The 56,952-nt window shown below is 39.1% G+C and carries 70 protein-coding genes, 2 pseudogenes and 2 other annotated features; of the genes and pseudogenes, 4 read left to right on the forward strand and 68 right to left on the reverse strand.

Annotated elements, in window-relative coordinates:
* The first annotated feature begins 132 nt into the window (after positions 1 to 132).
* Positions 133 to 789: a hypothetical protein gene (locus CD31_RS11275; protein ID WP_036077731.1), complete on the forward strand. Its 657-nt coding sequence runs from the start codon at positions 133 to 135 to the stop codon at positions 787 to 789.
* Between the two features lie 36 nt (positions 790 to 825).
* Here the strand turns inward: CD31_RS11275 and CD31_RS11280 are convergent, their stop codons facing one another.
* Positions 826 to 1,500 (reverse strand): KinB-signaling pathway activation protein, encoded by a 675-nt coding sequence (locus tag CD31_RS11280; protein ID WP_009374014.1) that lies wholly within the window; start codon positions 1,498 to 1,500, stop codon positions 826 to 828.
* A 151-nt stretch (positions 1,501 to 1,651) separates the two neighbouring features.
* Between CD31_RS11280 and gerD the strand changes: the two genes are divergently transcribed.
* A complete protein-coding gene (gene gerD / locus CD31_RS11285) occupies positions 1,652 to 2,260 on the forward strand; it encodes a spore germination lipoprotein GerD (protein WP_016994497.1) in 609 nt (202 codons plus the stop codon).
* A 55-nt stretch (positions 2,261 to 2,315) separates the two neighbouring features.
* Here the strand turns inward: gerD and CD31_RS11290 are convergent, their stop codons facing one another.
* The 3 genes and pseudogenes from CD31_RS11290 to CD31_RS11300 form a co-directional block, all read right to left on the reverse strand.
* Positions 2,316 to 3,371 carry a P-loop NTPase gene (locus CD31_RS11290; RefSeq protein WP_016994496.1) on the reverse strand — a complete coding sequence of 352 codons (1,056 nt, stop codon included), beginning with the start codon at positions 3,369 to 3,371 and terminating at the stop codon, positions 2,316 to 2,318.
* Positions 3,372 to 3,443: 72 nt separating this feature from the next.
* Positions 3,444 to 4,157, reverse strand: a complete 714-nt coding sequence (locus CD31_RS11295) for an N-acetylmuramoyl-L-alanine amidase (protein ID WP_036077736.1) — start codon at positions 4,155 to 4,157, stop codon at positions 3,444 to 3,446.
* Between the two features lie 124 nt (positions 4,158 to 4,281).
* Positions 4,282 to 5,124 (reverse strand): annotated as a pseudogene (locus tag CD31_RS11300) (DUF4822 domain-containing protein); the annotation flags it as partial.
* A gap of 574 nt (positions 5,125 to 5,698) precedes the next feature.
* On the opposite strand from CD31_RS11300, the gene CD31_RS11305 reads away from it, so the two are divergent.
* Positions 5,699 to 6,304, forward strand: a complete 606-nt coding sequence (locus CD31_RS11305; protein ID WP_036077741.1) for an ankyrin repeat domain-containing protein — start codon at positions 5,699 to 5,701, stop codon at positions 6,302 to 6,304.
* A 19-nt stretch (positions 6,305 to 6,323) separates the two neighbouring features.
* The gene (locus CD31_RS11310; protein WP_036077742.1) at positions 6,324 to 6,803 is read left to right on the forward strand and encodes a nucleoside deaminase; all 480 of its coding nucleotides are present in this window, start codon (positions 6,324 to 6,326) and stop codon (positions 6,801 to 6,803) included.
* A 104-nt stretch (positions 6,804 to 6,907) separates the two neighbouring features.
* Here CD31_RS11310 and rpsI read toward each other — a convergent pair whose 3' ends face one another.
* From rpsI to epsC, 64 genes and pseudogenes are all read right to left on the reverse strand, one after another.
* Entirely contained in the window at positions 6,908 to 7,300 is a 393-nt protein-coding gene (gene rpsI, locus CD31_RS11315) for a 30S ribosomal protein S9 (protein ID WP_004233744.1), read from the reverse strand.
* Positions 7,301 to 7,325: 25 nt separating this feature from the next.
* Positions 7,326 to 7,763, reverse strand: a complete 438-nt coding sequence (gene rplM / locus CD31_RS11320) for a 50S ribosomal protein L13 (protein WP_004233742.1) — start codon at positions 7,761 to 7,763, stop codon at positions 7,326 to 7,328.
* Positions 7,764 to 7,941: 178 nt separating this feature from the next.
* Positions 7,942 to 8,682: a tRNA pseudouridine(38-40) synthase TruA gene (gene truA, locus CD31_RS11325; protein WP_016994491.1), complete on the reverse strand. Its 741-nt coding sequence runs from the start codon at positions 8,680 to 8,682 to the stop codon at positions 7,942 to 7,944.
* A gap of 13 nt (positions 8,683 to 8,695) precedes the next feature.
* On the reverse strand, positions 8,696 to 9,493 hold the full coding sequence (locus CD31_RS11330) for an energy-coupling factor transporter transmembrane component T family protein (RefSeq protein WP_016994490.1): 798 nt from the start codon (positions 9,491 to 9,493) through the stop codon (positions 8,696 to 8,698).
* Positions 9,490 to 10,362 (reverse strand): energy-coupling factor ABC transporter ATP-binding protein, encoded by an 873-nt coding sequence (locus CD31_RS11335; protein WP_016994489.1) that lies wholly within the window; start codon positions 10,360 to 10,362, stop codon positions 9,490 to 9,492. The genes CD31_RS11330 and CD31_RS11335 overlap by 4 nt, the downstream gene beginning before the upstream one ends.
* Positions 10,338 to 11,183: an energy-coupling factor ABC transporter ATP-binding protein gene (locus CD31_RS11340; RefSeq protein WP_036077746.1), complete on the reverse strand. Its 846-nt coding sequence runs from the start codon at positions 11,181 to 11,183 to the stop codon at positions 10,338 to 10,340. The genes CD31_RS11335 and CD31_RS11340 overlap by 25 nt, the downstream gene beginning before the upstream one ends.
* Positions 11,184 to 11,610: 427 nt before the next feature.
* Positions 11,611 to 11,991 (reverse strand): 50S ribosomal protein L17, encoded by a 381-nt coding sequence (rplQ, locus tag CD31_RS11345; RefSeq protein WP_008181938.1) that lies wholly within the window; start codon positions 11,989 to 11,991, stop codon positions 11,611 to 11,613.
* A 57-nt stretch (positions 11,992 to 12,048) separates the two neighbouring features.
* Positions 12,049 to 12,993 (reverse strand): DNA-directed RNA polymerase subunit alpha, encoded by a 945-nt coding sequence (locus tag CD31_RS11350; RefSeq protein WP_004233733.1) that lies wholly within the window; start codon positions 12,991 to 12,993, stop codon positions 12,049 to 12,051.
* Between the two features lie 139 nt (positions 12,994 to 13,132).
* Positions 13,133 to 13,522: a 30S ribosomal protein S11 gene (gene rpsK / locus CD31_RS11355; RefSeq protein ID WP_004233731.1), complete on the reverse strand. Its 390-nt coding sequence runs from the start codon at positions 13,520 to 13,522 to the stop codon at positions 13,133 to 13,135.
* A 25-nt stretch (positions 13,523 to 13,547) separates the two neighbouring features.
* Complete coding sequence (gene rpsM / locus CD31_RS11360; protein WP_004233729.1) at positions 13,548 to 13,913, reverse strand: 30S ribosomal protein S13; 366 nt, start codon at positions 13,911 to 13,913, stop codon at positions 13,548 to 13,550.
* Between the two features lie 24 nt (positions 13,914 to 13,937).
* A complete protein-coding gene (gene rpmJ, locus CD31_RS11365; protein ID WP_000868344.1) occupies positions 13,938 to 14,051 on the reverse strand; it encodes a 50S ribosomal protein L36 in 114 nt (37 codons plus the stop codon).
* Positions 14,052 to 14,088: 37 nt separating this feature from the next.
* Positions 14,089 to 14,307, reverse strand: coding sequence for a translation initiation factor IF-1 (gene infA / locus CD31_RS11370; RefSeq protein ID WP_004233690.1), 219 nt, complete (start codon positions 14,305 to 14,307; stop codon positions 14,089 to 14,091).
* 86 nt (positions 14,308 to 14,393) lie between these two features.
* Positions 14,394 to 14,471: pseudogene (locus CD31_RS23320) on the reverse strand (type I methionyl aminopeptidase); the annotation flags it as partial.
* 249 nt (positions 14,472 to 14,720) lie between these two features.
* Complete coding sequence (locus CD31_RS11375) at positions 14,721 to 15,374, reverse strand: adenylate kinase (protein ID WP_016992655.1); 654 nt, start codon at positions 15,372 to 15,374, stop codon at positions 14,721 to 14,723.
* A 70-nt stretch (positions 15,375 to 15,444) separates the two neighbouring features.
* A complete protein-coding gene (secY, locus tag CD31_RS11380) occupies positions 15,445 to 16,740 on the reverse strand; it encodes a preprotein translocase subunit SecY (RefSeq protein ID WP_004233672.1) in 1,296 nt (431 codons plus the stop codon).
* Entirely contained in the window at positions 16,740 to 17,180 is a 441-nt protein-coding gene (gene rplO, locus CD31_RS11385; protein WP_004233670.1) for a 50S ribosomal protein L15, read from the reverse strand. Before rplO ends, secY begins: the two co-directional genes overlap by 1 nt.
* A 34-nt stretch (positions 17,181 to 17,214) precedes the next feature.
* Entirely contained in the window at positions 17,215 to 17,397 is a 183-nt protein-coding gene (rpmD, locus tag CD31_RS11390; protein WP_004233668.1) for a 50S ribosomal protein L30, read from the reverse strand.
* Between the two features lie 13 nt (positions 17,398 to 17,410).
* A complete protein-coding gene (rpsE, locus tag CD31_RS11395) occupies positions 17,411 to 17,914 on the reverse strand; it encodes a 30S ribosomal protein S5 (protein WP_016992656.1) in 504 nt (167 codons plus the stop codon).
* Between the two features lie 21 nt (positions 17,915 to 17,935).
* Positions 17,936 to 18,295, reverse strand: coding sequence for a 50S ribosomal protein L18 (rplR, locus tag CD31_RS11400; RefSeq protein WP_004233662.1), 360 nt, complete (start codon positions 18,293 to 18,295; stop codon positions 17,936 to 17,938).
* Positions 18,296 to 18,327: 32 nt separating this feature from the next.
* Entirely contained in the window at positions 18,328 to 18,867 is a 540-nt protein-coding gene (gene rplF, locus CD31_RS11405; protein WP_016992658.1) for a 50S ribosomal protein L6, read from the reverse strand.
* A gap of 30 nt (positions 18,868 to 18,897) precedes the next feature.
* On the reverse strand, positions 18,898 to 19,296 hold the full coding sequence (gene rpsH / locus CD31_RS11410) for a 30S ribosomal protein S8 (protein WP_008181717.1): 399 nt from the start codon (positions 19,294 to 19,296) through the stop codon (positions 18,898 to 18,900).
* A gap of 29 nt (positions 19,297 to 19,325) precedes the next feature.
* Positions 19,326 to 19,511, reverse strand: coding sequence for a type Z 30S ribosomal protein S14 (locus CD31_RS11415; RefSeq protein WP_004233656.1), 186 nt, complete (start codon positions 19,509 to 19,511; stop codon positions 19,326 to 19,328).
* A 21-nt stretch (positions 19,512 to 19,532) separates the two neighbouring features.
* Positions 19,533 to 20,072 carry a 50S ribosomal protein L5 gene (gene rplE / locus CD31_RS11420; protein ID WP_004233654.1) on the reverse strand — a complete coding sequence of 180 codons (540 nt, stop codon included), beginning with the start codon at positions 20,070 to 20,072 and terminating at the stop codon, positions 19,533 to 19,535.
* 28 nt (positions 20,073 to 20,100) lie between these two features.
* Positions 20,101 to 20,409: a 50S ribosomal protein L24 gene (gene rplX, locus CD31_RS11425; protein ID WP_004233652.1), complete on the reverse strand. Its 309-nt coding sequence runs from the start codon at positions 20,407 to 20,409 to the stop codon at positions 20,101 to 20,103.
* A gap of 35 nt (positions 20,410 to 20,444) precedes the next feature.
* Positions 20,445 to 20,813: a 50S ribosomal protein L14 gene (gene rplN, locus CD31_RS11430; protein ID WP_004233650.1), complete on the reverse strand. Its 369-nt coding sequence runs from the start codon at positions 20,811 to 20,813 to the stop codon at positions 20,445 to 20,447.
* Between the two features lie 43 nt (positions 20,814 to 20,856).
* Positions 20,857 to 21,120, reverse strand: coding sequence for a 30S ribosomal protein S17 (gene rpsQ, locus CD31_RS11435; RefSeq protein WP_004233648.1), 264 nt, complete (start codon positions 21,118 to 21,120; stop codon positions 20,857 to 20,859).
* A gap of 18 nt (positions 21,121 to 21,138) precedes the next feature.
* Positions 21,139 to 21,339, reverse strand: a complete 201-nt coding sequence (rpmC, locus tag CD31_RS11440; RefSeq protein ID WP_004233646.1) for a 50S ribosomal protein L29 — start codon at positions 21,337 to 21,339, stop codon at positions 21,139 to 21,141.
* Positions 21,329 to 21,763: a 50S ribosomal protein L16 gene (gene rplP, locus CD31_RS11445; protein ID WP_004233644.1), complete on the reverse strand. Its 435-nt coding sequence runs from the start codon at positions 21,761 to 21,763 to the stop codon at positions 21,329 to 21,331. The genes rpmC and rplP overlap by 11 nt, the downstream gene beginning before the upstream one ends.
* 1 nt (position 21,764) lies before the next feature.
* Positions 21,765 to 22,418: a 30S ribosomal protein S3 gene (rpsC, locus tag CD31_RS11450; protein WP_004233642.1), complete on the reverse strand. Its 654-nt coding sequence runs from the start codon at positions 22,416 to 22,418 to the stop codon at positions 21,765 to 21,767.
* A 3-nt stretch (positions 22,419 to 22,421) separates the two neighbouring features.
* Positions 22,422 to 22,766 (reverse strand): 50S ribosomal protein L22, encoded by a 345-nt coding sequence (rplV, locus tag CD31_RS11455; protein ID WP_004233639.1) that lies wholly within the window; start codon positions 22,764 to 22,766, stop codon positions 22,422 to 22,424.
* Positions 22,767 to 22,788: 22 nt separating this feature from the next.
* A complete protein-coding gene (gene rpsS, locus CD31_RS11460; protein WP_004233637.1) occupies positions 22,789 to 23,067 on the reverse strand; it encodes a 30S ribosomal protein S19 in 279 nt (92 codons plus the stop codon).
* Between the two features lie 60 nt (positions 23,068 to 23,127).
* Positions 23,128 to 23,958: a 50S ribosomal protein L2 gene (gene rplB / locus CD31_RS11465; RefSeq protein WP_009373990.1), complete on the reverse strand. Its 831-nt coding sequence runs from the start codon at positions 23,956 to 23,958 to the stop codon at positions 23,128 to 23,130.
* A gap of 47 nt (positions 23,959 to 24,005) precedes the next feature.
* Complete coding sequence (gene rplW, locus CD31_RS11470; RefSeq protein ID WP_004233628.1) at positions 24,006 to 24,290, reverse strand: 50S ribosomal protein L23; 285 nt, start codon at positions 24,288 to 24,290, stop codon at positions 24,006 to 24,008.
* On the reverse strand, positions 24,290 to 24,913 hold the full coding sequence (gene rplD, locus CD31_RS11475; RefSeq protein WP_004233626.1) for a 50S ribosomal protein L4: 624 nt from the start codon (positions 24,911 to 24,913) through the stop codon (positions 24,290 to 24,292). Before rplD ends, rplW begins: the two co-directional genes overlap by 1 nt.
* Before the next feature lie 26 nt (positions 24,914 to 24,939).
* Positions 24,940 to 25,569, reverse strand: a complete 630-nt coding sequence (rplC, locus tag CD31_RS11480; RefSeq protein ID WP_004233625.1) for a 50S ribosomal protein L3 — start codon at positions 25,567 to 25,569, stop codon at positions 24,940 to 24,942.
* 45 nt (positions 25,570 to 25,614) lie between these two features.
* Entirely contained in the window at positions 25,615 to 25,923 is a 309-nt protein-coding gene (rpsJ, locus tag CD31_RS11485) for a 30S ribosomal protein S10 (protein WP_004233624.1), read from the reverse strand.
* A 354-nt stretch (positions 25,924 to 26,277) separates the two neighbouring features.
* Positions 26,278 to 27,588 carry a Na+/H+ antiporter family protein gene (locus CD31_RS11490; RefSeq protein ID WP_036077757.1) on the reverse strand — a complete coding sequence of 437 codons (1,311 nt, stop codon included), beginning with the start codon at positions 27,586 to 27,588 and terminating at the stop codon, positions 26,278 to 26,280.
* Positions 27,589 to 27,745: 157 nt separating this feature from the next.
* The gene (locus tag CD31_RS11495) at positions 27,746 to 29,725 is read right to left on the reverse strand and encodes an FtsX-like permease family protein (RefSeq protein ID WP_036077759.1); all 1,980 of its coding nucleotides are present in this window, start codon (positions 29,723 to 29,725) and stop codon (positions 27,746 to 27,748) included.
* Positions 29,715 to 30,476 (reverse strand): ABC transporter ATP-binding protein, encoded by a 762-nt coding sequence (locus tag CD31_RS11500; RefSeq protein ID WP_016995265.1) that lies wholly within the window; start codon positions 30,474 to 30,476, stop codon positions 29,715 to 29,717. The genes CD31_RS11495 and CD31_RS11500 overlap by 11 nt, the downstream gene beginning before the upstream one ends.
* A gap of 96 nt (positions 30,477 to 30,572) precedes the next feature.
* Positions 30,573 to 31,589 carry a sensor histidine kinase gene (locus CD31_RS11505; RefSeq protein WP_036077761.1) on the reverse strand — a complete coding sequence of 339 codons (1,017 nt, stop codon included), beginning with the start codon at positions 31,587 to 31,589 and terminating at the stop codon, positions 30,573 to 30,575.
* Positions 31,590 to 31,604: 15 nt separating this feature from the next.
* Entirely contained in the window at positions 31,605 to 32,285 is a 681-nt protein-coding gene (locus CD31_RS11510; RefSeq protein WP_081977495.1) for a response regulator transcription factor, read from the reverse strand.
* A gap of 158 nt (positions 32,286 to 32,443) precedes the next feature.
* A complete protein-coding gene (gene tuf, locus CD31_RS11515; protein WP_004233614.1) occupies positions 32,444 to 33,631 on the reverse strand; it encodes an elongation factor Tu in 1,188 nt (395 codons plus the stop codon).
* 136 nt (positions 33,632 to 33,767) lie between these two features.
* On the reverse strand, positions 33,768 to 35,846 hold the full coding sequence (gene fusA, locus CD31_RS11520) for an elongation factor G (RefSeq protein ID WP_016993310.1): 2,079 nt from the start codon (positions 35,844 to 35,846) through the stop codon (positions 33,768 to 33,770).
* A 42-nt stretch (positions 35,847 to 35,888) separates the two neighbouring features.
* A complete protein-coding gene (gene rpsG, locus CD31_RS11525; protein WP_004233610.1) occupies positions 35,889 to 36,359 on the reverse strand; it encodes a 30S ribosomal protein S7 in 471 nt (156 codons plus the stop codon).
* 44 nt (positions 36,360 to 36,403) lie between these two features.
* Positions 36,404 to 36,823, reverse strand: coding sequence for a 30S ribosomal protein S12 (gene rpsL, locus CD31_RS11530; protein WP_004233609.1), 420 nt, complete (start codon positions 36,821 to 36,823; stop codon positions 36,404 to 36,406).
* A gap of 98 nt (positions 36,824 to 36,921) precedes the next feature.
* A complete protein-coding gene (locus tag CD31_RS11535; RefSeq protein WP_004233607.1) occupies positions 36,922 to 37,170 on the reverse strand; it encodes a ribosomal L7Ae/L30e/S12e/Gadd45 family protein in 249 nt (82 codons plus the stop codon).
* A gap of 139 nt (positions 37,171 to 37,309) precedes the next feature.
* Positions 37,310 to 40,993, reverse strand: coding sequence for a DNA-directed RNA polymerase subunit beta' (gene rpoC / locus CD31_RS11540; RefSeq protein ID WP_036077765.1), 3,684 nt, complete (start codon positions 40,991 to 40,993; stop codon positions 37,310 to 37,312).
* Positions 40,994 to 41,195: 202 nt separating this feature from the next.
* Complete coding sequence (gene rpoB / locus CD31_RS11545; protein ID WP_176408505.1) at positions 41,196 to 44,771, reverse strand: DNA-directed RNA polymerase subunit beta; 3,576 nt, start codon at positions 44,769 to 44,771, stop codon at positions 41,196 to 41,198.
* Positions 44,772 to 45,013: 242 nt separating this feature from the next.
* A complete protein-coding gene (locus tag CD31_RS11550) occupies positions 45,014 to 45,616 on the reverse strand; it encodes a class I SAM-dependent methyltransferase (protein WP_036077767.1) in 603 nt (200 codons plus the stop codon).
* A gap of 76 nt (positions 45,617 to 45,692) precedes the next feature.
* Positions 45,693 to 46,052 carry a 50S ribosomal protein L7/L12 gene (gene rplL, locus CD31_RS11555; RefSeq protein WP_004233598.1) on the reverse strand — a complete coding sequence of 120 codons (360 nt, stop codon included), beginning with the start codon at positions 46,050 to 46,052 and terminating at the stop codon, positions 45,693 to 45,695.
* A gap of 73 nt (positions 46,053 to 46,125) precedes the next feature.
* Positions 46,126 to 46,626, reverse strand: a complete 501-nt coding sequence (rplJ, locus tag CD31_RS11560; RefSeq protein ID WP_004233596.1) for a 50S ribosomal protein L10 — start codon at positions 46,624 to 46,626, stop codon at positions 46,126 to 46,128.
* A gap of 32 nt (positions 46,627 to 46,658) precedes the next feature.
* Positions 46,659 to 46,804, reverse strand: a sequence feature (ribosomal protein L10 leader region).
* A 53-nt stretch (positions 46,805 to 46,857) separates the two neighbouring features.
* Positions 46,858 to 47,556: a 50S ribosomal protein L1 gene (gene rplA / locus CD31_RS11565; protein WP_004233594.1), complete on the reverse strand. Its 699-nt coding sequence runs from the start codon at positions 47,554 to 47,556 to the stop codon at positions 46,858 to 46,860.
* 116 nt (positions 47,557 to 47,672) lie between these two features.
* The gene (rplK, locus tag CD31_RS11570; RefSeq protein WP_004233593.1) at positions 47,673 to 48,098 is read right to left on the reverse strand and encodes a 50S ribosomal protein L11; all 426 of its coding nucleotides are present in this window, start codon (positions 48,096 to 48,098) and stop codon (positions 47,673 to 47,675) included.
* Positions 48,099 to 48,327: 229 nt separating this feature from the next.
* A complete protein-coding gene (gene nusG, locus CD31_RS11575) occupies positions 48,328 to 48,861 on the reverse strand; it encodes a transcription termination/antitermination protein NusG (RefSeq protein WP_004233590.1) in 534 nt (177 codons plus the stop codon).
* A 354-nt stretch (positions 48,862 to 49,215) separates the two neighbouring features.
* Positions 49,216 to 49,401, reverse strand: a complete 186-nt coding sequence (gene secE, locus CD31_RS11580) for a preprotein translocase subunit SecE (protein ID WP_004233589.1) — start codon at positions 49,399 to 49,401, stop codon at positions 49,216 to 49,218.
* Between the two features lie 48 nt (positions 49,402 to 49,449).
* Positions 49,450 to 49,596: a 50S ribosomal protein L33 gene (gene rpmG / locus CD31_RS22985; protein WP_004233588.1), complete on the reverse strand. Its 147-nt coding sequence runs from the start codon at positions 49,594 to 49,596 to the stop codon at positions 49,450 to 49,452.
* 77 nt (positions 49,597 to 49,673) lie between these two features.
* Complete coding sequence (gene sigH, locus CD31_RS11585) at positions 49,674 to 50,321, reverse strand: RNA polymerase sporulation sigma factor SigH (protein WP_004233587.1); 648 nt, start codon at positions 50,319 to 50,321, stop codon at positions 49,674 to 49,676.
* 68 nt (positions 50,322 to 50,389) lie between these two features.
* Positions 50,390 to 50,902 carry an NYN domain-containing protein gene (locus CD31_RS11590; RefSeq protein ID WP_016992137.1) on the reverse strand — a complete coding sequence of 171 codons (513 nt, stop codon included), beginning with the start codon at positions 50,900 to 50,902 and terminating at the stop codon, positions 50,390 to 50,392.
* A gap of 2 nt (positions 50,903 to 50,904) precedes the next feature.
* Complete coding sequence (gene rlmB, locus CD31_RS11595) at positions 50,905 to 51,657, reverse strand: 23S rRNA (guanosine(2251)-2'-O)-methyltransferase RlmB (RefSeq protein WP_016992138.1); 753 nt, start codon at positions 51,655 to 51,657, stop codon at positions 50,905 to 50,907.
* Positions 51,657 to 52,097: a Mini-ribonuclease 3 gene (locus CD31_RS11600; RefSeq protein WP_176408506.1), complete on the reverse strand. Its 441-nt coding sequence runs from the start codon at positions 52,095 to 52,097 to the stop codon at positions 51,657 to 51,659. The genes rlmB and CD31_RS11600 overlap by 1 nt, the downstream gene beginning before the upstream one ends.
* The gene (cysS, locus tag CD31_RS11605; protein WP_016992140.1) at positions 52,082 to 53,482 is read right to left on the reverse strand and encodes a cysteine--tRNA ligase; all 1,401 of its coding nucleotides are present in this window, start codon (positions 53,480 to 53,482) and stop codon (positions 52,082 to 52,084) included. Before cysS ends, CD31_RS11600 begins: the two co-directional genes overlap by 16 nt.
* A gap of 60 nt (positions 53,483 to 53,542) precedes the next feature.
* Positions 53,543 to 53,761: a binding site (T-box leader), on the reverse strand.
* A gap of 50 nt (positions 53,762 to 53,811) precedes the next feature.
* Entirely contained in the window at positions 53,812 to 55,272 is a 1,461-nt protein-coding gene (gene gltX / locus CD31_RS11610; RefSeq protein ID WP_036077770.1) for a glutamate--tRNA ligase, read from the reverse strand.
* Positions 55,273 to 55,362: 90 nt separating this feature from the next.
* Positions 55,363 to 55,839 carry a 2-C-methyl-D-erythritol 2,4-cyclodiphosphate synthase gene (gene ispF / locus CD31_RS11615; protein WP_004233581.1) on the reverse strand — a complete coding sequence of 159 codons (477 nt, stop codon included), beginning with the start codon at positions 55,837 to 55,839 and terminating at the stop codon, positions 55,363 to 55,365.
* 141 nt (positions 55,840 to 55,980) lie between these two features.
* The gene (gene epsC, locus CD31_RS11620) at positions 55,981 to 56,922 is read right to left on the reverse strand and encodes a serine O-acetyltransferase EpsC (RefSeq protein ID WP_004233580.1); all 942 of its coding nucleotides are present in this window, start codon (positions 56,920 to 56,922) and stop codon (positions 55,981 to 55,983) included.
* Positions 56,923 to 56,952 lie beyond the last annotated feature (30 nt).

Genomic DNA, 56,952 nt, shown 5'->3' on the forward strand with positions numbered 1-56,952 from the left:
CTTTATTTCGTTGTCACCTCTTGGCGACTTATACATAATAACATCGATTATTCATGAAAGTCAACACTAAATCATAAGTTTTTTTAAGGAGATTCATTTTTTATTTTATATTTTAGAAACGAGGTTATCATTATGGTCCGTAAAACGTTGATTTCACTGCTTTTAATCGTAACGCTCTTTGCCTTTCTAAAGCCTATAAATTCAACGGTGATTTCTGTATTCAATATTGCGAATGCACCAGTAGTGGTCACGAAAGGACATTATGGCATATCTCTGATTGTAGAGATTTCTTTCTCTGATGACTCTCTATTAGAATGGCTACAAACGGTGAAGGAGCCTTACCCACTTCTACTTTTAGATGCCGACTGGATTAAACGGTCACCCGATCATTTAAAAATTATCCAACAGCGAAAATTGCCTACAGGATTACTTGGGCCGGATGATTCAGTAGAAGAACCCGTTGATATTGCGCTCATCCAAAAGGATATTGATACTTACGAAAAATATTTAAAAGAAAAACCTTTATGGTTTGCTACCCGAAATCATCAATATTCACAGGATATACAGAAAGCTTTATTCCAACAACAAATGAATTTACTATCTCCTTCTCTTATTTGGCAAGGTGATAAAACTCCGAAATTACAAAAAGGGGATTTTGTCTTTTTCCCACTACACCAAAAAAATCAAATATCCTTTAAAGAGCTTAACACACTAATACAACAACATAAGTTTATGTCGATTGAAGAAAATATATTTGGTTATAAAGTTCAAACTAAAAAAGCCCCATAAAAAAATTGCCTCCACTAGAGTGGGGCAATTTTTTCCTTATGCGTTTTTAGCCTGTTCACGACGAGCTTTACGGCGTGCTTCTAATTTTTGACGATCCTCATCGGATTTTGCATTATATTTAGGTAATACTAATAATTGATACGCATTAACCGCCAATAATGGGAATAATAAAAGCGCAACATACTCATTAATATTTTCATCTCGACCCATCAATGCAATTGTCCATTCCAACGTTGTAATGACAATCATAAAGAATAGTGCAGAAATCATTACATGTTTTTTCCCTGTTAATTTCACTTTTTGAACAGCTGTAGCTATGGCCCCAAAGATGAGCACAATTAATAGTCCTACATAGAACAACCAGCTTTGCCCATCCTTAACTCCAGGAATAAAGCGGAAGAAAATAATATCGAAAATCGTAATGGCAATTAATAATAGTTGTACCCAATTCCATAATGTCAGTGTTCTAAAAATATTAACACCTACCTGATGAAGTGTTAAATAAGCGAAAAAGCCAGCTTGTGCAATAACACTCATTGTAAACCCTAAGAAAACCATCCATAAAAGTCCTGCGAAAAACTCACCCCATTGACCGTTTGCTATGTATGGTTGGAAGAATTCCCAGCGAATAAATAAACTAAAAACTCCGTTGACTGCACCACCAACGAGCATTGCAAAGAAGAAAAACTTTGCCCAATTTCGTATCGTCACAACTAAAAGTCCCCCAATTTCTCAATATATCTGTCCTTATTTTATCAATGCCTTGTTAAAAAAGCTATTTCTCATCCTAACCAATACATAAAGTCCTCAGAAATGTGAACAATAATTGAAAGAGTCTCTCTAGAGAAAGGACTGATTGCCGATGCGAAAATTCACCTTATTACTGATTCTAATGCTTTTTCTTTCTGCCTGTTCACAAGATAAAACCTCTACCATGTCCTATGATGAAATAAAAAAAATCATGATTGACTCTTTGCAAACAGAGGATGGTAAAAAGGCATTGCGACAGCTTTTGGAGGAGCCAAGTTTCCGTGAGCTCTTGATTTTAGAGCATGATGAAGTGAAAAAGGCTACCGAGGAAACTTTACTTTCCAAGGAAGCAGAAGACTTTTGGAAAAAAACCTTTGAAGATCCAAAGTTTAAAGAAACTGTTGCGAAAAGTATGCAAAAACAGCAACAGGATATTATGAAGAACTTAATAAAAGATCCGACTTTCCAAAAGGATATGGAGGCATTTTTCGGGCAGCCCGATATGCAAAAGCAGTTGGAGACTATCCTTAAATCTTCCAATATGCGCAAGCAAATGGAGGAAGTCGTAAAGGAAACGATCGAAAGCCCTTTAATGCAATCTAAATGGCAGGAACTTATTAAAAAGAGTGGCGAAACAAGTTCATCAGGAAGTGGCAATAAGAAAGAAGCAAGTGGCGATAGCGGTGGTGGATCGGGTAAGGAACAAAAAGGTACCGAGTAACCTTGGTAATGTAAAAACGGATTTCCCCATAAAAGTGGTGGAAATCCGTTTTTTATTATTTATTTAATTTACCGATGATTTTGGTAGCAATGTCTAAATAAATTTGTCCTGTTGTATGTTTTTCAGCATATACAGAAGGAGCAAAATCTTCATCTGTCCAATCTGGTTGACCAAGCGGGATTTGTCCAAGTAGCTCTGTACGTAATTCATCAGCTAGCTTTGGACCTCCTCCTTGCCCAAAGACAAATTCTCGGTCACCTGATTTAGATTCAAACCACGCCATGTTTTCGATAACACCTAAAATTTCATGGTCTGTTTGAAGCGCCATGGCTCCTGCACGTGCCGCTACAAATGCTGCTGTTGGGTGTGGTGTTGTTACAACAATTTCTTTTGATGATGGTAACATTTGATGGATATCTAATGCAACGTCACCTGTGCCAGGAGGTAAATCTAATAATAGATAATCTAATTCACCCCACTCCACATCACGGAAGAACTGATCTAATACTTTACCCAGCATTGGACCACGCCATACAATCGGTGCGTTATTTTCCACAAAGAACCCCATTGAAATCATTTTTACCCCAAAGCGATCTACTGGGAAAATACGATTATCGACTACTTTAGGCATATCCGTCACACCCATCATATCAGGCACACTAAATCCATAAATATCTGCGTCAATTAAGCCGACTTTCTTTCCTAGACGAGCTAAAGCAACAGCTAAGTTAACTGATACCGTCGATTTACCTACTCCACCTTTACCAGAAGCAATTGAAATTACTTGTACTGTGCTTAGCGGTGATAAAATATCCTGTGCTTCTGACTCTGTTGCTGTACCACGGAAGCTTTGTAATTTTTCTGTTGAAAGTTCTTCAAAGCGGATACCAACCGTGTTTGCACCCGCTTCTTTCAACACCTCAACAACTTTCATTTGTAGTTGTAATTGTTCAGGTGTATTCAATTTAGCAATGGCAATTTTTACACTGACATGATTTTTTTCTTCTTTTATTGCTACGTTCGTTATACCATCTGTTTCTGCAAGCGATTTATGTAAAAATGGATCTTGTAGTTGTCCTAGTATTTCTCGTACTTGTTGTTCAGTAATCACGACGAACACTCCCCTTATATTGTCTCAATATTAGTATATCATAATGATTTGATTTACGTTGTAGATGTTGCTCTACTCAATTTTAGCTAATAAATAGTCTTCTATACCTTCAACTATGGCATCTGCCATTTTTTCTTGATACTTTTTATCAACTAATAATGCTCGTTCCTCATCATTACTAATAAAACCAGTCTCTACTAAAGCTGCAGGTACTTCCGCTTTCTTCAATAAATAGATTTGCTTAATAGACAATGCTTCACGGTCTGTATTTTTTAAATTAGTGCGAATGGATTGTTGAATACTCTTGGCAAGAATCTCTCCATCAGCATGTCCTTCCTTATGGTAAAATACCTGTGCGCCACGCCATTTTGTTTCAGGTATGGCATTTGCATGAATAGTTATAAATACATCAGGCTTTTCCTTTTCCACGATATCCTTTCTTAAGAAAATATCTTGCTTTTTCCGTTCTCTCATTGTTCCATATTTTTCTGATGGCGCATGCTCATCTATTACATCCCCATTTTTTGTTCGTGTCATTATAACCGTTGCGCCTTTTTTCTTTAATTGCTTCTCTACATGCTGAGCAATTGCAAGTGTAATATCCTTTTCAATCACTTCGCCCTTTGAAGCTCCTCCATCCTCACCACCATGCCCTGCATCAATGACAATTTTTATGCCACCAAGTGGGTCCGGTAAGAAGAAGTTACGGTCCGAAGCATTTGTTTCATATGCCACGACCACTATACTCATAAGCATAATTACTCCTAGTGCAAGCCAGCGCTTCACCCATATCCACCACCCTTTTACATTTAGTGTACGAAATTAATGGATAAACTATGCCAGAAAGTAAAAAAAACTCCCAAGTCGCAAACTTGAGAGTTTTCTTCTATATTAAGGGAGGAAGAACAACTTATTGTATTGTAAAGGTAGGGTTAAATTCACCTGTATATGGTTCATGCTCTACAAATACAGTTATTTCATTACCCTCTTTGTCTTTACCTGTTCGTTTATACGTGAACTTCTTATCGTTGATTTCTGTAATTTCAAGAGCGACACCATACTTATTATCGCCGATAGAAACATGCGCTCTTATTTTATTATCATGAATGACATCAAAGTAACCATAGTCTCCACGACTTTCACCTGTTTCAGGATTGAAGAACTCATATCTATTTGTATTTGCATCATACTTTGCAATGCTGATGAAATTTGAATTGAATTCTGTTACATCATTACCCGCTTCATCTAACACAACAGTTCCATGCCATAATGTATCAGCTAAAATTTTGTCTCCGTCCACGTCTGTAACAATATCACCTGTTGAAGCATCCAACGCTTTATCGGAATCTGTAAATGCCAGTTCCTTTTCTTTATAAGGTATATGTTCCACGAATACTTCCACATCATTGCCTGCAGCATCATTGCCTGCAGCATCTTTACCCATTCTTTTATAGGTAAAGATACTATCGTTTAGCTCAGTGATCTCGACAACCGCTTGGTATTTTTTCGATTCTGAAATTAATATTCTTTGTTTCCCATCATTTGTGATAAAGAATGTCCCTTTATCGTCACGGCTTTCACCTGTAGCAGCGTCAAAGAATTCATAATGACCTGTCTGAGCATCATATTTTGCTAACCCAATGAAATTTGCGTTCTCAGCTGTTAAGTCATTATTATCTTTGTCGTAAACTTTTGTACCTTGCCAATTTGTACCACTTAGAATATTAGCCATTTCTTGTCCCTTTGTTAATTGCTCTTTGGCAGTATTTTCTGTTGAAGCGCTTTCTGTTTTGACTTCCTCACTATTCGTTGTATTGCCTTTTGTAGGCGCCTTATCTTGACATGCTGCCAGTAATGCTATTGCTGCAACAGATACTATTAATAATTTTTTCATAACTACTTACCTCCATCGGTTAGTTTATATTTGGAGTTACATCAAACCCATAACGATAATTTTTTAAAATGAAAGGTTTGTTGTACCTTCTGAAACTATATTAAAGTGGAATGTTAAACCCCCCCTAAATAATTTCTTAAAAAAACATAAACTTATACGAAAATATTTTTAATATATATTAAATCTGCACAGAAATAGTGTTGTCTATGTAAAAAGCTAATGATTATTTTCTAGATCTTCTTAATCTCCAGCAAATACCTTCCTATTATTTATTATATGAAAAAACTAAGCACAGCATATTTTTTTAATATTACTCGTACAATTCGTAACGTGTTACCATATTTTTATAAACGAAAAAGTAGGATACAGTTATATACACTAGTCATTTGGGTGTTATATTGCTGGACACCTCCAAAGAAAAGAAGGTGGAAAAATGAATGATCAATTAATACTTTCAGCAGCGAACGGTGATACTGACAAAGTATTAGCACTTCTGCAAAATGGCATCAATATTAATGTAACGGATCAGAATGGAAGAACGGCTGTTTTAGCTGCCACTTATAATAATCAGGTGGATACTGTGAAGGTGCTCATTGAACATGGTGCAGATATTAATATTCGAGATAATAACCTTGAGAACGTACTTTTACATGCAGGTGCATCAGGCTATTTAGAAATCGTTAAACTTGCCATAGTGGCAGGGGCAGATACAAAGCTGACTAATCGCTTTGGTGGAATTGCCATCATCCCTGCAGCAGAACGTGGGCATGTTGAGGTAGTTCGAGAGCTACTTAATCACTCAGACATTGATGTCAATCACATTAATAATTTGCATTGGACTGCTCTATTGGAGGCAGTCATATTAGGCAGTGGCGGGGAAAAGCATCAAGAAATTGTGCAACTATTAGTAGATTATGGTGCTGATATGTCTATCGGAGATCGAGATGGTGTCACGCCATTGCAGCATGCAAAAAAACTAGGCTTTTATGACATTGAGCAAATTTTAAAAGAAGCTGCATCCGAACGAAATAATGGTTAACACATAAGGAGGTTTTTTCATGATCCAGGACGTAGATCTAAAGCATCTAGAGAGATGCATCGAGCTTGCCAAAAATGCGCTGGAAGCAGGAGATGAGCCCTTTGGTTCGATACTTGTAAATTCAAATGGCGAGATACTGGCAGAAGAACAAAATCGTGTATCGGGCGGGGATCATACACAGCACCCAGAGTTTGCATTAGCACGCTGGGCAGCACAAAATATGAGTCTCGAGGAAAGAGGCTCAGCAACCGTTTACACTTCTGGAGAACATTGTCCAATGTGTGCTGCAGCCCATGGATGGGTTGGGCTTGGAAGAATTGTTTACGCTAGCTCATCTAAACAGTTAGCGCAATGGCTAAATGAGATGGGTATCACTTCTACATCACGCGTTCGTAATTTATCCATTCATGAAGTCATTCAAGATACTATTATAGATGGCCCCGTTCCTGCATTAGCCGAGCAGGTGCATCAACTTCATCTTCAGTTTCATAAGAAATAGTGTTAAGCAATCTTTGAAGTAACTTCAAAGATTGCTTTTTATGATGGAATGACAAAAGACTCCTTCCACGAAAGTAGAAAGAGTCTTTGTATAGAAAGCTGATATTAACGTTTTGAGAACTGAGGTGCACGACGAGCGCCGCGTAGACCTGGTTTTTTACGTTCTTTCATGCGTGAATCACGAGTAAGTAATCCAGCTGATTTTAATGCAGCACGGAAATCTGGGTCTACTTGAAGTAGAGCACGAGCGATACCGTGACGAACAGCACCAGCTTGACCAGTGTATCCACCACCGTTAACGTTTACGTGGATATCATAGCTTCCTGTAGTTTCAGTAGCTACTAATGGTTGTTTAATTACTTCGCGTAATGCAGCGAATGGTACGTATTCTTCGATTTCACGTTTGTTGATAACAATTTTACCTGTACCTGGTACTAAACGTACGCGAGCTACAGAGCTTTTACGGCGACCAGTGCCGATGTATTGAACTTGTGCCAAAGTAATATCCTCCTCTTAATTTATATTATCCGCGAAGCTCGTATGCTTCTGGTTTTTGTGCAGCATGTGGATGCTCTGTTCCAGTGTAAACATTAAGTTTAGTGAACATTTTACGACCTAAAGAGTTTTTAGGAAGCATTCCTTTAACTGCTAATTCGATCATTCTTGTTGGGTATTTATCTAACATTTCACCAGCAGTACGTGTTTTTAAACCACCCGCAAATTGAGTATGGTGACGGTATAGTTTACCCTCTAATTTGTTACCAGTTAAATGGATTTTGTCAGCGTTGATGATGATTACGTGATCACCTGTATCAACGTTTGGTGTGAATGTTGGTTTATGTTTACCACGTAAGATTGCAGCTACTTCAGAAGCTAAACGTCCAAGAGTTTGGCCTTCTGCATCAACTACTAACCATTTACGGTCTACTTCGTGACCTTTAGCCATGAATGTTGTACGCATGTATATATCCTCCTAATCGATTCGATTACCGTTATTTTTCATTAGACTACACTATAAGTTTCGGGGCTTATTTGTGGTGGTAATGAAAATACCATCTGTTATCATATAATGAATGACTTTTAAAGTCAAGCAATTTCATTAAACACCTGGTGAAGTTGTTCAGAATTGTAGAACGCCACTAATAGAACACTTTTTCTAAGTACAGCCCTTGTGGTGGTGCGGTTTTTCCCGCCTTATCACGATTACCTGAAGCAACTACCTCGGACACATTTTCAATCATACGTCGACCTATGCCAACCTCCCAAAGAGTACCTGCAATAATACGCACCATATTATATAAGAAGCCATTCCCTTCAATCACCATATGTAGCTCTTCACCATGCCATTCAAATTGCAATAATGTTACTGTGCGTACTTTATCTTTCACACTTGTATTCGCCGCGCAAAAACAAGAAAAGTCATGTGTACCAATAATAGCCTTAGCTGCCTCTTGCATCGCCTCTACGTTAGGTTTGACTCCATTTGTCTCTACAGTATAATATCTGCGGAATGGACTTTGGATAGGCTCACAAGACCAAATATAGCGATATCTTTTTCCAGCCACGTCATAACGCGCATGAAAGTCATGGGCTACTTCCTCTACCGATAATACACGAATATCTCGTGGCAGTTGCACATTCAAAGCCTTACTATACTTTTCTACAGGTATGCCAAGTGGTGTGTCGAAATGCAATGTTTGCCCTGTCGCATGTACTTTAGCATCTGTACGACCACTTGCAGTTACCTTAACCGATTCTCCCTTATGCATAATGGCTAGAACACGTTCAAGCTCAGCCTGCACTGTACGTTCCCCTGGCTGTATCTGATAGCCTGAAAATAGTGTTCCATCATAGCTTATAATTACTTTTAATCGTCGCATATAGCCTACTCCTTTAACTTCTATAGAAGAATAGCAATACGCCTATTGCTACTAATAAAACAAGCGCAAATGTGTCCCCCATATCCCATTTTAACCTGCGGTACCTAGTGCGCCCTTCACCACCGCGATAGCCTCTTACTTCCATCGCTGTTGCTAAATCCTCAGCCCGTTTAAATGCACTGACAAAGAGAGGCACGAGCAATGGTACTACTGCCTTTATACGGTCCTTAATTGGCCCAGATGATAAATCAGAGCCCCTTGCCATTTGTGCCTTCATAATTTTATCCGTCTCATCCATTAAGGTTGGAATGAAGCGTAATGAGATGGACATCATTAAAGCCAATTCATGGACGGGTACTTTTATTGCTTTTAAGGGATTCAGCAGAACCTCGATACCGTCTGTTATGGAAATTGGTGATGTTGTAAGGGTTAAGATTGACGTCATAAATACTAATACTAGAAAACGAATTGAGATAAATATTCCCCGCCTAATCCCTTCATCATAAATCGTAATGAATTTTGATTCAAACACAGGGACGCCTTCCTTCGTCATAAAAATATGGAGAAGGAATGTAAAGGCCATTAAAAAGAGCACTGGTTTGAGTCCATTAATTAAAAAATAAAGGCGAATGCGCGATATTAATACAATCAGTAGCGTGAATGCGAGTAACATCGCATACGTCACGGTATTATTGGCTAAAAACACAATAATAATAAAGGCGAACACAAAGATCAGCTTTGACCGTGGATCAAGCTTGTGTACGGGTGAGTCACCAGGTAAGAAGCGACCAAAGATCATTTTTTCCATCATGACTCTGCACGCTCCTCTCTAAGTGCTTGAGCAATTTCAGCAGCAAGCTCTTCCTCTGTTAAGCAAACCTTAGACAAGGAATGACCCATCATGTGTTCAATCTTTTGCTGAAAGCGGACAATACGTGGAGGCTCTAGACGGAATTTCTTTAATGTTTCAACATCTTTAAAAATAATTCGTGGTGTTCCACTTAAGACATTCTTTCCTTCATGCATGATCACAATATTATCTGCGTACCGAGCTGCATCCTCCATACTATGGGTTACTAGAATGGTTGTAAGATGACGTTCTTGATGGAGCTGATAAAACATATCCATAATTTCCTTTTGACCTCGTGGATCAAGACCTGCTGTTGGTTCATCTAAGACAATAACCTCAGGATCCATCGCCAAAACGCCTGCAATCGCTACACGACGCATTTGACCACCTGATAAATCGAAAGGTGATTTATCCAAAACACTATCAGGCAAACCGACTAAGCTGACAAGTTCTCTTGCACGAGCTTCCGCCTCCTCCTCTGATATACCAAAGTTCATTGGGCCAAACATAATATCCTTTAACACTGTTTCTTCAAAAAGTTGATGCTCTGGAAATTGAAAGACAATGCCCACCTTTTGTCTTACAGCTTTTAAATCCTTTGCTTTTTTCCCAGCTATAATAAGTCGATCTCCTATATGTACTTCTCCTGAAGTAGGTCTTAGAAGCGCGTTAAAATGCTGCAGAATCGTTGATTTTCCAGAACCCGTATGGCCAATTATCGCTTGATACGTATGAGATGGAATGTCAAAATCTACATCGAATAATGCCCGTTTTTCAAAGGGGGTTCCTTGTGCATAGGCATAACTTACTTGTTGAAGTTTGATGTCCATAAATCATTCACCAACTCTTCTTCTGTCATATGTTGTCCCATTAATGGAACACCTTCCTTTTGCAATAGCTTTGATAACTTCAAGGCAAATGGCAAATCTAGTCCAAATTCAACTAGCTTGTCTCCAAGTGCAAAGATTTCAGCAGGTGTACCTTCTGCAAATTTCTTACCATCATTCATAAAAAGAACACGATCTGCTAACATTGCCTCTTCTAAATCATGGGTAATAGATAAAACTGTTAATCCTGTTTCTGTACGTAATGTTTGCACCGTTTGTAACACCTCTGCACGACCCTGAGGATCTAACATGGATGTAGCCTCATCTAAAATTAAAAGCTTCGGCTTTAAAGCAAGTGCCCCAGCAATGGCTACACGCTGTTTTTGTCCACCAGATAAATGATGTGGCTCATGGTCTAAAAACTGACTCATTTTTACCTGTTCGAGTGCCGCATGTACACGTTTCACCATTTCTTCAAAAGGGATACCGTTGTTTTCCAAAGCAAATGCTACATCATCCTGTACCGTTGCCCCAACGAATTGATTGTCAGGGTTTTGAAAAACCATTCCCATCAAGGAGCGAGATTCCCAAAGATTTTCTTCATTTAAAGGTTCTCGCAATATTCGTACATCCCCCTGTTGAGGAAACAATAAACCGTTCATCAGCTTGGCAATGGTGGACTTACCAGAACCATTATGTCCTACAATAGCAATCCACTCACCTTCATCAACAGCAAAACTAACATTTTCTACAGCATTACGACTGTTTTGAATTTCTGGTGTATATGAAAAAGTCACATTATTTAAAGATAAAATTTCAGGCATATCTAGAACTCCTCTCTCTAAGCTCAGCTCTACTAACTAACTTACACTTTTTTATGTATGAATTCTACTACAATCCGTATGTCGATAAAAGAAAAATACTACAATAGCAACTCAAATTGATAATGGACTAATGGAATTACAAAATAACGCCCATATATTAAAAAAAGCACCACAAATTGGCGCCATCTAATCTAATAAAAAAGCGCGCACCTCATTCGATAGAAATGCGCTAGTCGTTACATTTACAAGAAATATGGGTGCTCAAGCCCTTATTTCTCCTGAATGAGGTGCGGAGAGCTAAACGAGACGCCACACTAATAAGTGTCCGCTCATCATAACGCTCAGCTTAATTATTTGTCGTATAAATCATTTATAAAGAAAGAGGGTGGTGATTCCCACCCTCTTCACCACAAGTTTTCTCTTATGATTAAACTAGTTCAATCACAACAACAGGTGCACCGTCGCCACGACGAGGACCTACTTTAAGAATACGAGTGTAACCACCTTGACGCTCAGCATAACGTGGTGCAACATCATCAAATAACTTTTGAAGTGCAAATGATGTTGATTCGTTACCTTCTGCATCAGTCGTTGTTACTAGTTCACGACGGATGAATGCAGCAGCTTGACGGCGTGCATGTAAATCTCCGCGTTTACCTAAAGTAATCATTTTTTCAACAGCTTTACGTACTTCTTTAGCGCGAGCCTCAGTAGTTTCGATACGCTCGTTGATGATTAAATCAGTAGCTAAGTCACGTAACATCGCTTTACGTTGAGAACTTGTACGACCAAGTTTTCTGTAACCCATGGATGTTTCCCTCCTTTATAGAAAAAAATCTGATCTTGTTAGTTGTGTTTAAATCGCTTAGTCTTCTTTGCGTAATCCTAAACCAAGCTCTTCTAACTTCGCTTTTACTTCTTCTAATGACTTACGTCCAAGGTTACGAACTTTCATCATGTCGTCTTCTGATTTATTCGCAAGTTCTAGTACTGTATTGATACCAGCGCGTTTTAAACAGTTATAAGAACGAACAGAAAGATCAAGTTCTTCAATAGTCATCTCTAAAACTTTTTCTTTTTGATCTTCTTCTTTTTCGACCATGATTTCAGCAGTTTGTGCCTCATCTGTCATGCCAACGAAGATGTTAAGATGCTCGGTTAAAATTTTTGCTCCGAGCGAAATCGCCTCTTTCGGACCGATGCTGCCATCTGTCCACACATCAAGAGAAAGTTTGTCGTAGTCAGAAGACTGACCAACACGAGTATTTTCCACTTGGAAATTGACGCGTGATACTGGAGTGTAAATAGAGTCGATCGGGATCACGCCGATAGGAAGATCCTCACGTTTGTTTTGATCAGCAGGAGTGTAACCACGGCCGCGTTGTGCATACATACGCATACGTAAATGACCGTTTTTAGCGATTGTTGCAATATATAGATCTGGGTTTAAAATTTCTACGTCACTGTCATGTGTAATGTCAGCAGCCGTAACTGTACCATCGCCTTTAACATCAATCTCAATAACTTTTTCTTCGTCAGAGTAGATTTTAAGAGCTAGTTTTTTCACGTTCAAAATGATTGAAGCTACATCTTCTACTACGCCTTCTACAGTTGAGAATTCGTGAAGAACACCATCAATTTGAATTGAAGTGACAGCAGCTCCTGGTAATGAAGACAGAAGGATACGACGTAAAGAATTACCCAAAGTGTTTCCATATCCGCGTTCAAGCGGTTCTACAACAAACTTTCCATATTTGGAATCTTCGCTGATCTCCACCGTTTCAATCTTTGGTTTTTCAATTTCGATCATTTTATTTACCCTCCTTCAAAACATCGAATGTATAGGTTCTTTCCATCATAGATTCGATCGTCAATGACGTATCGTTTATTATCTGCACAAGACAGTCTGTACAAAAAATGATGTTCTCATACAATATGAGACGCACCCATTACACGCGACGACGTTTTGGCGGACGGCAACCATTGTGAGGAACTGGAGTAACGTCTTTAATAGCAGTTACTTCTAAACCAGCAGCTTGAAGTGCACGAATAGCAGCTTCACGACCAGCACCAGGACCTTTAACAGTTACTTCCAACGTTTTCAGACCATGTTCAAGGGATGTTTTAGCAGCAGTTTCTGCAGCCATTTGAGCAGCGAATGGTGTAGATTTACGTGAACCACGGAAACCAAGAGCACCAGCACTTGACCAAGATACAGCGTTACCTTGCATATCTGTAATCGTTACGATTGTATTGTTAAATGTAGAACGAATGTGTGCAATACCAGATTCGATATTCTTTTTCACACGACGTTTACGAGTTTGTTGTTTACGAGCCATGTTAAGAAGGAACCTCCTTTACCAATTATTTTTTCTTGTTCGCAACTGTTTTACGAGGACCTTTACGCGTACGCGCATTGTTCTTCGTATTTTGACCACGAACAGGTAAGCCACGACGGTGACGGATACCACGGAATGAACCGATTTCCATCAGACGTTTAATATTTAATGAAGTTTCGCGACGTAAGTCACCTTCAAGTTTGTAAGAATCTAATTGTTCACGGATTTTGTTTAACTCATCTTCAGTTAAGTCGCGTACGCGTGTATCTTCTGAAATACCTGCATCAGCTAGTACTTTCTGAGCTGTAGTTTTACCAATACCGAAAATGTACGTTAATGAAATTACCACGCGTTTGTCGCGAGGAATATCAACACCAGCAATACGTGCCATGTACGTTGTGCACCTCCTTTAGAATTAACCTTGTTTTTGTTTATGTTTAGGATTTTCACAGATTACCATTACTTTACCGCGTCGGCGAATTACTTTACATTTTTCGCAGATCGGTTTCACAGATGGTCTCACTTTCATCTAACCTAACCTCCTTAGTAGTTCGGAGCGCAAAAGATTATTTAAAACGGTATGTGATACGACCGCGAGTTAAATCATAAGGAGATAACTCAATAGTAACCTTATCTCCAGGTAGAATACGGATAAAGTGCATACGAATCTTACCAGATACGTGTGCTAGAATCACATGTCCATTTTCTAATTCTACCTTAAACATCGCGTTTGGCAAAGTCTCAACAACTGTCCCTTCGACTTCAATTACATCATCTTTCGCCATCTACTCTGTCTCCTCTCTATATGCAAATTAAAGTTCTCATCGTTACATCAAACGGATATCTGCTGCAACTTTAGAAGCAACCTCGTTTCAACATATGTTTGGATTGTATGAGAGATGTTTGAAAGACGCTCGTCTGGTTTCGCTTCACACAATCCACGGAATATACAGAACCAGTAAGGGCACTGAATCTCCCATGTTTACACGAATACCGGAATGTCTTGGATGAGATATTCATACCCGTTACACAGATGCTTCCACGAAACCCATTATACTCCTCCAAAAGGTATGTTGCACTTTTTAGAAGAAATATATACCGGGCACAATATGCTTTTGCAACTCTCAAAAAAATTATGTTTCGTTGTTGCTCCCGCATGCCTCCCGCGGAAGCAGTACTCTGCGCCCGGAGCCGGGTATCAGCTGCGGCTGCCCTGTAATAGAGCATCAAGATCAGCAAACACTTTGTTAATATCTTGCTGTCCATCTATATTAGTTAACACGCCTTTAGCTTGATAGAAATCAAGTAGAGGTTGTGCTTGTTTCATATTTACTTCCAGACGGTTCGCAACCGTTTCAGGATTATCATCTGCACGTGTATAAAGCTCGCCACCATCTTTATCACATTTCCCTTCCTCGGCAGGAGGATTGAAAATTAAATGATAGGATGTACCACAAGTTTTACAAATACGTCTACCTGAAAGACGAGCAATTAGCTCATCCTTTTCAACTTGAATGTTTAATGTATGCTCAATAGCTTTACCTAGATCAGCAAGAATGCTATCTAAAGCTTCAGCTTGAGGAACAGTACGTGGGAAACCATCTAATAAGAACCCTTTTTCACAATCAGGTTTAGCCAGTCGCTCACGAACAATACCAATCGTTACTTCATCAGGTACAAGTGCACCTTGATCCATAAACGACTTAGCTTGTAAGCCTAGTTCAGTACCTTCTTTAATTGCAGCACGGAACATATCGCCTGTAGAAATATGAGGAATTGCGTACTTCTCAACAATTTTATCTGCCTGAGTACCTTTACCAGCACCTGGCAGACCCATTAAAACGATATTCATTAGGAAATATTCCTCCCACAAAAGGTTTGCTGATTAAAGGAAACGATGGAACGTTCCCTAAAAACCAACATTATTTCATAAAGCCTTTGTAGTGACGTTTAACAAGTTGAGATTCTAGCTGCTTCATCGTTTCGAGCGCTACGCCGACTACGATAATAATACTAGTACCACCGATCTGCACTGAGGCAGGTAGATTCATAAAGTTTATGAATATAACCGGCATTACTGAAATAACAGTTAAGAAAATCGCGCCGACAAATGTCAGACGATATAACACGCTTGTTAAATACGTTTGAGTGTTTTCACCAGGACGAATACCTGGAATATAAGCACCTTGCTTTTTCAAGTTATCTGCCACATTTTCTGGATTCACTTGTACGAATGCATAGAAATATGTGAATGCGATGATTAATGCCACATAAATAATCATTCCAACAGGTTTTGTATGATCAAACGTGTTATTAATGAAGGTTGTAACATTATTTTCACCGAAGAACGGAACTAACGTACGAGGTGTCATCAGAAACGCTGAAGCAAAGATTACTGGAATAACCCCTGCAGCATTTACTTTTAACGGTAAATGAGTTTGTTGACCTCCAGTTTGTTGATTTCGCCCAGTAACTCGTTTTGCATATTGAATTGGAATTTTACGTAGTGCTTGTTGCACGTAGATAACTCCAATAACAACCGCAAGCAAGATTAAAACAAGTAGACCAAGGATAATTAGGTTGATAAATAGCTTATCACCAGCACCCTCGATTTGTTGTGCATAGATTTGGTTGATACCTGTAGGTAATGCCGCAACGATACCTGCGAAAATTACAACAGAAATACCATTACCAACGCCATGCGCAGTAATTTGATCAGCAAGCCATACTAGGAATGCTGTACCCGCTGTTAATACAATAGAGATTATAACATATGTTAAAACTCCTTCTTCCTTAATCAAAGAACCGCCGTACATTCTATTAAAACCGAATGACATCGCGAATGATTGAATAAAAGCAAGAATAATAGTAAAGTAGCGTGTAAATTGTGCAAGTTTACGTCTTCCGACTTCACCTTGCTTTGCCCATTCAGCAAACTTCGGTACTACGTCCATTTGCAATAACTGAACAATAATTGAGGCTGTGATGTAAGGCATAATCCCCATCGCAAAGATCGAGAAGTTCTTTAAAGCACCACCGCCAAAAGTATTGAGGAAACCAACGAGGTTAAACTCATCAGTTGCCTTTAATACATTAGCGTCAACGTTAGGTACTGGAATGAAAGTTCCAATACGGAAAACGATTAACATTAAAAGTGTGAAAATGATTTTATTTCTTATATCTCGAACACGCATAAAGTTAGAGATTGTCTGAAACATTAAATCACCTCAGTAGTTCCGCCGGCATTCTCGATTGCTTCTTTCGCTGAAGCTGAGAATTTATGAGCTTTGACAGTAAGCTTTTTATTAAGTGTTCCATTGCCTAGAACTTTAATTCCAGCTTTTTCATTGCTCACTAGACCAGTTTCAAGTAATAATGCAGCAGTTACCTCTGCACCGTCTTCGAAACGGTTTAAAGCATCAAGGTTAACGATAGCGTATTCTTTACGGTTAATGTTCGTAAAGCCACGTTTTGGTAAACGACGGAATAATGGGTTCTGACCGCCTTCAAAGCCTGGGCGTACACCGCCACCAGAACGAGCGTTTTGACCTTTATGACCTTTACCTGCTGTTTTACCGTTACCAGAACCGATACCACGACCAACGCGGTTGCGTTGCTTACGAGAACCTTCTGCTGGTTTTAACTCATGCAGTTTCATAGTGGGTGGCACCTCCTTGTTCAATAATTAGAAATTAAATTTCTTTTACAGTAACTAAGTGAGCTACTTTATCAAGCATACCGCGAGTAGCTGCGTTATCAGCTTTCTCTACAGTTTGGTGTAATTTACGTAAACCTAAAGCTTCAACAGTTTTGCGTTGTGCAGGTTTAGTACCAATCACAGATTTAGTAAGGGTGATTTCTAATTTGTTAGCCATTATCTTTCCCCCCTTATCCTAATATTTCTTCCACTGATTTACCACGTAATTTAGCTACGTCCTCTACGCGTTTTAATTCAGTTAAACCTTGAATTGTTGCACGCACCATGTTAATTGGTGTGTTAGATCCAAGTGATTTTGAAAGAATATCAGTAATACCAGCAAGTTCTAGTACAGCACGTACTGGACCACCAGCGATAACCCCTGTACCAGGAGCAGCAGGTTTGATTAGGATTTCTCCTGCACCAAAGCGACCTTGCACTAAGTGTGGAGTTGTTCCACCTACGCGTGGCACTTCGATTAAGTTTTTCTTCGCGTCTTCAACAGCTTTGCGGATAGCATCTGGCACCTCTTGAGCTTTACCAGTACCGAAACCTACATGACCGTTTCTATCGCCAACTACAACTAATGCTGTGAAGCGGAAGCGACGTCCACCTTTAACAACTTTAGCAACGCGGTTAATAGTAACTACGCGTTCTTCAAGTTCTCCAAGTTTGTTTGCGTCAATACGACTCATGAAATGTGTCCCTCCTTCTTATTAAAATTCTAAACCGTTCTCACGTGCAGCTTCAGCTAAAGCTTTCACACGTCCATGATATAAGTAACCACCACGGTCAAATACTACAGCAGTAATATTTTTTTCCGCAGCGCGTTTTGCGATTGTTTCACCGACTTTAGTTGCTGCGTCAACATTGCTACCTGCACCTTCGAAACCATTTTCTTGAGAAGATGCGCTAACAATTGTTACGCCTGCTACGTCATCGATAAGTTGCGCGTAAATGTTCTTGTTAGAACGGAATACGTTTAAGCGTGGACGCTGAGCAGTACCCGAAATTTTAGAACGAACGCGAGCATGACGTTTTTTACGAACCTGATTTTTATCTTGTTTCGTAATCACAAGGGTCACTCCTTTCTAATGCTTAAGCTGCATTATTTACCTGTTTTACCTTCTTTACGACGAACATATTCGCCTTCATAACGAATACCTTTACCTTTATAAGGCTCTGGTGGACGAACGTCACGGATGTTAGATGCAAGAGCACCAACGCGTTCTTTACTAATACCTTTAACGATGATCTTAGTGTTTGAAGGAACTTCAATTTGTAGACCATCTTCAGGTGTGAACTCTACTGGATGAGAGTAACCTACGTTAAGTACAAGTTTATTACCTTGTAATTGCGCACGGTAACCTACACCGATAAGTTCTAAAGCTTTTTCGAAACCTGCAGAAACACCAGTAACCATGTTCGCAAGAAGCGCACGAGTAGTACCGTGGTTTGTGCGGTGTTCTTTTGATTCAGAAGGACGTACTACAGTGATTACGTTACCCTCTTGCTCAATTTTCATATCTTGGTGGAAAGAACGAACAAGTTCGCCTTTAGGACCTTTAACAGTAACAGTGTTGTCAGCTGCAACAGTAACAGTTACGTTAGCTGGTACCTCGATAATTTTTTTACCTACACGAGACATTTAGTTGCACCTCCATTCATTTATTGCTAATTACCAAACGTATGCTAGAACTTCGCCGCCAACTTGTTTAGCGCGAGCTTCTTTATCTGTTAATAAACCTTGTGAAGTTGACACTAAAGCGATACCAAGACCGTTCAATACTTTAGGTACTTCATTTGTTTTAGCATATACACGTAAACCAGGTTTAGAAATACGTTTTAAGCCAGTGATAACGCGCTCGTTATCTTTTCCATATTTTAAGAAAATACGGATGATACCTTGTTTGTTGTCTTCCACGTATTCTACGTCACGTACGAAACCTTCACGCTTTAAAATTTCAGCGATTTCTTTTTTCACGTTGGAAGCTGGTACTTCTAACTTCTCGTGACGAACCATGTTCGCATTACGAATGCGAGTAAGCATATCTGCAATCGGATCAGTCATTGTCATTACATTTACCTCCTTCCCAAATTAGGGGATTACCAGCTGGCTTTTTTCACGCCAGGAATTTGTCCCTTATATGCAAGTTCTCGGAAACAAATACGGCAAAGTTTGAATTTGCGATATACTGAATGTGGACGACCACAGCGTTCACAACGTGTATACTCTTGCACTTTAAACTTTTGCTTACGTTGTTGTTTAACGATCATAGATTTTTTAGCCACGTTTTCGCCCTCCTTGTTTGATTACTTTTGGAACGGCATACCGAATTGTGTCAATAACTCGCGAGCTTCTTCGTCAGAGTTCGCTGTCGTTACGATCACGATGTCCATACCGCGTACTTTTGAAACTTTATCGTAATCGATTTCTGGGAAAATTAATTGTTCTTTAACACCTAGAGTGTAGTTACCGCGACCATCGAATGCTTTTTTAGAAACACCACGGAAGTCACGTACACGAGGTAGTGAGATAGAAATTAATTTGTCCAAGAATTCATACATACGCTCACCGCGTAATGTAACTTTAGCACCGATAGGCATACCTTCACGAAGACGGAAACCTGCGATCGATTTTTTAGCTTTAGTTACTACTGGTTTTTGACCAGTGATAATTGTTAATTCTTCAACAGCTGCATCTAACGCTTTAGAGTTTTGAACTGCATCACCAACACCCATGTTGATAACGATTTTCTCAACTTTCGGTAGTTGCATAACTGATTTATATCCAAATTTGCTCATAAGAGCTGGAGAAACTTCATTTAAATATTTTTCTTTTAGGCGGCTCATGTGTGTACCTCCCTTCTATTTATACTAATTAGTCGATTACTGCACCTGATTTTTTTGCTACACGAACTTTTTTACCGTTTTCGATTTTATAACCTACACGAGTCGGCTCGCCAGATTTAGGATCGATTAGCATTACGTTCGAAACGTGAATTGCAGCCTCTTGGCTAACAATACCACCTTGTGGATTCAATTGGTTAGGTTTAACGTGTTTTTTCACGATGTTCACACCTTCAACAAGAACGCGATCTTGTTTTGGGAAAGCAGCAAGGATTACGCCTTCTTTGCCTTTATCCTTACCAGTGATTACCTTAACCTTGTCACCTTTTTTTACATGCATGCTGTCGCACCTCCTTGATTGGCACTGTCATGAAATTAAAGAACTTCTGGAGCTAGAGAAACGATTTTCATGAAGTTGCTGTCACGTAGTTCACGTGCAACAGGTCCGAAAATACGAGTTCCGCGTGGTGATTTATCATCACGAATAATTACACAAGCATTTTCATCAAATTTGATGTACGTGCCGTCTTTACGACGAACGCCTGATTTAGTACGAACGATAACAGCTTTAACAACGTCACCCTTCTTGACAACGCCACCTGGTGTTGCTTTCTTAACTGTACAAACAACGATATCACCGATGTTAGCAGTTTTACGGCCAGAGCCACCAAGCACTTTAATTGTAAGAACTTCACGTGCACCTGAGTTGTCAGCAACTTTCATACGACTTTCTTGTTGGATCACTTAGGTTACCTCCCTTCGGAAATTGGTTGTTCCGAAATAGTTATTAAATAATAACCGCTTTTTCTACAACTTCTACTAGACGGAAACGTTTAGTAGCTGATAGCGGGCGAGTTTCCATGATACGTACGATATCACCGATTTTCGCTGTGTTTAACTCATCATGAGCTTTAAACTTTTTAGAGTATTTTACACGCTTACCATAAAGCTTGTGCTTTTTGTAAGTTTCAACTAAAACAGTAACAGTTTTGTCCATTTTATCTGAAACAACGCGGCCCGTGTAAACTTTGCGTTGATTGCGCTCAGTCATACTTGAAAACCTCCTTTATCAGTTATTTGCACTGATTTCTCTTTCACGAATAACAGTTTTCATACGCGCGATTGCTTTACGCACTTCACGAATACGAGCTGTGTTTTCTAATTGACCAGTCGCCAATTGGAAGCGAAGGTTGAAAAGCTCTTCTTTCAGTGATTTCACTTTTAATTCTATTTCAGAAGTAGCAAGGTCACGGATTTCATTAGCTTTCATTAGATTCACCACCAGTTTCTTGACGTTTTACGATCTTACATTTAACAGGAAGTTTGTGTGATGCTAAACGAAGTGCTTCACGTGCAACTTCTTCAGATACGCCAGCAATTTCGAACATTACTTTTCCTGGTTTAACTACTGCTACCCAACCTTCAGGAGAACCTTTACCAGAACCCATGCGGACTTCTAGAGGTTTTTTAGTGTAAGGTTTATGTGGGAAGATTTTAATCCAAACTTTACCGCCACGTTTCATGTAACGAGTCATCGCGATACGAGCAGATTCGATTTGACGGTTAGTAATCCAGCTAGCAGTTTGAGCTTGTAAGCCCCATTCGCCGAAAGTTACTTCTTTACCGCCTTTCGCTTCGCCACGCATGTTGCCGCGGTGTTCACGACGGTATTTAACGCGTTTAGGCAATAACATATTATTTGCCTCCTTCCACAGATTTCTTCGTAGGAAGAACTTCACCACGGTAGATCCATACTTTAACGCCTAATTTACCGTAAGTAGTATCAGCTTCTGCGTGTGCATAATCGATGTCAGCACGTAGAGTATGAAGTGGAACAGTTCCTTCACTATAGTGTTCAGCACGCGCGATGTCAGCGCCACCTAAACGACCAGATACTTGTGTTTTAATTCCTTTTGCACCAGCGCGGATTGTGCGTTGGATCGCTTGCTTTTGCGCACGACGGAATGATACACGATTTTCTAATTGACGAGCGATGTTTTCAGCTACTAGACGAGCGTCAAGATCTGCACGTTTGATTTCGATGATGTTGATGTGTACACGTTTACCAGTTAAATCGCTAAGGTATTTACGAAGGTTTTCAACTTCAGTACCACCTTTACCGATTACCATACCTGGTTTCGCAGTGTGAATTGTAATGTTTACACGGTTTGCAGCACGTTCGATTTCTACTTTAGAAACTGAAGCGTCTTTAAGAGCCGTTTCAATATATTTACGCACTTTGATGTCTTCGTGAAGTAGAGTTGCATAGTCTTTTTCAGCGTACCATTTTGACTCCCAGTCACGAATAATACCAACGCGTAGTCCTATTGGATGTACTTTTTGACCCACGGATTAACCCTCCTTCTTCTCAGATACCACTAGAGTAATGTGGCTTGTGCGTTTGTTAATTGCGCTTGCACGTCCTTGTGCACGTGGACGGAAACGTTTTAAAGTTGGACCTTCGTCAACGAATACTTCAGAAACTACTAAAGAGTTGATGTCAAGATCGTAGTTGTGCTCAGCGTTAGCAACTGCAGATTTTAATACTTTCTCAACGACTGGAGACGCCGCTTTTGGAGTATGACGTAAAATTGCAACTGCTTCACCAACTTGCTTACCTCGGATTAAGTCTACAACTAGACGTACTTTGCGAGGAGCAATGCGTACTGTACGAGCGATAGCTTTAGCTTGTGTCATTAGGATTTACCTCCTCTCAAAATTAGCGTCTTGTTTTCTTGTCGTCTGCACCGTGACCTTTATAAGTACGTGTCGGTGCGAACTCACCAAGTTTATGGCCTACCATATCTTCTGTTACGTATACAGGAACATGTTTACGTCCATCATATACAGCAATCGTTAAACCGATGAAGTTCGGGAAGATTGTAGAACGGCGTGACCAAGTTTTGATAACTTGTTTTTTCTCAGAAGCCTCTTGCGCTTCCACTTTTTTCATTAAGTGGTCATCGACAAAAGGTCCTTTTTTCAAGCTGCGACCCATGTAGGAACCTCCCTCCGTGATTCCACCACGGCTCTCACATAGAACCGTAGTTTAACCACTTTATTTTTTACGACTACGGATGATAAATTTATCCGATTTGTTTTTCTTCTTGCGAGTTTTGTAACCAAGTGCTGGTTTACCCCAAGGAGTCATTGGTGATTTACGTCCGATTGGAGAACGTCCTTCACCACCACCGTGTGGGTGATCGTTAGGGTTCATTACAGAACCACGAACTTCTGGGCGTTTACCTAACCAACGGCTACGACCTGCTTTACCGATGTGTACAAGTTCGTGTTGTTCGTTACCAACTTGACCGATTGTAGCGCGGCAAGTAGCTAAAACTAAACGTACTTCACCAGATTGTAAACGAACGATAACGTACTTATCTTCACGACCAAGTACTTGCGCAGAAGTACCAGCTGAACGTACTAATTGTCCGCCCTTACCAGGTTTTAACTCGATGTTATGGATTGTAGTACCCATTGGAATGTTTGCTAATGGTAATGTGTTACCTACTTTAATATCAGCATCTGGACCAGAAACGATTGTTTGACCAACCTCTAGACCTTTTGGTGCTAAGATGTAAGCTTTTGCTCCATCAGCGTAGTTGATTAATGCGATATTCGCAGAACGGTTTGGATCATATTCAATAGTAGCAACTTTTGCCGGAATGCCATCTTTAACACGTTTGAAATCGATAACACGGTATTGCTTCTTATGACCACCACCATGATGACGAACAGTGATTTTACCTTGGTTGTTACGACCAGCTTTGCGTTTAGTTGGTTCAAGCAATGATTTTTCAGGCTTGTTTGTTGTAATTTCCGCAAAGTCTAATGACGTCATGTTACGACGACCATTAGAGGTAGGTTTATACTTTTTAATCGCCATTGTGTTTTCCCTCCTTCTTGAGTGTTCAAATCATAAATCCGTTAGGATTACATTTCGAATAATTCAATTTCTTTGCTATCAGCAGTTAATTTAACGATCGCTTTACGACGTTTGTTAGTGTAACCACCGTAACGGCCTACGCGTTTGAATTTACCTTTGTAGTTAAGAACGTTTACTTTCTCAACTTTTACGCCAAAGATTTCTTCTACAGCGTCTTTTACTTGAGTTTTGTTAGCGCGAGTGTCTACTTCGAAAGTATACTTTTTCTCTGCCATAAGTTCTGAAGAACGCTCAGTAATGACCGGACGTTTTAAAATATCACGTGCTTCCATTATCCAAGCACCTCCTCAACTTTTTCTACTGCAGACTTAGTGAATACAACTTTATCATGACCTAATAGATCAAGAACGTTGATTCCGTTTGCAGTTAAAACTGTTACACCTGGGATGTTACGAGCAGATAATGCTACGTTTTCATCTAGGTCAGCAGTTACGAATAAAGATTTTTTCTCTAAAGAAAGATCTTTAAGGATTTTTGTGAATTCTTTTGTTTTTGGTGCTGCTAGAGTTAGAGCATCAAGAACTAAGAAGTTTTGTTCTACTACTTTAGCTGATAAAGCAGATTTAAGAGCTAAACGACGAACTTTTTTAGGTAATTTATAAGAATAGCTACGTGGAGTAGGACCGAATACGATACCACCGCCGCGCCATTGTGGAGAACGGATAGAACCTTGACGAGCACGACCAGTTCCTTTTTGACGCCATGGTTTACGACCACCACCAGCAACCTCAGAACGGTTTTTAACCTTGTGATTACCTTGACGAAGAGAAGCACGTTGAGCAACTACTGCGTCGAATAATACTGCTTCATTTGGCTCGATTCCGAAGATCGCATCGTTTAATTCGATTTCACCAACTGAAGCACCTGTTTGACTAAGTACAGATACTTTTGTCATTCCTGTTTCCTCCTTTCCTTAAGTGATTACTTAGCTTTAATTGCAGTTTTTACTGTAACTAGAGCTTTTTTAGAACCAGGAACATTACCTTTAACAAGTAGTAAGTTACGATCTGTATCAACTTTCACGATTTCTAAGTTTTGGATTGTAACTACATTGCCACCCATTTGACCAGGTAATTTCTTTTGTTTAAATACGCGGTTCGGAGCAACTGGACCCATTGAACCAGGACGACGGTGGTAACGAGAACCGTGGGCCATAGGACCACGAGATTGTCCGTGGCGTTTAATAACACCTTGGAAACCTTTACCTTTAGTAACTCCTGTTACATCGATTACATCGCCTTCTGCGAAAATTTCTACTTTGACTTCTTGACCAACTTCGTATTCTTCCACGTTCACGTTGCGGAATTCACGAATGAAGCGCTTAGGAGCAGTGTTCGCTTTTGCTACGTGACCTTGTTCTGGTTTGTTAGAAAGCTTAACGCGCTTGTCTTCGAAACCAACTTGAATTGCTTCGTAGCCGTCTGTTTCAACAGTTTTCTTTTGAAGAACTACGTTTGGAGTAGCCTCGATAACTGTTACCGGGATTAAATCGCCGTTTTCAGCGAAAACTTGTGTCATACCAATTTTTCTACCTAAGATTCCTTTAGCCATTTGTCACACCTCCTGTAAGTTTTAAAAGTTATATTGTTTTTACCATTAAAGTTTGATTTCGATATCAACGCCAGATGGTAAATCAAGTTTCATTAACGCATCAACAGTTTGTGGTGTTGGGTTAACGATATCGATCAGACGTTTATGCGTACGCATTTCGAATTGTTCACGAGAATCTTTGTACTTGTGAACCGCACGAAGAATTGTGTACACAGACTTCTCAGTTGGAAGTGGAATCGGACCTGATACACTTGCACCTGAACGTTTTGCAGTTTCCACAATTTTCTCAGCAGATTGATCTAAAATACGGTGATCATACGCTTTTAAACGAATACGAATCTTTTGTTTTGCCATTATTTTCCCTCCTTCTCGCCTATTTTCTAGACATTCTCCACGAAAATTTTCCCACACACCGCCATGGCAAAGCGGCCGGGTGTGTCGGCAACCTCTCGCTTCATCGCAGTCAAAGACCAACATTCAACATTATATACAATAAAAAAAGAATAAGCAAGTCTTTTCGCTAAATTCTTTTAAATGTTGCAGATATTCTTAGTACTACTATTTCTACGCTTTATTAAGCCGTTTATTAGTATATAAAATTTCTATTCATATTGCAACACTTAAGGTTGTCATATCAACATTTTCGCACATTTCAAATAACTCTAAAATGAAAAGTAGTTTCTATTTTATATAGAAACTACTTTCTTGTTATAGAAAGAACACACAGGCAATCCAACCAAATAGGATTAGTGGTATGTTAATGAAAATAAATGTCGGAACACAGGTATCCCAAATATGATGATGCTGACCGTCTACATTTAGGCCAGCAGTTGGTCCTAATGTAGAATCAGATGCTGGAGAACCTGCATCTCCTAAAGCACCAGCTGTACCAACTAAACAAAGTATAGCTAATGGACTCATATCTAAGCCTTGTGCAAGCGGAACAAAGAGTGTAGCAATAATTGGCACCGTTGCGAAGGATGAGCCAATTCCCATCGTCACAACTAATCCTATGACTAACATGATGAAAACAGCAAGACTTCTATTTCCTTCTAATACGGTGAGCGAATTTGTAATTAAGCTGTCCACATCACCTGTAGCATTGATAACCGCCGCGAAACCATTTGCTGCGATCATAACAAAACCAATAAAGGCCATCATCTTCATTCCTTCAGAAAGAATATCATCGGCTTCTTTCCATTTAAGGGCACCTGTAAAATACATAATCATAATACCTGCAAACGAGCCTACAATCATTGAATCTGTTAATACTTGAGCGCATAGTGCTATCACTAATGCCAGCGCTGTAGAAAACATAATAAACTTGCTGACGTTTACATTTAAAGATTCAGTCTCCACTTCACTATGTTTATAATGCCTTGGCTTGCGGTATACAACAAAGGCGATTACCAATCCAATTAGCATTCCTAATACGGGAATCCCCATTGCTGCAGAGACATCACGTGAAGATACAGCCATTCCTGCCTCTGACACTTGTGTAGCAACGATATCTTGAAAGATTGCTCCAAAACCAGCAGGTACAAAACTATAAGTACCAATTAAGCCTACTGCAATCAACGTTGCAATTATACGTCGGTCGACTTCTAGCATATTTAAAATCTTTAAAATAGGAGGAATTAATAATGGAATGAAGGCAATATGAATAGGAATGACATTTTGAGATAAAATTGACATCACAAAGATAAGGAAGAAAATTAATACCTTGATAAGACCTTTTCTATTACTTTTACCCTTTAATATTTTTAACATCCCAGCTATCATTAATTCGGGTATTCCTGTCTTGGCAATGGCGATTGCAAAACCACCAAGTAAGCCATAACTCAATGCAATGGTTGCTCCTGCTCCTAATCCTTCCGTAAATGATCGGACTGTTGACTCGATGCCCATCCCACTAGTTAGACCACCTACAAATGCTCCTAGAACTAACGAGAGAACGACATTGATGCGAAGCAAGCTTAATATTAACATAACGGCAACAGCCGCAATTACTGCATTCATTGTTACACTCTACTTTCATACACTAAATTACTAACATGTTAAACTTTATTATTCTGATAATTGAAAGTCAAGGGTTTTTGTAATTTCTATATTTCAGCACTAAAAAACAGTGTAATGATAAACACCACACTGTTTCCGAGTTTCTTCTTATTTAATATTACAACGACTGACGTACAACCTTTTTATAATAGCCTACTGACAGAATGGCAAAAACCGTATATAAGGCTATATAACAGCACATTGCAATCCACAAGGGAGCTGTTAACTCTGTTCCGAATAAAAACCACCCTGACTTAACAGCAAAGTAGCTATGCAATAACCCAATAACTAATGGAACACCGAAATTAAAGGCCTGTTTCATATAAATACCCTTCATGATATCTTTTTCAGCAAAGCCAATCTTTCGTAGGATTGTATAGGAATCACGTTCTTCCTCTGCCTCAGACATTTGTTTAAAGTATAGAATACTACCTGTTGTCATTAAGAATGCTAAACCTAAAAATGCTGTTGTAAATATTGTCAGACCTAATGATTCAATATTGTCTTTACGTTTGCCTTCATAGGATGATTGTGTATATTGCTTTGTTTTCCCTTTATCATCAACAGCCGTAATAATGCCTGCATTTGATTGAATATATAATTTTTCTGCTGTCGCGATATCTTCGTTCGACTTTAAAGTAATTGTTGTTTGATGATGCCAAGGATAAAGAGCTGCCTGTGTAGTTAAACTTTTAAACATATCATCTGTCACCACAAAGACAGGTCCGCCACCCCCAGCCGTTACAATACCACTTATCACACTTTTATCGTGAACATCAACGACATGAAAAGTTTCTTCCAGTTTTCCTGCAGATACTACTAAATCATGATCTTTCTCTAACGGGAACATCTCAGCCATATAACCACCATAGTTTGTTAAGATAACCTCGTTCCCAGATAGCTTGGCTTCTGGAACACTCTGTTGATAATCTGAAAGCGGAATGGTATAAATTGTACCTTCCATCGTATATAAAGGGTTATCCTGCTGTTTTTTAGACATCAGCTGACCTACAGCAGCGGTTACCCCCTGCAAACGGTAGTCAATTTTATCATAAGCAATGTTATTTTCCTCTAACTTCTCTAAGAAGGCTTTCCCTTGCTCTTCAAGCAATATGAAATCACCTGGTACTTGGCTATATGCAGATGCTGCTGAGGAGTAATAGGCAATATAGGAAAGCGTCGTCACGCCTAGAGAAACGCCTGTTAACACGGTGATTAGCGTTAATGACTTTGCATTGCTCTTCATGCGATGCATTATGGGCGTTAATGCTAATACATCCTTTATGGATAAATGCCCTTTTTTCTTTAGGCGAATCGTATTCATAATAAATGCTACAGAGAAACGGAAAACAAGGAATGTTCCACCAATTGTAGTAGCTAAAATAATGATCATATTAATAAATAAATTACCTGCAGATTCGATATCGAACAGCTTTGTTGATGCATAGTAGCCATATACAATCAGTATAAGACCCAAAAAGCCAATAACCATCTGCAACGCACTAAAACGTCTTACGCGCTCATCTGCTTGTTTTGCTGCACTAAATAATGATAACAATGAAACATGATGAATCATCCAGGCCATCTGTATAAGAACAATGATCAATAAGATGGTAAATACAATCATCGACTGCTGTAAAGCTTGTGTACTAAAAGTCATGGTTACGAGAGCTTCTTTTTCAAGCACACGAAGCAAAATCATTGCAAACACACGAGAGCTAAAGAAGCCTGCCAACATACCTATAATAACGGCTCCAACGAACAAGAGGATGTTTTCAATCGCTAATAAACGCACGATTAGACTCTTAGTCATGCCAATCAGTTGATACAAGCCTATTTCCTTACTACGACGCTTCATAAATAAATGGTTTGCATATAAAACGAAAAACAAAACGATAAAATATAGAATATAAGTTGCTGCCTTAAATCCTGCCGCAGCCGTTCCACTCATTTGAACAGCAGCCCACACTTCCGTATTATTTTGCAAGGTGACAAAAGAAAAATACAATGTAACACTAAAAATAAGTGCAAAAAAATATAAATAGTAGTGTCTCATATTTTTCTTCATACTTCGAAGTACTAGCTTACTAAGACTCATACCCATCACCGCCTAGCACACTTTGTGTATGCATGATTTCTTGGAAAAAGGCCTGCCTTGTTTTATCGCCCTTATAAAGCTCACTATAGATAAGGCCATCCTTTAGGAATAACACACGTGTACAGAAGCTTGCAGCTACTGCGTCGTGTGTAACCATCATGATTGTCGCTTCTTTTGTCTCATTAATATTTTGTAGATTTTGAAGCAGGGCTGTGGCAGATTTAGAATCTAATGCACCAGTGGGCTCGTCTGCAAATACCAATGACGGATTGGTAATAAGTGCGCGTGCAGCAGAGGTACGCTGTTTTTGTCCACCCGATATTTCGTTGGGGTATTTATTTAAAATTTCTGTGATTCCCAGCAAAGAAGTGAGTTCCTTCACTCGACTTTCTGCAACGGCTTTTGGTAACTTACTGATGGCTAATGGTAGAAGAATATTTTCTTTTACTGTCAAGGTATCTAATAAATTATAGTCTTGAAATATAAATCCCAGCTGCTCTCGTCGGAAGTTTGCTAAAGCCTTTTCTTTCATACCACGTAAACTATGACCGTTTATCTCAATAACACCTTCCGTCGCAAAGTCAATTGAGCATAAGACATTTAAAAGCGTTGTTTTACCAGAGCCAGAAGGTCCCATAATACCTACAAATTCACCTTTATTCACTTCTAAATCAATACCCTTTAATACTTCTTGAGCTGTTGATTTTTTTCCATACACTTTCTTTATTTTACGACCGATTAAAACTGTCACTTCATAACGCCCCTTTCTATAGTCCAAGTGTACCCTGACAAACCTAATCATTCGTGCGTTTTACATGACAATATAAAAAGGTAGGTGACATTTTCGTCATCTACCTGTTAGTTTCGCATATTCATTTTGTAAGGGGAAACGTAGTGTAAATAGTGAGCCTTCACCAACTTTAGATTGAACATTAATACGAATACCAATTTTATGGGCTACATTAGATGCTAAATAAAGACCCATACCTGTAGACTGAGAGGATTCCCTTCCCGCTGTTCCTGTATAAGATTTTTGAAAAATCCTAGGTAAATCCTCTAAAGGTATACCCCTACCTATATCTTTAATATGTAGTAATGTAGCACCTGTAGAATCATGTTCTGCAAAAATTGTTATCTCAGAATTCGCTGGACTATACTTGATGGCATTCGAAAGAATTTGTCGAATAATAAATGCTAGCCACTTGCCATCTGTCAAAACTGTCTCAGTAAGTTCAGCAATTTCAAAGCCAATGCCTTTCTCAAGACACCAGGCTTGCATAGCTCTGATTTCTTTATAAACAATGGGCTTTAGTTCAATCTCATTTAAATAATTATCCTTTTCAATAGAAGATAATCTTGTTTGATGCAGTTGTTGATCAACCAAAAGATGCAGTCTTAGCCATTCATTCTCTAATTTTCGACGTAGCTGTAAATCCTCAATATGCTCAAACATTAAATTAATAGCAGTTAAAGGAGCTTTTACTTCATGAACCCAAGCTAATAGCTCATCTGAATATTCCTGTAGCTGCACTTTGGCTAGATTTAACTCCATATTCTTTTCAAAAAGGATATCTTCCATTTTTCGAAAGTATACTTCTTGAAAAGGAGATAAAGCTAAACTATTTCTATGTGCATCATCAAGATAGCTATCCATATTTCCCAGGAAATCTTTTAATTTCCCAACTTCGATGACATAGCGATACCCCAAAAAGAGTATAAAACTAATAAGCAAACTAATATTCACATACCAAATAGACACTCCATTTAAACCAACGTCAAGAGAAAATAGTACATTTAGTATTATCAAAGTAAAAATAAAAAAACCTATCCAAGCAAAGCGCTCTCTAATAAATAATAATAACAACTTCCCTCACGTCCCTCAGCTTACTGCCATATAACCAAGTCCCTTTTTTGTCAGTATTACTTCATATAAACCAATATCCTCTAGCTTTGTACGTAACCGATTAACATTGACCGACAAAGTATTATCGTTTACAAAACGTTCGTCATCCCATAGTTTTCTCATTAACTCATCTCTTGAAACTATTTGATTAGCCTGTTCCACTAATATTCTTAAAATGAAAAGTTCATTTTTTGTTAAGGAAGCAATGGCACCATTATACATAATTTCACTTCTTGCATAATCAATGATGGCATCGTTAAAACGTGTAACATTCATTTTCTCTTCAACGTAATCATAGGTTCTACGTAAAATAGCCTGTGCTTTTGCGAGTAAAACTTCCATATGAAAAGGCTTTTGAATAAAATCATCTGCTCCCATTTGCATAGCCATTACCATATCCATCGGGTGATCTCGGGAAGAAAGAAATAGGATTGGCACTTTGGATAAATGACGAATTTCACGACACCAATGAAAGCCGTCATAGGCAGGCAATTGAATATCAATTAACACGAGATGTGGCTTCTCCTCTATAAAGTCATCCATCACCTTTTGAAAATTTTTAGGTCCAACAACGTGTAATGACCACTGTTCAAATCGTTCTTGAATCATACTAAAAATAGAAGGATCATCTTCAATCAGCAAAATTTTCATGTCCATAGTCAATTCCCCTTTCCCTTTAATTATTTACCCTAGATGACATGCTTACCGTTATGTACACATACACTAATTAAAACTCTAATTTTTCTTTATTTTAACACAAAAAACCAATCTGTAGGCGTCCCTACAGATTGGTTTAAAATTAACGAGAGTTAAAATTATTTTTGGATAGAAGCAACTACGCCAGCGCCTACAGTACGGCCACCCTCACGGATAGAGAATTTAGTACCTTCTTCAAGAGCGATTGGAGCGATAAGTTCAACTGTCATTTCGATGTTATCACCAGGCATTACCATTTCAACGCCTTCTGGTAAGTTACAGATACCTGTTACGTCAGTTGTACGGAAGTAGAACTGAGGACGGTAGTTAGAGAAGAATGGAGTATGACGGCCACCCTCTTCTTTTGATAAAACGTAAACTTCAGCTTTGAAGTTAGTGTGTGGAGTAATTGAACCTGGTTTAGCTAATACTTGACCACGTTGGATTTCTTCACGAGCAACACCACGTAGTAAAGCACCGATGTTGTCACCAGCTTCAGCATAGTCTAATAATTTACGGAACATTTCTACACCAGTTACAGTAGTAGATTTAGCTTCTTCAGCGATACCGATGATTTCAACTACGTCACCAACTTTAACTTGACCACGTTCAACACGGCCAGTTGCAACTGTACCACGACCAGTAATAGAGAATACGTCCTCTACTGGCATCATGAATGGTTTGTCAGTTTGACGTTCTGGAGTTGGGATGTAAGAATCTACAGCGTCCATTAATTCAACGATTTTTTCTTCCCATTCTGGTTCACCTTCAAGAGCTTTAAGAGCAGAACCTTTAATTACAGGAATATCGTCACCTGGGAAGTCATATTCAGATAGTAGATCACGGATTTCCATTTCTACTAATTCTAATAATTCTTCGTCGTCAACCATATCACATTTGTTCATGAATACTACTAAGTAAGGAACACCTACTTGACGTGATAAAAGGATGTGCTCACGAGTTTGTGGCATTGGGCCGTCAGCAGCAGATACTACTAAGATACCGCCGTCCATTTGAGCAGCACCAGTGATCATGTTTTTAACATAGTCAGCGTGTCCTGGGCAGTCAACGTGTGCATAGTGACGAGTTTCTGTTTCGTATTCTACGTGAGAAGTATTGATTGTGATACCACGTTCTTTTTCTTCTGGAGCGTTATCGATATCAGCGTAAGATTTAGCTGTACCACCCATTTTTTTAGAAAGAACTGTAGCGATTGCAGCAGTTAAAGTAGTTTTACCATGGTCAACGTGTCCGATTGTACCAATGTTAGCATGCGTTTTAGAACGGTCAAATTTTTCTTTAGCCATTAGAGATTGCCTCCTCAAAATTGTATGTTTTAGATTTAAAATTTATAGAATGAATGCTGATAGAGAACGGGCCCATCCCCTATCCTGCAATCATAGCTTACAAATTAGTTATACTTTATGCAAGATGAAATTTCAATTATTCACCTTTATTTTTTTTGATGATATCTTCAGAGATTGATTTTGGTACTTCTTCATAATGATCGAATACCATTGAGAATACACCACGACCTTGCGTTGCAGAACGTAAAGTTGTTGCATATCCAAACATTTCTGAAAGTGGAACCATCGCACGAACAACTTGAGCGTTACCGCGAGCTTCCATACCTTCTACGCGACCACGGCGAGAAGTGATGTTACCCATGATATCACCAAGATATTCTTCAGGGATTACAACTTCAACTTTCATCATAGGCTCTAAAAGAACTGGACTACATTTTGATGCAGCAGCTTTAAGTGCCATAGATGCAGCGATTTTAAATGCCATTTCGTTTGAGTCAACATCATGGTATGAACCATCGAATAATTTCGCTTTGATGTCGATTAATGGGTAACCAGCGATTACACCGCGGTCAAGCGAGTCACGAAGACCTGCTTCTACAGCTGGAATATATTCACGTGGTACTACACCACCAACGATAGCATTTTCGAATTCAAAGCCTTTACCCTCTTCATTTGGAGAGAACTCGATCCATACGTCACCGTATTGACCACGACCACCAGATTGACGAGTGAATTTACCTTGAACTTGAGCAGAGCCACGGAATGTTTCACGGTAAGATACCATTGGAGCACCTACGTTAGCTTCTACTTTAAATTCACGGCGCATACGATCAACTAAGATATCAAGGTGAAGCTCACCCATACCTGAGATAATTGTTTGACCAGTTTCTTGGTCTGTATGTGCACGGAATGTTGGATCTTCTTCTTGTAGTTTTTGTAAAGCTTGACCCATTTTATCTTGGTCAGCTTTTGATTTTGGTTCTACAGAAAGAGAGATAACTGGTTCTGGGAACTCCATAGACTCAAGGATAACAAGGTTTTTCTCTTCACAAAGAGTGTCACCAGTTGTTGTATCTTTAAGACCTACAGCAGCTGCGATATCACCAGCAAATACTTTTGAAATCTCTTCACGGCTGTTTGCGTGCATTTGTAGGATACGACCTACGCGCTCACGTTTACCTTTTGAAGAGTTTTGTACGTATGAACCTGATTCAAGAACACCAGAGTACACACGGAAGAACGTTAATTTACCTACGAATGGGTCAGTCATAACTTTAAATGCTAAAGCTGAGAATGGCGCATCGTCTGATGATGGACGTTCAGTTTCTTCACCATCTGGAGTTGTACCTTTAATAGCAGGTACATCAACTGGAGATGGTAAGTAGTCGATAACCGCGTCAAGCATTTTACGAACACCTTTGTGTTTGAATGCTGTACCGCAGATTACTGGGTAGAATTCTACAGCGATTGTCGCTTTACGGATAGCCGCTTTAAGCTCTTCTTTTGTAATTTCTTCACCAGCAAAGTATTTTTCCATGATTTCTTCGTTAACTTCAGCGATTGCTTCGATTAACTTCTCACGGTATTCTTCAGCTTGCGCTTGGAATTCTTCAGGAATTGGTTGACCTTCACGTAATGCTGTACCTTCTTCGTTATCGTAGTAAGTTACATCCATTTCAACTAGGTCAATAATAGCTTTGAACTCATCTTCCGCACCAATTGGTAATTGGATTGGATGAGCATTTGCTTGTAAACGCTCGTGTAAAGTACCTACAGAATATAGGAAATCTGCACCCATTTTATCCATTTTGTTAATGAATACGATACGTGGTACACCGTAAGTTGTAGCTTGACGCCATACAGTTTCTGTTTGAGGTTCAACACCAGATTGAGCATCAAGTACAGTTACTGCGCCGTCAAGTACACGTAAAGAACGTTCTACTTCTACAGTGAAGTCTACGTGTCCAGGAGTATCGATGATGTTTACGCGGTTGCCTTTCCATTGAGCTGTTGTCGCAGCAGAAGTGATTGTGATACCACGTTCTTGCTCTTGCTCCATCCAGTCCATTTGAGAAGCGCCTTCATGAGTTTCACCGATTTTGTGAATCTTACCTGTGTAATAAAGGATACGCTCAGTTGTTGTTGTTTTACCAGCATCAATGTGAGCCATGATCCCAATATTACGAGTATTCTCTAGTGAGAATTCGCGTTTCATTAGGTATTTCTCCTTCCATATTGGGCTTATGCTATGTTTAGATTACCAACGGTAGTGAGCGAATGCTTTGTTCGCTTCTGCCATTTTGTGCATATCTTCACGTTTCTTAACTGATGCACCAGTGTTGTTAGAAGCATCAAGGATTTCGTTAGCTAAACGCTCTTCCATAGTTTTTTCACCACGAAGACGAGAATAGTTAACTAGGTAACGAAGACCTAAAGTTGTACGACGTTCTGGGCGTACTTCAACTGGTACTTGGTAGTTAGAACCACCAACACGGCGAGCACGTACTTCAAGAACTGGCATTACGTTATTTAGAGCAGCTTCGAATACTTCGATTGGATCTTGACCAGAACGTTCTTTAACTAGTTCGAACGCACCGTATAAAATCTTTTGAGAAGTACCTCTTTTACCATCAATCATCATTTTATTGATTAAACGAGTTACTAGTTTTGAATTATAAATTGGATCTGGTAACACGTCACGTTTGGAAACAGGACCTTTACGAGGCATGTGTTTTCCTCCTTTCATTGAGTAAATATATTGTAGTATTTAAATTATTTTTTTTCTTTAGGGCGTTTTGTACCGTATAAAGAACGTGATTGCATACGACCGTTTACACCAGCAGTATCAAGAGCACCACGAACGATATGGTAACGAACACCCGGTAAGTCTTTTACACGACCGCCACGGATAAGAACAACACTGTGCTCTTGTAAGTTGTGGCCTTCACCAGGAATGTACGCTGTAACCTCGATTTGGTTAGTTAAACGTACACGAGCGTATTTACGTAACGCTGAGTTTGGTTTTTTAGGCGTCATTGTACCTACACGAGTACAAACACCACGTTTTTGTGGAGATTTAACATCAGTTAAAGATTTTTTAAATGAGTTATATCCTTTGTTTAACGCTGGTGAATTTGATTTCGTGATTTTAGATTTACGAGGCTTACGTACCAATTGGTTAATTGTAGGCATCGATTTTTCCTCCCTTCATTCCTTCTTTTTTAATACCACACATCCAGGTGGTTCATTTTTTGGGTAAAAACAAAGTCTTTGTGCATTTTACACAAAAACTACTCTACAGTAATCGCAACTACCGCAGCTCCAACATGGATTCCACAGGCTTTGCCCAGTTCCTTTTTGGACTCGACAAGAATAACTGGTATACCGATTTCTCTCGCGAAAGATATGGCCGAATCGGTTACCCAATTGTCTGCATCAAGTGCCACAAAAAGTTCTTTCACTGAACCAGCTCGCATTGCTTTTACTGCTTGCTTTGTACCTATGATTGTTTGACTAGCCCTTACTTTATCATAAGACATTTGCATATCCTCCGAAGTACAGACAGTTAACTATCAACCTTCAATATATTATCATTACTCATTTACACTGTCAACTAATATCTTTAAAAAGTCCGAAGAGATGATAAAAATATGCATCTCTTCGGCCTAATTTTAATGTTTATTCAGCAGAAACGACTTCTGTGTCAAGCTCATCTTTTTCGATGCGGATTTGACGATAACGTTGCATACCAGTACCTGCAGGAACAAGTTTACCAATAATTACGTTTTCTTTTAATCCAAGAAGCTCGTCACGTTTACCCTTAATTGCTGCATCTGTTAACACACGTGTTGTTTCTTGGAACGATGCTGCAGATAAGAATGATTCTGTCTCAAGAGAAGCTTTTGTAATACCAAGGATAACAGGTCGACAAGTTGCAGGGTTTTTGCCATTCATAACAGCATCTACGTTTGCCTCTGTGAATTGGTGGATATCTAGTAATGAGCCAGGCAGTAATTCTGTATCTCCAGCTTCAATTACACGAACTTTACGAAGCATTTGGCGAACCATTACCTCGATATGTTTATCCCCAATTTCTACCCCTTGCATACGGTATACTTTTTGAACTTCTTTTAATAAATATTCTTGAACAGTTGAAACGTCTTTGACTTTTAGCAATTGTTTTGGATCGATAGAACCTTCTGTTAAAACTTGACCACGTTCTACATTATCACCTTCGATAACTTTCAAACGTGCGTTATAAGGTGCTTGATACTTACGAGTTTCTACGTCACCTTGAATTGTAATTTCTTTTAAGCCTTCACGAATTTCTGTGATATCTGAAACCGTACCAGCGATTTCTGAAATAACAGATTGACCTTTTGGATTACGTGCTTCAAAGATCTCTTGGATACGTGGTAGACCTTGTGTAATATCATCTCCGGCAACCCCACCTGTATGGAATGTACGCATTGTTAACTGTGTACCTGGTTCACCGATTGATTGAGCAGCAATAATACCAACTGCTTCCCCAACTTCAACCTTCTCACCTGTCGCCAAGTTCATGCCGTAACATTTTTTACAAACGCCGTGTTTTGTATTACATGTAAATGCTGAACGGATTGTCACTTCTTCAATACCAGCATCGATAATTGCACGAGCGATATCTTGATCGATTAAACCGTCTTTTGCAAGAATAACTTCACCAGTTTCAGGGTGGAAGATTGTTTTCTTCGTATGACGACCAACAATACGTTCATCTAGAGCCTCGATTAATTCAGTACCTTCCATTAATGCACCGATCGTTAAGCCACGGTCAGTACCACAGTCATCTTCACGGACGATAACATCTTGCGCAACGTCAACAAGACGACGCGTTAAGTAACCTGAATCGGCAGTTTTTAGGGCTGTATCGGCAAGACCTTTACGAGCACCGTGCGTCGAGATGAAGTACTCTAATACTGTTAAACCTTCACGGAAAGAAGATTTGATTGGAAGTTCGATAATACGACCAGCCGGGTTGGCCATCAGACCACGCATACCAGCTAACTGAGTAAAGTTAGATGCGTTACCACGGGCACCTGAATCAGACATCATGAAAATTGGGTTTGTTTTCTCAAGTGACTTCATCAGTTTCGCTTGAATTTCATCTTTTGCAGCACTCCAGCTTGAGATTACACGATCATAACGCTCATCCTCAGTAATGAAACCACGACGGAATTGCGCTTGAACTTTATCTACTTTCTCTTGAGCTTCTGCTAAAATTTCACCTTTATCAGGTAATACCACGATATCAGATACACCTACAGTAATACCTGCACGTGTTGAATATTTGAAACCTAGGTTTTTCATACGGTCAAGCATTTTAGATGTTTCAGTAATGTGGAAACGTTTAAATACTTCAGCAATGATATTTCCTAAGAATTTCTTACGGAATGGATTTACAACTGGTACTGATGCAAAGTATTTACGCAATACAGCTGTACGTTGTGCATCAATTTTCCCTTTTTCATCTAAGTTATTATAAGCACTATCTGATTCAAGCTCTTTAAGCGTTTCTTCATCAATTGTTAACTTAGCGAAGTATTTTTCTGGTGTTACTTGCTCTAAGTTGAAATCAGTTGGCTCATTAATATAAGGGAATGATTTTGGCAAGATTTCATTAAAGATTACTTTACCAACAGTTGTTAATAAGAACATATTATTTTGTTCTTCAGTGAATGTTGGATTATTTAATGAGCTTGCTTTAATCGCGATACGTGTATGCAAGTGTACATGTCCAGTATCATATGCAATTAAAACTTCATTTGGACCATAGAAAACAGTACCTTCACCGCGTGCGCCTTCACGTTCAAGTGTTAAGTAGTAGTTTCCTAATACCATATCTTGAGAAGGTGTTACAACAGGTTTACCGTCTTTTGGATTCAGAATGTTTTGTGCAGCAAGCATTAAAAGTCGAGCTTCAGCTTGAGCTTCTGCTGATAATGGTACGTGAACCGCCATTTGGTCACCATCGAAGTCAGCGTTGTAGGCTGTACATACTAATGGGTGAAGACGAATAGCACGACCCTCAACTAGTGTTGGTTCAAATGCTTGAATACCAAGACGGTGAAGCGTTGGTGCACGGTTTAGTAATACTGGATGCTCACGGATAACATCTTCTAAAACGTCCCATACGTCGTTATTTAAACGTTCAATTTTACGTTTAGCAGATTTAATGTTATGAGCAAGGCCGCGCTCTACCAATTCTTTCATAACGAATGGCTTGAATAATTCGATAGCCATTTCTTTTGGTAAACCACATTGGTACATTTTTAAGTTTGGACCTACTACGATAACGGAACGACCAGAATAGTCAACACGTTTACCAAGTAGATTTTGACGGAAACGACCTTGTTTACCTTTCAACATATGTGAAAGTGATTTTAACGGGCGGTTACCAGGACCAGTTACAGGACGTCCGCGACGACCATTATCGATTAATGCGTCAACAGCTTCTTGTAACATACGTTTTTCATTTTGTACGATGATGCTTGGAGCACCTAAGTCTAATAAACGTTTTAAACGGTTATTACGATTAATTACACGACGGTATAAATCGTTTAAATCTGAAGTCGCGAAACGACCACCATCTAATTGCACCATTGGACGAAGCTCTGGTGGAATAACAGGTAGTACATCTAGAATCATCCATTCAGGTGAGTTGCCTGAGTTACGGAAAGATTCAACAACTTCTAGACGTTTAATGGCACGAGTACGTCTTTGACCTTGAGCAGACTTTAACTCTTCTTTTAAAGATTGTGTTTCATCTTCTAGGTCAATTTTACCTAATAATTTTTTGATTGCTTCTGCACCCATTGATGCTTCGAATGTGTTACCGAATTTTTCACGGTATGCACGATACTCTTTTTCAGAAAGTAATTGTTTACTTTCTAAATTAGTAGCACCTGCATCGATCACAACGTATGAAGCGAAATAGATAACTTCTTCAAGGGCACGAGGTGACATATCTAAAATTAGACCCATACGGCTAGGAATACCTTTGAAGTACCAGATATGAGAAACTGGTGCTGCTAATTCGATATGTCCCATACGTTCACGACGAACTTTAGCACGCGTTACTTCAACACCACAGCGATCACAAACTACGCCTTTATAGCGCACGCGTTTATATTTCCCACAATGACACTCCCAGTCCTTAGTTGGACCAAAAATACGCTCACAGAATAAACCATCTTTTTCTGGTTTTAGTGTACGGTAGTTAATTGTTTCAGGTTTTTTAACCTCTCCATATGACCAAGAACGAATCTTGTCAGGTGATGCTAAACCAATTTTCATATATTCAAATTCATTAACGTCTATCAAGGAGCCTACCTCCCTCTAGTATAGGTCTTTATAAAGACTCTTTTACGCAGCTCGATAATCGTTTGCAAAGATTGCCTCTTTGGCAAAGGATTAAAAATAGAATGATTTATTAAAAGAAAAAGCCAGGCAGGGCGTTAAATCCTGCCCGGCTAATTTGAAAAATAAGTTTGACCTTATTCACATTTGTGAATTTGGTTTTCCATTATTCAAAAGACTCTACTGGCTCTTCTTCTGTATCTGGCTGTGGTGCAATGTTAAGTGCATCAGCTGGCTGAAGATCGTCTTCTTCGTCTAAATCGCGAAGCTCTACTTCTTCATCATTAACTGTTAACATCTTAACATCCATACCAAGAGATTGAAGTTCTTTAATCAATACTTTGAATGACTCAGGAACACCTGGCTCTGGTACACTTTCACCTTTAACGATGGCTTCATATGTTTTCACACGACCAACAACGTCATCGGATTTAACCGTTAAGATTTCTTGAAGTGTATACGCAGCACCATATGCTTCAAGTGCCCATACCTCCATCTCACCAAAACGTTGTCCACCAAATTGCGCTTTACCACCAAGTGGTTGTTGCGTAACAAGTGAGTAAGGACCAGTTGAACGTGCATGAAGTTTATCATCAACCATGTGAGCAAGTTTAATCATATACATGATACCAACTGATACACGGTTATCGAATGGTTCACCAGAACGGCCATCATACAGGATTGTTTTACCATCACGGTTCATTCCAGCTTCTTCCATAGTTTCCCAAACGTCTTCTTCATTAGCACCATCAAATACTGGTGTTGCCATGTGAACGCCTAGGTAACGAGAAGCCATACCTAAGTGTAACTCTAAAACTTGTCCGATATTCATACGAGAAGGTACACCAAGTGGATTTAACATGATATCAACAGGCGTGCCATCTGGCATGAATGGCATATCTTCTTCTGGTAAGATACGAGAGATAACCCCTTTGTTACCATGACGTCCGGCCATTTTGTCCCCAACACGAATTTTACGTTTTTGAACAATGTAAGCACGAACTAATTGGTTAACACCTGGTGGTAATTCATCGCCATCTTCACGGTTAAATACTTTAACATCAAGAATGATACCACCAGCACCGTGTGGTACACGTAATGAAGTATCACGAACCTCACGAGCCTTTTCACCGAAGATTGCATGTAATAAACGCTCTTCAGCAGTTAATTCTGTAACCCCTTTAGGCGTTACTTTCCCTACAAGAATATCACCGTCACGTACTTCCGCACCAATACGGATAATACCACGTTCGTCTAGGTTACGAAGTGCATCTTCTCCGACGTTTGGAATATCACGAGTGATTTCTTCTGGTCCAAGCTTTGTATCACGAGATTCTGATTCATATTCTTCAATATGAACAGATGTATAGACATCGTCTTTTACAAGGCGCTCACTCATAATAACAGCATCCTCATAGTTAAAGCCGTTCCAAGTCATGAATGCAACCAGTACGTTACGTCCAAGAGCTAGTTCGCCTTTTTCCATTGATGGACCATCTGCTAAAATATCACGAGGTTTCACACGTTCGCCTACTTTTACAAGTGGACGTTGGTTATAAGAAGTACCTTGGTTAGAACGAATGAACTTTTGTAATTTATATTTTGTTAAATCGCCTTTAACCTCTTTACCGTCTACAACTTCAATGCGGCGAACATGGATAGAGCGAGCTTCAACGTGCTCAACAATACCATCATACTTCGCTACTACAGCTGCACCAGAATCACGCGCATCAACATGTTCCATACCAGTACCAACGAATGGTGCTTCTGGGTTAAGAAGTGGAACTGCTTGACGTTGCATGTTGGCACCCATAAGTGCACGGTTCGAGTCATCGTTTTCTAAGAACGGGATACACGCTGTCGCTGCAGAGACAACTTGTTTAGGAGATACGTCCATGTAGTCCATTTGCGCTTTATTGAATACCGTGTTATCCCCACGGAAACGACCTACTACTTCATCATTAGCAAAAGTACCATCTGGATTTAACGGTGAATTTGCTTGTGCTACATAGTAGTTATCTTCTTCATCAGCTGTTAAATAATCAATTTGCTCCGTTACTCGACCTGTTTCGTGGTCAATACGACGATAAGGTGTCTCAATGAAACCAAATTTATTTACTTTGGCAAATGAAGATAATGAGTTGATTAACCCAATGTTTGGACCCTCTGGTGTCTCGATTGGACACATACGACCATAGTGAGAATAGTGAACGTCACGTACTTCGAAACCAGCGCGCTCACGCGTTAAACCACCAGGACCTAATGCAGATAGACGACGTTTATGCGTTAACTCTGCTAATGGGTTTGTTTGGTCCATGAATTGTGATAATTGAGAGCTTCCGAAGAACTCTTTAATTGACGCAATCACTGGACGGATATTGATTAATTGCTGTGGTACGATCGCAGCTGTGTCGTTAATTGACATACGCTCACGTACTACACGTTCCATACGAGACAAACCGATACGGAATTGGTTTTGTAGTAACTCACCAACAGAACGTAGGCGACGGTTACCTAGATGGTCAATATCATCCGTTGCTCCTACTTGGTAAAGTAAGTTGAAGAAATAGCTTACTGAAGATAAAACATCAGCAGGAGTAATATTCTTCACTTCTTCATCAATGTACGCATTACCGATGATATTAATTTCTTTTTGCGCTTCATCTTTTGGAGCATAAATCTTAATAGATTGGATAGTTACATCATCTTCAAGCACTCCACCGACTTGTGATAAAGTGCGATAACCAATACCTTTTGATGAATCTTCTAGGTAAGGTAGAATTTTATCTAAAGTACGACGATCTAGTACTGTACCTTTTTCTACTAAAATTTCGCCTGTTTCTGGATCTACAAGCGTTTCAGCAATCGTTTGGTTGAATAAACGATTTTTAATGTGAAGCTTTTTATTCATTTTGTAGCGACCAACATTCGCTAAATCATAACGTTTAGCATCGAAGAAACGAGAGTATAATAAACTCTTCGCACTTTCTACTGTTGGTGGCTCACCTGGACGTAAACGTTCGTAGATTTCTAAAAGTGCTTTTTCTGTACTTTCAGAGTTATCTTTTTCTAACGTATTACGTAGATACTCGTTATCACCGATAATATCGATAATTTCTTGATCTGAACCGAAACCTAATGCACGCAGTAACACTGTTACTGGTAGCTTACGAGTACGATCAATTCGCACATAAACTACGTCTTTTGCATCAGTTTCATACTCTAACCAAGCACCGCGGTTTGGAATAACTGTAGCTCCAAAACCTTTTTTACCGTTTTTATCAGTTTTATCATGGAAATACACACTTGGTGAACGAACTAATTGTGAAACGATAACACGTTCAGCACCGTTGATAATGAACGTACCTGTTTCTGTCATTAACGGGAAATCACCCATGAAGACATCTTGTTCTTTCACTTCGTCTGTTTCTTTGTTGTAAAGACGTACTTTCACACGTAATGGAGCTGCGTAAGTAACATCTCGCTCTTTACACTCATCAACATCATATTTAGGCTCACCTAATGAATAATCGATGAATTCTAATGAAAGATTACCTGTAAAGTCCTCGATCGGCGAAATGTCACGGAACATTTCACGTAAACCTTCTTCAAGGAACCACTCGTAAGACGCCGTTTGAATCTCAATCAGATTTGGAAGCTCAAGCACCTCTTTAATACGCGCAAAGCTTCTACGCTGGCGGTGTTGTCCGTACTGAACTAGTTGACCTGTCAACTCATTCACCCCTCAATAAAGCGATATTAGGTCTTTGCAAAATCATACAAATAGTGTATGATTTCGAAAGACAAAAAGAAAACGAGTCTTCAAAAAGATCTCATTTTCGGTTAACTAAACTTATCTTGGCAAGTATACCCATATTAAAACAATTCTATACAAAAAGGGCATACGACCTCAAAATAATATTTTTGCATTGTATCATATTATCATAGCCGATTTGTCAAGTCAATAAATTATACATATTTCATTTATTTTTTTGCGCGTACTATCCAGTACCCTTTTTTCTTTTCTACTACATCGACTTCTGAAAACTTTTCTTCTAAGTAACTTACTGTCGATGGCGCTCCTTGTTTCTTCTGAATGACTACCCAGAGTTCACCCGAAGACACTAGCCGATCGTAAGCTCCATCGTAAAAGCGGAAAATCGTTTCCTTCCCCGCACGAATTGGTGGATTCGTTAAGATAGCTGCTGCATCTACATCTTTATCAACCATCGATAGGCCGTCACTCACAAATATTCGCACATTTTGAACACCGTTCACTTGCGCATTTTTTTGCGAAAGCGCAACTGCACGTTCATTAATATCCATCATAAAAACGGTACGGTCTGGATTAGTTTTGGCAATTGATAACCCTATCGGACCATATCCACAACCTACATCAAAAATCGCACCATCAATATCAGGCATTTGAAAAGCGTCTATTAAAACACGGGATCCAAAATCTACTTCGCTTTTACTAAATACACCTGCATCCGTTTCAAATGAAAACGTATGCCCTAGTAACTTGAATGTCCAGTGACGTGGTTTACTTTCAGTTTGAGGCTTACTTGTATAATAGTGATCTGACATTTTCACGCCTCCTCAGAATGAAGAAAAAAGCTCGCCAAAATGACGAGCTTTCCTTTTGTTAAAAAGTAACGCGAGATTACTTAACTTCTACAGATGCGCCAACTTCTTCAAGTTTAGCTTTGATTTCTTCAGCTTCATCTTTAGAAACGCCTTCTTTAAGAGCTTTAGGAGCGTTATCTACTACTTCTTTAGCTTCTTTAAGACCTAAACCAGTGATTTCACGAACCACTTTGATTACTTTGATTTTTTCTGCACCAGCAGATGCTAATACTACGTCAAATTCAGTTTTTTCTTCAGCTGCAGCAGCACCACCAGCAACTACTGCTACTGGAGCAGCAGCTGTTACACCGAATTCTTCTTCGATAGCTTTTACTAAATCGTTTAATTCAAGAACTGTCATAGCTTTGATAGCTTCTAAGATTTGCTCTTTATTCATTATAATTTCCTCCTAATTGGATAATGTTTTATTTTTTTGCGATCAGGCCGCAGAAGTTTCAGTGCGTACTAAATTACGCGCCTTGTTCTTCTTTTTGTTCTGCAACAGCTTTTGTTGCAAGTGCGAAGTTACGCACTGGAGCTTGAAGTACAGATAAAAGCATAGAAAGTAGACCTTCGCGTGATGGAAGTTCTGCAAGTGCTTTAACATCTTCAACAGAAGAGATAGTACCTTCAATAATACCAGCTTTAATTTCTAAAGCTTCGTTTTTCTTAGCGAACTCGTTGATGATTTTAGCAGGCGCTACAACATCTTCATTTGAGAACGCAATTGCGTTAGGACCAACTAATACGTCGTTGATTCCTTCAAGGCCAGCAGCTTCAGCAGCACGACGAGTTAAAGTGTTTTTGTAAACTTTGAACTCAACGCCAGCTTCACGAAGTTGTTTACGAAGCTCTGTTACTTGTGCAACATTAAGACCACGGTAATCCACAACTACTACAGAAGCAGCGCCTTGGAATTTTTCAGTAATCTCTTGAACTTGTACTTGTTTGTTTTCGATTGCTTTGCTCATGATGACACCTCCTATTAGAATGGGTCATTTATACCGACAAAAGAAAAGCCTCCGAGTCAAATAGACACAGAGGCTGAAAGTCATCATCTTTAAATAAGAATCTGAATTCCGATGTCCTCGGTAGGAACATTAAGTGACAAGTCACTCCTACTGTCTACGGTACAAATGGATAATTCACAACAGCAACTATAGTATCACGTATAGCTGCTATCGTCAATACATATATATAAATTATTTTACTACTACGTTAGAAGCGTCAATTTTAACCGCTGGACCCATTGTAGTTGTAACATTTACAGATTTCATGTAAGTACCTTTAGCTGCAGCAGGTTTTGCTTTTTGAACTACATCAAAAACAGCTAAGAAGTTTTCTACTAATTTTTCTGCTGAGAAAGAAACTTTACCGATAGGAGCGTGGATAATACCAGCTTTATCAGCACGGTATTCTACTTTACCAGCTTTGATTTCTTCAATTGCTTTTGTTACATCAAAAGTAACTGTACCAGTTTTAGGGTTTGGCATTAAACCTTTAGGTCCTAATACACGACCAAGTTTACCAACTTCGCCCATCATGTCAGGAGTTGCTACGATTACATCGAAGTCAAACCAACCTTGTTGGATTTTTTGGATGTATTCTGCATCGCCTACATAGTCAGCACCAGCTGCTTCAGCTTCTTTAAGTTTTTCACCTTTTGCAAATACTAATACGCGTTGAGTTTTACCAGTACCGTTTGGTAGCACTACTGCACCACGGATTTGTTGGTCGTTTTTACGAGTATCAATACCTAAGCGGAAAGCAACTTCAACAGTAGCGTCGAAGTTTACTGTGCTAGTTTTTTGAGCAAGTTCGATTGCTTCTTGTGCAGTGTATAGTGCGTTACGATCAATTAATTTCGCTGCATCTTGCAGTTTTTTACCTTTTTTAGCCATTATATATTTCCTCCTTGATTGTGGTTATAGCGGATTTTACCTCCCACGAATAAAGGTTGCGTGTTCACAAAGAAACTTCGCAACCTTCCAAAAAACAAAACATCAAGTAAATGGGATTAGTCTTCGATAACAATACCCATGCTTCGTGCAGTACCTTCAACCATTAACATAGCAGCTTCTACTGAAGCAGCGTTAAGGTCTGGCATTTTAGTTTCAGCGATTTCGCGAACTTTATCACGTTTAACCGTTGCCACTTTTTTACGGTTTGGTTCACCAGATCCAGATTGGATACCAGCTGCTACTTTAAGTAGAACTGCTGCAGGTGGAGTTTTTGTAATGAAAGTGAAAGAACGATCCTCGAATACTGAAATTTCAACTGGAATAATAAGACCAGCTTGATCAGCAGTACGCGCATTGAATTCTTTACAGAATCCCATGATGTTCACACCCGCTTGACCTAATGCAGGACCAACCGGTGGAGCTGGGTTAGCTTTACCAGCAGGGATTTGAAGTTTTACAACTTTAATAACTTTTTTAGCCACGAGACACACCTCCTTAAGTCCGTGATGTGGTAATTGGGTTGCCCCTCCCACTCAATATCTGTCTGTCAGCTAAGTGCCGATAACATTAAAATTATCATTACAGACGTCAAACAAAAGTATGACAGTCTGACCTATGAAATGATACCACTTTTAATTTTTTTAAGCAAGTAGTAATTAACAAAATCTGCGAAACATCTACCAATTAGCATGTAATATTCTATTGGTAGAACTATAATTTTTGAACTTGTTCGAAATCTAGCTCCATAATTGTTTCGCGACCAAACATATCAACCGTCACTTTAATTTTACCTTTTTCCGTGTCAATTTCTTCAACACGCCCTTGGAAATGAGCAAACGGCCCTTCTAATACTTCTACTGCTTCACCAACAGTAATGTCCACTTCTACAACTTTATCAGTCATACCCATTTGTTGCAGTAAACGATCTGCTTCTTCTGGTAATAACGGTGTTGGTTTTGCTCCTCCACCTGATGAACCGATAAAGCCTGTAACACCAGGCGTATTTCGAACTACATACCAAGAGTCATCTGTCATGATTAACTCTACTAACACATAACCAGGGAAAACTTTACGCATCATTGTACGTTTTTTTCCATCTTTCATTTCTGTTTCTTCATGCTCAGGAACAATCACACGGAAGATTTTATCTTGCATTCCCATTGTTTCTACACGTTTCTCTAGGTTTGCTTTTACACGGTTTTCATACCCTGAATACGTATGAACAACATACCAATTTTTCTCCATAACTACTAGGACTCCTCGTCCGTCCCTCCCTTACAAATAAAAGTGAAAATGAATCGCGATACGCTCAATGCATTTTTACTCTTTTCACAAACATCTCATTAGAAAAATATAGCTTTCGCTAATTGCTTGCGAAAGCTCGATGATATATACCGAAACTAGCATAGTCATCTATCGCTACTATCATACTCTCCTAGTAGTATTTATCATAATGAGGAGATTTTACTGCTTTGCGCTTCACTTCACCCATCTCATCAATCCAATTAGATGGAGTTTTCTGCTGAATGAAGATAAAACAAACGAAAAAACCCGTTATTGCAATGGACGGGCTATTTCAAAAATATGCTATTTACTAAATTATAAATCTAAGTACCAGCGGAATAATGATGAAATACCTAAGTCAACTAACACAAAAAATAAAGCCATAATGACAACAGTTGAAATTACAACGACTGTATATTTCGTCAGTTCTTTACTTTTCGGCCAGCTTGTTTTGCGCATTTCTGACATTACATCGCTGAAAAAGCTTTTGATCTTGCCCATTCTAGCTTAACCTCCGAATCAATCAAATCTGTCTATTTACATATCATTTTATAGCGTTTGTTTATGCATTGTATGTTCATTGCAATGCGAGCAAAATTTCTTTAATTCGAGACGTACAGTTGAACCTTCTTTAGCTGGGAACGTGTAATTTCTCGAACCACATTTCTCACAATTTAGCACGACTTTTTTTGCCATATAATCACCTTTTTCGGCACTTTGTCTTTTTAAGACTAACACCTATATTTGTCAATGTCAATAAAGGCCTATATGGACTAAGACATTTCCTCAAGGACTAAATGACGTTCTAATTTGCGCTTTACCCGCTGCAATGCATTATCGATAGATTTCACATGACGATTTAATTTAGCGGAAATTTCATGATAAGATTGACCGTCTAGATATAAGGCTAAAACTTGAAGCTCTAACTCACTTAAAATCTCACTCATCTTTTCTTCTAAATATCCAAACTCTTCTCTATGAATCATCAATTCTTCTGGATCATCCATAATAGCACCCGTTAGTACATCCATAAGCGTTCGGTCTGACTCTTCGTCGAATATAGGCTTGTCCAAAGAGATATAGGAATTTAGAGGTATATGCTTTTGCCTAGTTGCTGTTTTAATAGCCGTAATAATCTGTCTTGTTATACATAACTCTGCAAAAGCCCTGAATGATGCAAGCTTATCTCCTTTAAAATCACGAATCGCTTTATATAAGCCTATCATGCCCTCCTGTACAATGTCTTCCTTATCTGCTCCGATTAAGAAATAGGATCTTGCCTTCGCCCTTACTAACAAACGGTATTTCGTAATTAAATAATCCAACGCATCTGTATTACCTTGATGCACCATTTCAATAAGCTCTTCATCATTGAATCGTTCAAAATCTTGTGTCACTTGTACAATGCTATTTTTAAACATGGTATCACCTCAGCCACAACAGATAATTAGAAACAGTATAACGGAATTGGAAAATATGCGTCAATCAATCATTTCAACCCACGTCGCCATTTTTCAAAGGCGAGCGCAACATCTGGCTTTAATTCAATACGAGAAGGCGGCTTACTTTCTTGCTTCCGCTTCACATCGTGGGTAATTTTATGTTGGATAATACCTGTATCAATTTCTAGCTCTCTAGCCGATTTCCTTAGGGCGCCATTCCCAAATATAACACTTTGCTCTGCCATATCAGAAGTTGCTACATGAATTTGTACATTTCTAGCCTTTAATTCGTGTGTCATTTTTTCAATGCGTTCATCTGCTGTTTCATTTTTTCGTGTATAAATGACTTCTACATCATTTTCTATATAAGATTGCTCTACTCCTGGTACAAGATGTGCGTCAAAAACAATAATTACGCGCCAACCCATTGCTGCTTTATATTCAGCCATGAGTTCTATCAACCTTCTTCGCGCATCCTCAAAATTCGTATCACGCAATGGCCGCAGCTCTTTCCAAGATCCAATCATATTATAGCCATCAACAAGCAAAATGTTTTTCATTGTTATTCAATCGCTTCTTGACGTTTACGATACACTTCGTACATTAATAAAGCTGCTGCTACTGATGCGTTCAGTGATGTGACATGACCAACCATCGGTAAGTGATATAAAAAATCGCATTTTTCTTTTAATAAACGCCCCATCCCTTTACCCTCACTGCCAATAATGATGGCTAATGGTAATGTTGCATCCATTTTTCGATAATCTGCAGATCCCTTTGCATCTGTACCTGCAATCCATATACCGCGTTCTTTTAATTCATCTATTGTTTGAGCAAGATTGTTTACACGTACAACTGGAACGTGTTCAATCGCTCCTGTAGATGCCTTTGCCACCACTGCTGTTAAACTCACTGATCGGCGCTTAGGGATAATAATACCATGTGCTCCTATAGCATCAGCCGTTCTCATAATAGACCCTAAATTATGAGGATCCTCTAACTCATCTAAGATTAAGAAAAAGGGATCTTCCTGTTTATGAGCTGCAGCTGCAAATAAATCCTCAAGTTCAGCATACTTATAAGCGGCAACAGAAGCAACGATTCCTTGATGATTGGCGCTTGATAATTGATCAACTTTCTTTTTTGGAACAAATTGAACTATGACACCACGTTCACGGGCTAAATCTAGCAGTTCATTGACACCAGATTTCTTTACACCTTCTGCAATCCATACTTTATTCATATCGCGGCCTGAACGAAGTGCTTCTAACACTGGGTTTTTACCGGCAATAATTTCACCATTCTGTTCTGCCATTATTTAGACACTCCTTTTGATTCCTCGATTATTTGAATAGCATATGCAATGATTTCGTAGACGCGTTCTAGTTCATTCAATAAATATAAACTACCAAGCACCGCCTCAAAGCCTGAGCTATTACGATAGGTTTGGACATCCGTATTTTTTGGTACAGAGCCGGATTTGGCATTGCGTCCACGGCGGAACACTGCCAATTCCTCCTCTGTTAAATAATTTTCATCCATCATGCGATGAACGATCATAGATTGTGCTTTTGCTGAAACGTAGCGAGTTGCCTCTCGATGCAGTGTGTTTGGTTTAACACGACCAGAGCGTAGCAAATATTCTCGGACCTTTTGTTCCAATACGGCATCACCCATATAGGCTAACGCCAGCGCATTTAATTGTTTAACATCTTCATTGCGAAGTTTATCCAACTTAATTACCCTCGTTTCCATCTAGTTCCTTGTCGTGTATCTTCTAAAATGATACCTTGGGCTTGCAAATGGTCACGGATCTCATCAGAACGAGCAAAATCACGATTTTTACGTGCCTCGACGCGCTCTTGTAGTAATGCTTCAATTTCTTCGTCTAATAGTTCTTCTTCTTTTGCAAATTCAATACCTAAGACGTCACCTAGTACTTCAAAGGTTTCAATAAAGGTTTCTAATACCTTCTTGCAAGTATTGGTTTCATTTAAGTAAATATTAGCAATGCGAGCTATTTCAAATAACACAGAAATAGCGTTGGCTGTATTAAAATCATCATCCATCGCCTCTTCAAAATGCGCTTTTTGTTCCGCAATTTTGTTCAGCCATTCTTCAGAATGATCACCTAAGCTTACTGTAGTAGTAAGGCGATGCTTCACATTGTTGTAAGCTGTACGAATACGCTCTAAACCTGATGCAGCAGCTTCTACTAGGTCCTTCGCAAAGTTAATTGGATGACGATAGTGGACAGATAACATGAAGAAACGTAGTATCTGCGGGTCAATTTGTTTACGGATATCATTCACAAGAATGAAATTCCCAAGTGATTTGGACATCTTTTCATTATCAATATTAATATACCCGTTATGCATCCAATAACGCGCAAATGTTTTATCATTGTGTGCCTCTGATTGAGCAATTTCATTTTCGTGGTGAGGGAAAGTTAAATCCTGCCCACCAGCATGAATATCAATAGTATCTCCTAAATGTTCACGAGCCATTACAGAACACTCAATATGCCACCCTGGACGGCCATCTCCCCATGGGCTTTCCCAGAAAATCTCACCTGGCTTAGCTGCTTTCCATAAAGCGAAATCTAGTGCATCATCTTTTTTCTCGCCTGCTTCAATACGAGCACCGATTTTTAAATCATCAACGGATTGGTGTGATAATTTACCGTAGCCATCAAATTTACGAGTACGGTAATACACATCTCCAGCAGACTCATAAGCGTAGCCCTTTTCCATTAACACTTGAATAAATTGAATGATATCGTCCATATGCTCTGTCACACGTGGATGAACATCTGCTTTTTTGCATCCTAGTGCCATAACATCCTCAAAATAAGCTGCAATAAAGCGCTCTGTTAATTCATGCACTTCTTCACCTAGCTCATTTGCCGCTTTTATAATTTTATCGTCTACATCCGTAAAATTGGAAACAAACTTTACATCATAGCCTTTATACTGAAAATAACGACGTACTGTATCATAAACAATTACAGGACGTGAATTCCCAATATGGATATAGTTATAAACTGTAGGACCGCAGACATACATTTTTACCTTGCCTTCTTCTAGCGGTACAAAGGTTTCCTTTTGTCGTGTTAATGAGTTAAAAATTTGAATACCCATTGTATTTCACTCTCCTTTTCTATTGAATAAAAAAGCGCCCCTATCACTCCTAAAAGGAATGACAGAGACGCTCGATTTGCGTGGTTCCACTCTGATTGAAGACAAAAAGCCTTCCACTTTGGACATCCATTAACGGGGATGACTCGATAAAGCCTACTATCGTTCAGCTTTATGCTCAAAGGTGCATTTCAGTTTTGCCTAGGCTCAGACCACTTTCAGCCGGTGATGGTCCTCTCTTAAGAGCATGCGCCACTTACTTCTCCTTATCAACGCTTTTTCAATGTAAATACATTTTACAACGAAAGAATGAATTGTCAATAAATTTATCTTTATTGTGCAAATTTTTCTACACGGTCAATTGCTTTCTCTTTACCAATTAAACAAATGGCGTTCGGCAACTCTGGTCCATGTGTTTCACCTGTTGTCACAACACGGATTGGCATAAACAGATTTTTGCCTTTATGACCAGTTGTCTTTTGTACAGCTTTAATCGCAGCTTTTACCCCATCTGGTGTAAATTCTTCTAGCTCTTCCAATTGTGCTTTAAATGCTGCCATTACTTCAGGTACTTGCTCTCCTGCTAAAACCTCTTTTGCTTCTTCATCATATTCAATATGGTCGTTAAAGAATAGGCTAGATAATTCGACAATTTCTGCGCCAAAACTCATTTGGTCATGATAAAGTGCGATTAAATCCGTCGCCCAAGCACGTTGCTCCGCAGTAAGCTCTTCAGGTAACAAGCCTGCTTTTTGTAGGTGAGGTAAAGATAATGCTACAACTTCTTCTAAAGACAGTTTTTTAATATATTGATTATTCATCCATGTTAGCTTTTGCTTATCAAACATAGATGGTGATTTTGAAAGACGTTTTTCATCAAAAATTTTGATAAATTCTTCTTTTGAGAAAATCTCTTCCTCTCCCTCTGGAGACCAACCAAGTAGTGCAAAGAAGTTAAACATTGCTTCAGGAAGATAACCTAAATCTTTATATTGCGTAACAAATTGAATAATCGATTCATCACGCTTAGATAGTTTTTTACGGTTTTCATTAATAATTAATGTCATATGACCAAAGCGAGGATATTCCCAACCAAATGCATCAAAAATCATCATTTGCTTTGGTGTATTCGATAAATGCTCCTCACCACGGAATACGTGAGAAATTTCCATAAAGTGATCGTCTAAAACAACTGCATAGTTATATGTTGGAATACCATTTGCTTTTACAAGTACCCAATCACCAATATCTTTAGATTCAAATGTAACTTGTCCACGAACTAAATCTTCAAATTCGTATGTTACATTTTCAGGTACACGCATACGGATTGTGTATGGCTCACCTGCAGCTTCTTTAGCAGCGACTTCATCTGCTGATAAGTGGCGACATGTACCATCATAAGTAGGCGCAGCTACACCTCTTGCTTTTTGTTCTTCTCGAGAAGCTTCAAGCTTTTCAGAAGAACAGAAACACTTGTAGGCTACACCTTGCTCTAATAGTTTTTCAGCATGCTCTTTATAAATATCAAGACGTTCCATTTGACGATAAGGCGCATAAGGTCCACCAATATCAATGGACTCATCATATTCAATACCTAACCATTTTAGGTTATCTAGCTGAGATGCTTCTCCGCCCTCTACATTACGTTCAATATCCGTATCTTCAATACGTACAATGAATTTACCGTTATGATGTTTTGCATATAAATAATTGAATAATGCTGTACGCGCTCCACCGATATGTAAATAACCTGTTGGAGATGGCGCGTAACGAACGCGAACTTCTTTCGTCATAATTAAAAGCCTCCTAAATTTTCGATCAAAAATTGACTTTGTTCATTTTACCACTCTGTTACAGGAAATAAAAGCGGGGTTCATCCACATTTATTTCTTAATCAAAAGAATTGTTGCCATTGCCGCAATACCTTCCTCACGACCTGTAAAACCTAATCGTTCAGTTGTCGTTGCTTTAACATTTACCTGTGAAGGCTCTGCGTGTAATAATTCAGCGATACGCTGTTGCATCTGTCCAATATAGGGTGCCATTTTAGGGCGCTGTGCCATAATGGTACAATCCACATTACCTAGAGAATAGCCCTTATCCTCAACAATTTTCCAAATGTACTCTAATAATTTTGCAGAATCCGCGTCCTTAAATGCAGGGTCTGTATCTGGAAAATGACGGCCAATATCCCCTTCTCCAATTGCTCCTAGAGCTGCATCTGTGACAGTGTGTAAAAGAACATCCGCATCTGAATGTCCTACTAGTCCTTTTTCATGCGGAATGGTAATGCCACCAATAATTAATGGACGACCTTCTTCAAATGCATGTACGTCAAAACCTTGTCCAATTCGAAACATATTCATCTTCCTTTAATTAATATTTATCATTATCATATCAAAATTTGCCATAGGTTGTTTGAAAAGCGCCTTAATAATTATCCTCCTATAGCAGTAATGGGCAGTTTAGAAAGCTACACTCTCTAGACTGCCCTACATTCATTAAATATGATACTCTATATTTTTCATTTGACTGTTGCTAATATTCGGAGATGGCTGTGAATTATAGACACGTGAATAAGGAGGAACAGAGTGTGTTAGCCAAATATTACTTCCTAAAACGGAATCGTGCCCAATCGTCGTCTCGCCCCCTAAAATAGTGGCACCAGCATAAATGACAACATTGTCAGCAATATTCGGATGACGTTTAATGCCTTTAATTGGATTACCATTTTCATCTAACGGGAAGCTTAGTGCACCTAATGTTACACCTTGATAAATTTTTACATTCTTTCCGATAGTACAAGTTTCACCAATAACGACACCTGTTCCGTGGTCAATAAAGAATGATTCTCCTATTGTAGCCCCTGGATGAATATCGATACCCGTTAATCGGTGCGCATATTCTGACATAATTCGAGGCACAATTTGTACGCCCATTTCGTATAACTCATGTGCAATACGGTGAATATAAACAGCCACAATAGATGGATAGCTTAGTAAAATTTCTTCTGTGGAGAGAGCTGCTGGGTCACCATTATATGCCGCTTGAATATCTGTTTGTAGCACTTGGCGAATGGCAGGAAATCGATTAATCAAATTCATAACAATTTTGTCTGCTTGTTCACGGCAATACTTCTCGCAATTGGCAGGGTCACTGTCCTCCATATTATAAAATAATACTTTTTCGATAATATCCCGCAAATCTAATGCCGTTTCACGCAGCTTATTACTGCAAACTACGTTCACCCTTGTTTCATCAATCGGTCTTGTCATATAAATGCCAGGAAACAGCACCTCATGGAAATTATCTATTATTTTTATAACCCGATCCCGTCCATCAAAGCCTATTGAGTTGTCAACGTCGATGTACTGTTTATTTATACTAGTTAATGAACCTGTAATTTCTGGAACCTTTTGATTTAACCAATCATTTAATGACACAATAAACACCCCTCACATCTTTTCATCTAT

Source organism: Lysinibacillus boronitolerans JCM 21713 = 10a = NBRC 103108 (assembly GCF_000772935.1).
In the GTDB taxonomy this organism is placed as follows: Bacteria; Bacillota; Bacilli; order Bacillales_A; family Planococcaceae; genus Lysinibacillus; species Lysinibacillus boronitolerans.

Excerpts from the sequence above, each read along its gene's own strand:
- CD31_RS11275 (WP_036077731.1), top strand. The coding sequence starts at position 133 with ATGGTCCGTAAAACGTTGATTTCACTGCTTTTAATCGTAACGCTCTTT.
- gerD (WP_016994497.1), top strand. The coding sequence starts at position 1,652 with ATGCGAAAATTCACCTTATTACTGATTCTAATGCTTTTTCTTTCTGCC.
- CD31_RS11305 (WP_036077741.1), top strand. The coding sequence starts at position 5,699 with ATGAATGATCAATTAATACTTTCAGCAGCGAACGGTGATACTGACAAA.
- CD31_RS11310 (WP_036077742.1), top strand. The coding sequence starts at position 6,324 with ATGATCCAGGACGTAGATCTAAAGCATCTAGAGAGATGCATCGAGCTT.
- rplM (WP_004233742.1), bottom strand. The coding sequence starts at position 7,763 with ATGCGTACAACATTCATGGCTAAAGGTCACGAAGTAGACCGTAAATGG.
- truA (WP_016994491.1), bottom strand. The coding sequence starts at position 8,682 with ATGCGACGATTAAAAGTAATTATAAGCTATGATGGAACACTATTTTCA.
- CD31_RS11330 (WP_016994490.1), bottom strand. The coding sequence starts at position 9,493 with ATGATGGAAAAAATGATCTTTGGTCGCTTCTTACCTGGTGACTCACCC.
- CD31_RS11335 (WP_016994489.1), bottom strand. The coding sequence starts at position 10,362 with ATGGACATCAAACTTCAACAAGTAAGTTATGCCTATGCACAAGGAACC.
- CD31_RS11340 (WP_036077746.1), bottom strand. The coding sequence starts at position 11,183 with ATGCCTGAAATTTTATCTTTAAATAATGTGACTTTTTCATATACACCA.
- rplQ (WP_008181938.1), bottom strand. The coding sequence starts at position 11,991 with ATGGGTTACAGAAAACTTGGTCGTACAAGTTCTCAACGTAAAGCGATG.
- CD31_RS11350 (WP_004233733.1), bottom strand. The coding sequence starts at position 12,993 with ATGATCGAAATTGAAAAACCAAAGATTGAAACGGTGGAGATCAGCGAA.
- rpsK (WP_004233731.1), bottom strand. The coding sequence starts at position 13,522 with ATGGCTCGTAAACAACAAACTCGTAAACGTCGTGTGAAAAAGAATATC.
- rpsM (WP_004233729.1), bottom strand. The coding sequence starts at position 13,913 with ATGGCACGTATTGCTGGTGTTGATATTCCTCGCGACAAACGCGTGGTA.
- rpmJ (WP_000868344.1), bottom strand. The coding sequence starts at position 14,051 with ATGAAAGTGAGACCATCTGTGAAACCGATCTGCGAAAAATGTAAAGTA.
- infA (WP_004233690.1), bottom strand. The coding sequence starts at position 14,307 with ATGGCGAAAGATGATGTAATTGAAGTCGAAGGGACAGTTGTTGAGACT.
- CD31_RS11375 (WP_016992655.1), bottom strand. The coding sequence starts at position 15,374 with ATGAATATCGTTTTAATGGGTCTGCCAGGTGCTGGTAAAGGTACTCAG.
- secY (WP_004233672.1), bottom strand. The coding sequence starts at position 16,740 with ATGTTTCAGACAATCTCTAACTTTATGCGTGTTCGAGATATAAGAAAT.
- rplO (WP_004233670.1), bottom strand. The coding sequence starts at position 17,180 with ATGAAACTGCATGAGTTAAAACCAGCAGAAGGTTCTCGTAAGCAACGC.
- rpmD (WP_004233668.1), bottom strand. The coding sequence starts at position 17,397 with ATGGCTAACAAATTAGAAATCACCCTTACTAAATCTGTGATTGGTACT.
- rpsE (WP_016992656.1), bottom strand. The coding sequence starts at position 17,914 with ATGAGTCGTATTGACGCAAACAAACTTGGAGAACTTGAAGAACGCGTA.
- rplF (WP_016992658.1), bottom strand. The coding sequence starts at position 18,867 with ATGTCTCGTGTAGGTAAAAAAATTATCGAGGTACCAGCTAACGTAACT.
- rpsH (WP_008181717.1), bottom strand. The coding sequence starts at position 19,296 with ATGACAATGACTGATCCGATTGCAGATATGCTTACTCGCATTCGTAAT.
- rplE (WP_004233654.1), bottom strand. The coding sequence starts at position 20,072 with ATGAGCCGCCTAAAAGAAAAATATTTAAATGAAGTTTCTCCAGCTCTT.
- rplX (WP_004233652.1), bottom strand. The coding sequence starts at position 20,409 with ATGCATGTAAAAAAAGGTGACAAGGTTAAGGTAATCACTGGTAAGGAT.
- rpsQ (WP_004233648.1), bottom strand. The coding sequence starts at position 21,120 with ATGACTGAGCGCAATCAACGCAAAGTTTACACGGGCCGCGTTGTTTCA.
- rpmC (WP_004233646.1), bottom strand. The coding sequence starts at position 21,339 with ATGAAAGCTAATGAAATCCGTGACCTTGCTACTTCTGAAATAGAATTA.
- rplP (WP_004233644.1), bottom strand. The coding sequence starts at position 21,763 with ATGTTATTGCCTAAACGCGTTAAATACCGTCGTGAACACCGCGGCAAC.
- rplV (WP_004233639.1), bottom strand. The coding sequence starts at position 22,766 with ATGACACAAGCTAAAGCTATCGCTCGTACAGTACGCATTGCTCCTCGC.
- rpsS (WP_004233637.1), bottom strand. The coding sequence starts at position 23,067 with ATGGGTCGCAGCTTGAAAAAAGGACCTTTTGTCGATGACCACTTAATG.
- rplB (WP_009373990.1), bottom strand. The coding sequence starts at position 23,958 with ATGGCGATTAAAAAGTATAAACCTACCTCTAATGGTCGTCGTAACATG.
- rplW (WP_004233628.1), bottom strand. The coding sequence starts at position 24,290 with ATGGAAGCACGTGATATTTTAAAACGTCCGGTCATTACTGAGCGTTCT.
- rplD (WP_004233626.1), bottom strand. The coding sequence starts at position 24,913 with ATGACAAAAGTATCTGTACTTAGTCAAACAGGTGCTTCAGTTGGTGAA.
- rplC (WP_004233625.1), bottom strand. The coding sequence starts at position 25,569 with ATGGCTAAAGGAATCTTAGGTAGAAAAATTGGTATGACACAAGTTTTC.
- rpsJ (WP_004233624.1), bottom strand. The coding sequence starts at position 25,923 with ATGGCAAAACAAAAGATTCGTATTCGTTTAAAAGCGTATGATCACCGT.
- CD31_RS11490 (WP_036077757.1), bottom strand. The coding sequence starts at position 27,588 with ATGAATGCAGTAATTGCGGCTGTTGCCGTTATGTTAATATTAAGCTTG.
- CD31_RS11495 (WP_036077759.1), bottom strand. The coding sequence starts at position 29,725 with ATGAGTCTTAGTAAGCTAGTACTTCGAAGTATGAAGAAAAATATGAGA.
- CD31_RS11510 (WP_081977495.1), bottom strand. The coding sequence starts at position 32,285 with ATGGACATGAAAATTTTGCTGATTGAAGATGATCCTTCTATTTTTAGT.
- tuf (WP_004233614.1), bottom strand. The coding sequence starts at position 33,631 with ATGGCTAAAGAAAAATTTGACCGTTCTAAAACGCATGCTAACATTGGT.
- fusA (WP_016993310.1), bottom strand. The coding sequence starts at position 35,846 with ATGAAACGCGAATTCTCACTAGAGAATACTCGTAATATTGGGATCATG.
- rpsG (WP_004233610.1), bottom strand. The coding sequence starts at position 36,359 with ATGCCTCGTAAAGGTCCTGTTTCCAAACGTGACGTGTTACCAGATCCA.
- rpsL (WP_004233609.1), bottom strand. The coding sequence starts at position 36,823 with ATGCCTACAATTAACCAATTGGTACGTAAGCCTCGTAAATCTAAAATC.
- CD31_RS11535 (WP_004233607.1), bottom strand. The coding sequence starts at position 37,170 with ATGTCTTATGATAAAGTAAGGGCTAGTCAAACAATCATAGGTACAAAG.
- CD31_RS11550 (WP_036077767.1), bottom strand. The coding sequence starts at position 45,616 with ATGTCAGATCACTATTATACAAGTAAGCCTCAAACTGAAAGTAAACCA.
- rplL (WP_004233598.1), bottom strand. The coding sequence starts at position 46,052 with ATGAATAAAGAGCAAATCTTAGAAGCTATCAAAGCTATGACAGTTCTT.
- rplJ (WP_004233596.1), bottom strand. The coding sequence starts at position 46,626 with ATGAGCAAAGCAATCGAAAACAAACAAGTACAAGTTCAAGAGATTACT.
- rplA (WP_004233594.1), bottom strand. The coding sequence starts at position 47,556 with ATGGCTAAAAAAGGTAAAAAACTGCAAGATGCAGCGAAATTAATTGAT.
- nusG (WP_004233590.1), bottom strand. The coding sequence starts at position 48,861 with ATGGAGAAAAATTGGTATGTTGTTCATACGTATTCAGGGTATGAAAAC.
- secE (WP_004233589.1), bottom strand. The coding sequence starts at position 49,401 with ATGGGCAAGATCAAAAGCTTTTTCAGCGATGTAATGTCAGAAATGCGC.
- rpmG (WP_004233588.1), bottom strand. The coding sequence starts at position 49,596 with ATGGCAAAAAAAGTCGTGCTAAATTGTGAGAAATGTGGTTCGAGAAAT.
- sigH (WP_004233587.1), bottom strand. The coding sequence starts at position 50,321 with ATGTTTAAAAATAGCATTGTACAAGTGACACAAGATTTTGAACGATTC.
- CD31_RS11590 (WP_016992137.1), bottom strand. The coding sequence starts at position 50,902 with ATGAAAAACATTTTGCTTGTTGATGGCTATAATATGATTGGATCTTGG.
- rlmB (WP_016992138.1), bottom strand. The coding sequence starts at position 51,657 with ATGGCAGAACAGAATGGTGAAATTATTGCCGGTAAAAACCCAGTGTTA.
- CD31_RS11600 (WP_176408506.1), bottom strand. The coding sequence starts at position 52,097 with ATGGAAACGAGGGTAATTAAGTTGGATAAACTTCGCAATGAAGATGTT.
- cysS (WP_016992140.1), bottom strand. The coding sequence starts at position 53,482 with ATGGGTATTCAAATTTTTAACTCATTAACACGACAAAAGGAAACCTTT.
- gltX (WP_036077770.1), bottom strand. The coding sequence starts at position 55,272 with ATGACGAAAGAAGTTCGCGTTCGTTACGCGCCATCTCCAACAGGTTAT.
- ispF (WP_004233581.1), bottom strand. The coding sequence starts at position 55,839 with ATGTTTCGAATTGGACAAGGTTTTGACGTACATGCATTTGAAGAAGGT.